At 72.1% G+C, this 57,148-nt stretch carries 50 protein-coding genes and 1 tRNA gene (2 of these 51 cut by a window edge); 26 read left to right on the plus strand and 25 right to left on the minus strand.

The window, feature by feature from the left end:
• On the minus strand, positions 1 to 1,076 hold the 5' portion of the coding sequence (locus FH715_RS04130) for a ferric reductase-like transmembrane domain-containing protein (protein WP_139640746.1). 124 nt of this gene lie to the left of the window's left edge; only the first 1,076 of its 1,200 coding nucleotides appear in the window; the start codon lies at positions 1,074 to 1,076; its stop codon lies beyond the left edge, outside the window.
• Positions 1,077 to 1,541: 465 nt separating this feature from the next.
• Here FH715_RS04130 and FH715_RS04135 point away from each other — a divergent pair, with 465 nt between their 5' ends.
• Positions 1,542 to 2,057: a hypothetical protein gene (locus FH715_RS04135; RefSeq protein WP_139640748.1), complete on the plus strand. Its 516-nt coding sequence runs from the start codon at positions 1,542 to 1,544 to the stop codon at positions 2,055 to 2,057.
• 51 nt (positions 2,058 to 2,108) lie between these two features.
• Here the strand turns inward: FH715_RS04135 and FH715_RS04140 are convergent, their stop codons facing one another.
• The 8 genes from FH715_RS04140 to selD all read right to left on the minus strand — a co-directional run bounded on the left by FH715_RS04140 (position 2,109) and on the right by selD (position 7,497).
• A complete protein-coding gene (locus FH715_RS04140) occupies positions 2,109 to 2,588 on the minus strand; it encodes a GNAT family N-acetyltransferase (RefSeq protein WP_139640750.1) in 480 nt (159 codons plus the stop codon).
• A gap of 97 nt (positions 2,589 to 2,685) precedes the next feature.
• Positions 2,686 to 3,153: a hypothetical protein gene (locus tag FH715_RS04145; RefSeq protein ID WP_246108538.1), complete on the minus strand. Its 468-nt coding sequence runs from the start codon at positions 3,151 to 3,153 to the stop codon at positions 2,686 to 2,688.
• Between the two features lie 117 nt (positions 3,154 to 3,270).
• Complete coding sequence (locus FH715_RS28045; protein WP_170184619.1) at positions 3,271 to 3,447, minus strand: hypothetical protein; 177 nt, start codon at positions 3,445 to 3,447, stop codon at positions 3,271 to 3,273.
• Positions 3,448 to 3,449: 2 nt separating this feature from the next.
• The gene (locus tag FH715_RS04150; protein ID WP_139640755.1) at positions 3,450 to 4,370 is read right to left on the minus strand and encodes a peptidoglycan-binding domain-containing protein; all 921 of its coding nucleotides are present in this window, start codon (positions 4,368 to 4,370) and stop codon (positions 3,450 to 3,452) included.
• Positions 4,370 to 4,906 carry a hypothetical protein gene (locus FH715_RS04155; RefSeq protein WP_139640757.1) on the minus strand — a complete coding sequence of 179 codons (537 nt, stop codon included), beginning with the start codon at positions 4,904 to 4,906 and terminating at the stop codon, positions 4,370 to 4,372. The genes FH715_RS04150 and FH715_RS04155 overlap by 1 nt, the downstream gene beginning before the upstream one ends.
• Before the next feature lie 2 nt (positions 4,907 to 4,908).
• On the minus strand, positions 4,909 to 5,562 hold the full coding sequence (locus FH715_RS04160; protein ID WP_139640759.1) for a MauE/DoxX family redox-associated membrane protein: 654 nt from the start codon (positions 5,560 to 5,562) through the stop codon (positions 4,909 to 4,911).
• A 7-nt stretch (positions 5,563 to 5,569) separates the two neighbouring features.
• Complete coding sequence (locus FH715_RS04165; RefSeq protein WP_139640761.1) at positions 5,570 to 6,274, minus strand: hypothetical protein; 705 nt, start codon at positions 6,272 to 6,274, stop codon at positions 5,570 to 5,572.
• Between the two features lie 218 nt (positions 6,275 to 6,492).
• Positions 6,493 to 7,497 (minus strand): selenide, water dikinase SelD, encoded by a 1,005-nt coding sequence (gene selD / locus FH715_RS04170; protein WP_139640762.1) that lies wholly within the window; start codon positions 7,495 to 7,497, stop codon positions 6,493 to 6,495.
• Between the two features lie 160 nt (positions 7,498 to 7,657).
• Between selD and FH715_RS28050 the strand changes: the two genes are divergently transcribed.
• Both FH715_RS28050 and FH715_RS04175 read left to right on the plus strand, forming a co-directional pair.
• Positions 7,658 to 7,753: transfer RNA gene (locus tag FH715_RS28050), tRNA-Sec, on the plus strand.
• Between the two features lie 166 nt (positions 7,754 to 7,919).
• A complete protein-coding gene (locus FH715_RS04175) occupies positions 7,920 to 8,795 on the plus strand; it encodes an alpha/beta fold hydrolase (RefSeq protein ID WP_139640764.1) in 876 nt (291 codons plus the stop codon).
• 25 nt (positions 8,796 to 8,820) lie between these two features.
• Here FH715_RS04175 and FH715_RS04180 read toward each other — a convergent pair whose 3' ends face one another.
• Positions 8,821 to 10,509 (minus strand): serine/threonine-protein kinase, encoded by a 1,689-nt coding sequence (locus tag FH715_RS04180; protein WP_139640766.1) that lies wholly within the window; start codon positions 10,507 to 10,509, stop codon positions 8,821 to 8,823.
• A 172-nt stretch (positions 10,510 to 10,681) separates the two neighbouring features.
• Between FH715_RS04180 and selA the strand changes: the two genes are divergently transcribed.
• Positions 10,682 to 12,007, plus strand: a complete 1,326-nt coding sequence (gene selA / locus FH715_RS04185) for an L-seryl-tRNA(Sec) selenium transferase (protein WP_139640768.1) — start codon at positions 10,682 to 10,684, stop codon at positions 12,005 to 12,007.
• Complete coding sequence (selB, locus tag FH715_RS04190) at positions 12,004 to 13,815, plus strand: selenocysteine-specific translation elongation factor (RefSeq protein WP_139640771.1); 1,812 nt, start codon at positions 12,004 to 12,006, stop codon at positions 13,813 to 13,815. Before selA ends, selB begins: the two co-directional genes overlap by 4 nt.
• On the opposite strand, the gene FH715_RS04195 is transcribed toward selB, so the two are convergent.
• On the minus strand, positions 13,808 to 14,341 hold the full coding sequence (locus FH715_RS04195; RefSeq protein ID WP_139640773.1) for a hypothetical protein: 534 nt from the start codon (positions 14,339 to 14,341) through the stop codon (positions 13,808 to 13,810). The two genes, selB and FH715_RS04195, sit on opposite strands and share 8 nt — an antisense overlap.
• Positions 14,342 to 14,604: 263 nt before the next feature.
• Here FH715_RS04195 and FH715_RS04200 point away from each other — a divergent pair, with 263 nt between their 5' ends.
• Together FH715_RS04200 and FH715_RS04205 are read left to right on the plus strand one after the other, a co-directional pair.
• Positions 14,605 to 15,168: a TetR/AcrR family transcriptional regulator gene (locus FH715_RS04200; protein ID WP_139640774.1), complete on the plus strand. Its 564-nt coding sequence runs from the start codon at positions 14,605 to 14,607 to the stop codon at positions 15,166 to 15,168.
• 81 nt (positions 15,169 to 15,249) lie between these two features.
• Positions 15,250 to 17,493: an MMPL family transporter gene (locus FH715_RS04205; RefSeq protein ID WP_139640776.1), complete on the plus strand. Its 2,244-nt coding sequence runs from the start codon at positions 15,250 to 15,252 to the stop codon at positions 17,491 to 17,493.
• Between the two features lie 302 nt (positions 17,494 to 17,795).
• On the opposite strand, the gene FH715_RS04210 is transcribed toward FH715_RS04205, so the two are convergent.
• Complete coding sequence (locus tag FH715_RS04210; protein ID WP_139640778.1) at positions 17,796 to 18,395, minus strand: TetR/AcrR family transcriptional regulator; 600 nt, start codon at positions 18,393 to 18,395, stop codon at positions 17,796 to 17,798.
• A gap of 101 nt (positions 18,396 to 18,496) precedes the next feature.
• Here FH715_RS04210 and FH715_RS04215 point away from each other — a divergent pair, with 101 nt between their 5' ends.
• The 4 genes from FH715_RS04215 (at position 18,497) to FH715_RS04230 (ending at position 22,332) form a co-directional block, all read left to right on the plus strand.
• Entirely contained in the window at positions 18,497 to 19,618 is a 1,122-nt protein-coding gene (locus FH715_RS04215) for a zinc-binding dehydrogenase (protein ID WP_139640780.1), read from the plus strand.
• A complete protein-coding gene (locus tag FH715_RS04220) occupies positions 19,615 to 20,217 on the plus strand; it encodes an NADPH-dependent F420 reductase (protein WP_139640782.1) in 603 nt (200 codons plus the stop codon). The genes FH715_RS04215 and FH715_RS04220 overlap by 4 nt, the downstream gene beginning before the upstream one ends.
• 104 nt (positions 20,218 to 20,321) lie before the next feature.
• On the plus strand, positions 20,322 to 21,449 hold the full coding sequence (locus FH715_RS04225; RefSeq protein WP_139640784.1) for an alkene reductase: 1,128 nt from the start codon (positions 20,322 to 20,324) through the stop codon (positions 21,447 to 21,449).
• Between the two features lie 65 nt (positions 21,450 to 21,514).
• Positions 21,515 to 22,332 (plus strand): IS5 family transposase gene (locus tag FH715_RS04230; RefSeq protein ID WP_170184620.1). Its coding sequence is split into 2 segments (ribosomal slippage): positions 21,515 to 21,857 and positions 21,857 to 22,332, totalling 819 coding nucleotides; the frame shifts between segments, so codons are not numbered across the junction.
• 154 nt (positions 22,333 to 22,486) lie between these two features.
• Here FH715_RS04230 and FH715_RS04235 read toward each other — a convergent pair.
• On the minus strand, positions 22,487 to 23,452 hold the full coding sequence (locus tag FH715_RS04235; RefSeq protein ID WP_139640786.1) for an aminoglycoside phosphotransferase family protein: 966 nt from the start codon (positions 23,450 to 23,452) through the stop codon (positions 22,487 to 22,489).
• A 266-nt stretch (positions 23,453 to 23,718) separates the two neighbouring features.
• On the opposite strand from FH715_RS04235, the gene FH715_RS04240 reads away from it, so the two are divergent.
• Positions 23,719 to 25,491: a cellulase family glycosylhydrolase gene (locus tag FH715_RS04240; protein ID WP_246108539.1), complete on the plus strand. Its 1,773-nt coding sequence runs from the start codon at positions 23,719 to 23,721 to the stop codon at positions 25,489 to 25,491.
• A 107-nt stretch (positions 25,492 to 25,598) separates the two neighbouring features.
• Here the strand turns inward: FH715_RS04240 and FH715_RS04245 are convergent, their stop codons facing one another.
• On the minus strand, positions 25,599 to 25,967 hold the full coding sequence (locus tag FH715_RS04245) for a VOC family protein (protein WP_139640789.1): 369 nt from the start codon (positions 25,965 to 25,967) through the stop codon (positions 25,599 to 25,601).
• 91 nt (positions 25,968 to 26,058) lie between these two features.
• On the opposite strand from FH715_RS04245, the gene FH715_RS04250 reads away from it, so the two are divergent.
• The 6 genes from FH715_RS04250 (at position 26,059) to FH715_RS04275 (ending at position 32,211) form a co-directional block, all read left to right on the plus strand.
• Positions 26,059 to 27,006, plus strand: a complete 948-nt coding sequence (locus FH715_RS04250) for a helix-turn-helix transcriptional regulator (protein WP_139640791.1) — start codon at positions 26,059 to 26,061, stop codon at positions 27,004 to 27,006.
• A gap of 412 nt (positions 27,007 to 27,418) precedes the next feature.
• On the plus strand, positions 27,419 to 28,636 hold the full coding sequence (locus tag FH715_RS04255; RefSeq protein WP_139640793.1) for an amino acid ABC transporter substrate-binding protein: 1,218 nt from the start codon (positions 27,419 to 27,421) through the stop codon (positions 28,634 to 28,636).
• Between the two features lie 7 nt (positions 28,637 to 28,643).
• Positions 28,644 to 29,528 carry a branched-chain amino acid ABC transporter permease gene (locus FH715_RS04260; protein WP_139640795.1) on the plus strand — a complete coding sequence of 295 codons (885 nt, stop codon included), beginning with the start codon at positions 28,644 to 28,646 and terminating at the stop codon, positions 29,526 to 29,528.
• Positions 29,512 to 30,675 (plus strand): branched-chain amino acid ABC transporter permease, encoded by a 1,164-nt coding sequence (locus FH715_RS04265; protein WP_211367421.1) that lies wholly within the window; start codon positions 29,512 to 29,514, stop codon positions 30,673 to 30,675. Before FH715_RS04260 ends, FH715_RS04265 begins: the two co-directional genes overlap by 17 nt.
• Complete coding sequence (locus tag FH715_RS04270) at positions 30,672 to 31,424, plus strand: ABC transporter ATP-binding protein (RefSeq protein WP_139640798.1); 753 nt, start codon at positions 30,672 to 30,674, stop codon at positions 31,422 to 31,424. Before FH715_RS04265 ends, FH715_RS04270 begins: the two co-directional genes overlap by 4 nt.
• Positions 31,414 to 32,211 (plus strand): ABC transporter ATP-binding protein, encoded by a 798-nt coding sequence (locus FH715_RS04275; RefSeq protein ID WP_211367423.1) that lies wholly within the window; start codon positions 31,414 to 31,416, stop codon positions 32,209 to 32,211. The genes FH715_RS04270 and FH715_RS04275 overlap by 11 nt, the downstream gene beginning before the upstream one ends.
• A 154-nt stretch (positions 32,212 to 32,365) precedes the next feature.
• On the opposite strand, the gene FH715_RS04280 is transcribed toward FH715_RS04275, so the two are convergent.
• Together FH715_RS04280 and FH715_RS04285 are read right to left on the minus strand one after the other, a co-directional pair.
• Positions 32,366 to 34,231 carry a 2OG-Fe(II) oxygenase gene (locus FH715_RS04280; protein WP_139640800.1) on the minus strand — a complete coding sequence of 622 codons (1,866 nt, stop codon included), beginning with the start codon at positions 34,229 to 34,231 and terminating at the stop codon, positions 32,366 to 32,368.
• Positions 34,228 to 35,166 (minus strand): leucine-rich repeat domain-containing protein, encoded by a 939-nt coding sequence (locus FH715_RS04285; RefSeq protein WP_139640802.1) that lies wholly within the window; start codon positions 35,164 to 35,166, stop codon positions 34,228 to 34,230. Before FH715_RS04285 ends, FH715_RS04280 begins: the two co-directional genes overlap by 4 nt.
• A 163-nt stretch (positions 35,167 to 35,329) precedes the next feature.
• On the opposite strand from FH715_RS04285, the gene FH715_RS04290 reads away from it, so the two are divergent.
• Complete coding sequence (locus FH715_RS04290) at positions 35,330 to 35,788, plus strand: ASCH domain-containing protein (protein WP_139640804.1); 459 nt, start codon at positions 35,330 to 35,332, stop codon at positions 35,786 to 35,788.
• A gap of 80 nt (positions 35,789 to 35,868) precedes the next feature.
• On the opposite strand, the gene FH715_RS04295 is transcribed toward FH715_RS04290, so the two are convergent.
• From FH715_RS04295 to FH715_RS04310, 4 genes are all read right to left on the minus strand, one after another.
• Positions 35,869 to 37,320 (minus strand): twin-arginine translocation signal domain-containing protein, encoded by a 1,452-nt coding sequence (locus FH715_RS04295; RefSeq protein ID WP_139640807.1) that lies wholly within the window; start codon positions 37,318 to 37,320, stop codon positions 35,869 to 35,871.
• Between the two features lie 48 nt (positions 37,321 to 37,368).
• Complete coding sequence (locus FH715_RS04300; RefSeq protein WP_425472663.1) at positions 37,369 to 38,250, minus strand: carbohydrate ABC transporter permease; 882 nt, start codon at positions 38,248 to 38,250, stop codon at positions 37,369 to 37,371.
• A complete protein-coding gene (locus FH715_RS04305) occupies positions 38,247 to 39,233 on the minus strand; it encodes a carbohydrate ABC transporter permease (RefSeq protein ID WP_139640809.1) in 987 nt (328 codons plus the stop codon). The genes FH715_RS04300 and FH715_RS04305 overlap by 4 nt, the downstream gene beginning before the upstream one ends.
• Positions 39,234 to 39,485: 252 nt before the next feature.
• The gene (locus FH715_RS04310; RefSeq protein ID WP_246108540.1) at positions 39,486 to 40,739 is read right to left on the minus strand and encodes an extracellular solute-binding protein; all 1,254 of its coding nucleotides are present in this window, start codon (positions 40,737 to 40,739) and stop codon (positions 39,486 to 39,488) included.
• Between the two features lie 360 nt (positions 40,740 to 41,099).
• On the opposite strand from FH715_RS04310, the gene FH715_RS04315 reads away from it, so the two are divergent.
• The 3 genes from FH715_RS04315 to FH715_RS04325 all read left to right on the plus strand — a co-directional run bounded on the left by FH715_RS04315 (position 41,100) and on the right by FH715_RS04325 (position 44,701).
• The gene (locus FH715_RS04315; protein ID WP_246108541.1) at positions 41,100 to 42,656 is read left to right on the plus strand and encodes a beta-N-acetylhexosaminidase; all 1,557 of its coding nucleotides are present in this window, start codon (positions 41,100 to 41,102) and stop codon (positions 42,654 to 42,656) included.
• A gap of 66 nt (positions 42,657 to 42,722) precedes the next feature.
• Positions 42,723 to 43,688 carry a glycoside hydrolase family 16 protein gene (locus FH715_RS04320; protein WP_139640814.1) on the plus strand — a complete coding sequence of 322 codons (966 nt, stop codon included), beginning with the start codon at positions 42,723 to 42,725 and terminating at the stop codon, positions 43,686 to 43,688.
• Between the two features lie 161 nt (positions 43,689 to 43,849).
• Positions 43,850 to 44,701: a GntR family transcriptional regulator gene (locus FH715_RS04325; RefSeq protein ID WP_139640816.1), complete on the plus strand. Its 852-nt coding sequence runs from the start codon at positions 43,850 to 43,852 to the stop codon at positions 44,699 to 44,701.
• A 9-nt stretch (positions 44,702 to 44,710) separates the two neighbouring features.
• Here the strand turns inward: FH715_RS04325 and FH715_RS04330 are convergent, their stop codons facing one another.
• Positions 44,711 to 45,304 (minus strand): 3'-5' exonuclease, encoded by a 594-nt coding sequence (locus FH715_RS04330; RefSeq protein WP_139640818.1) that lies wholly within the window; start codon positions 45,302 to 45,304, stop codon positions 44,711 to 44,713.
• 218 nt (positions 45,305 to 45,522) lie between these two features.
• Positions 45,523 to 46,566: a LacI family DNA-binding transcriptional regulator gene (locus tag FH715_RS04335; RefSeq protein WP_139640820.1), complete on the minus strand. Its 1,044-nt coding sequence runs from the start codon at positions 46,564 to 46,566 to the stop codon at positions 45,523 to 45,525.
• 296 nt (positions 46,567 to 46,862) lie between these two features.
• Here FH715_RS04335 and FH715_RS04340 point away from each other — a divergent pair, with 296 nt between their 5' ends.
• The 4 genes from FH715_RS04340 to FH715_RS04355 all read left to right on the plus strand — a co-directional run bounded on the left by FH715_RS04340 (position 46,863) and on the right by FH715_RS04355 (position 51,270).
• Positions 46,863 to 48,869, plus strand: a complete 2,007-nt coding sequence (locus FH715_RS04340; protein WP_139640822.1) for a glycoside hydrolase family 127 protein — start codon at positions 46,863 to 46,865, stop codon at positions 48,867 to 48,869.
• Between the two features lie 110 nt (positions 48,870 to 48,979).
• Positions 48,980 to 49,486, plus strand: a complete 507-nt coding sequence (locus tag FH715_RS04345; protein WP_139640824.1) for a hypothetical protein — start codon at positions 48,980 to 48,982, stop codon at positions 49,484 to 49,486.
• A 118-nt stretch (positions 49,487 to 49,604) separates the two neighbouring features.
• Positions 49,605 to 50,714, plus strand: coding sequence for a helix-turn-helix domain-containing protein (locus FH715_RS04350; protein WP_139640826.1), 1,110 nt, complete (start codon positions 49,605 to 49,607; stop codon positions 50,712 to 50,714).
• 139 nt (positions 50,715 to 50,853) lie between these two features.
• Positions 50,854 to 51,270 (plus strand): PIN domain-containing protein, encoded by a 417-nt coding sequence (locus FH715_RS04355; protein WP_139640828.1) that lies wholly within the window; start codon positions 50,854 to 50,856, stop codon positions 51,268 to 51,270.
• 191 nt (positions 51,271 to 51,461) lie between these two features.
• Here the strand turns inward: FH715_RS04355 and FH715_RS04360 are convergent, their stop codons facing one another.
• From FH715_RS04360 to FH715_RS04370, 3 genes are all read right to left on the minus strand, one after another.
• The gene (locus FH715_RS04360) at positions 51,462 to 52,637 is read right to left on the minus strand and encodes an SGNH/GDSL hydrolase family protein (protein ID WP_139640830.1); all 1,176 of its coding nucleotides are present in this window, start codon (positions 52,635 to 52,637) and stop codon (positions 51,462 to 51,464) included.
• A 110-nt stretch (positions 52,638 to 52,747) separates the two neighbouring features.
• Positions 52,748 to 53,323: a TetR/AcrR family transcriptional regulator gene (locus tag FH715_RS04365; protein ID WP_139640832.1), complete on the minus strand. Its 576-nt coding sequence runs from the start codon at positions 53,321 to 53,323 to the stop codon at positions 52,748 to 52,750.
• Positions 53,324 to 53,485: 162 nt separating this feature from the next.
• Positions 53,486 to 57,148, minus strand: partial view of a hypothetical protein gene (locus FH715_RS04370; protein ID WP_139640834.1) — the 3' portion only. The gene runs 21 nt beyond the window's last position; 3,663 of the gene's 3,684 nt are visible here — the last part of the coding sequence; its start codon lies beyond the right edge, outside the window — the gene reads right to left on this strand; the stop codon is at positions 53,486 to 53,488.

Genomic DNA, 57,148 nt, shown 5'->3' on the forward strand with positions numbered 1-57,148 from the left:
TCGGTGACCGGCGCGGTCGACCGTTCGCCCGAGGGGCGCCTGGCGCGGCCACGCAGCCGCAGCACGGTGACCACGACGGCCACCGTGAAGACCAGTAGCCCTGACCAGAGCACCCACTGGTCAGGCCACGGTGCTGCCGCCGCCCCGTCCGGTGAACGGCCACCGTCCACTCCGGTGACGATGACCAGGACCAGCCCCACCAGCGTCGCCCCCACCACGATCCGCCCCGCCAGCCGCGCGCCGAACGGCACGGCGTGGTCCCTGCGGGAACGCAGCCGCTCACCCGGCCGGGCAGGCGACATCAGCCGCCACAACAGCAGCCCGGCGAGCGGGAGTTGAAGAGCCCACACCATGGTGCGGAACGGCCCGTCGAACCACGCCTGGCTGGAGTAGAGCAGGGTGTGCCAGATGGACAGGATGTAGACCACGATGACGAACCGGTGCAGCGCCAGCCAGATCCGGGAGCCCGTGCGGTTACGCAGATAGAACGCCAGGCCCAGCGGCAGCGCCAGATAGAGCGCGAGCAGCCCGACGAGTATCGCGACCTGCCCCGTCCCGGTCGCGTAGCCGCCCGGCACGAACGAGTCGACGAACGCGGTCCACACGCTGCGCCCGAACGACCAGCGGGTCTGGTTGTCCCTGATCTGGTCGGTGAAGAAGAAGAACGCGTGCATGAACATCAGCCCGATGGTGGTCAGGCTGGTGGTCCTGTGCCACTTCTCCAGTCGCGTCGCGGACAACCAGCGCCAGCGCGGTCGCGGCCCGGAGCGCATCAGCCCGAAGACAACGGTGATATACGCCCACAACATCGCCGACCAGCCGAACGCCTGGCACATCCAGTACATCCAGTACTTGTCGGCGTCCGCCAACATCGGCATGATCTTGACCGTCGCCGAGGCGCCGCTCTCCACACGGGCGTAGAGCAGCCAGTAGATCAACAGCGTGAGCACCAGGGCCAACGACGCGTCCGGCACCGCCCCCCGCAGATCCGCGCGCAGCCCCGCCCAGTCGAACCCGGTACGGCGCCCTCTCGCCCCCGGGGCGGAGGACGGTGCCGATTCGGAGACCTCAGCCATCACACAACTCCAGTTTCCAGTGGCACACCGCCGCGTCCCTCGGTGAAGGGCGACCGGCGGCGACAAGTGGCCCCACGCTCCCGGTCCTGAAGAATAACGACGATGTGCGCGACGGGGAAGACGAAGTGGAGGGTTCCGCAATTTCCTGGGCGCCTTACGTCGACGCGGCCCCACACCCGCCTTCGTCTGCGATGATCCCCGAGAGCGGCGACCCGCAGGGCGGCGGAGAAGAAAGAATGAGAAAGTCGGAGAAGGTCGGGAACTTTTCGGGTCCCGCATACGACGGGGGGAAATCGATAACCGCCTGAAAACGGCTCGAATGCGGCCCGGGAAGCGTTCGGTAACGGCATCCCTTTTCGTTCTCCCGTTCCCTGTGGGCCGCCGCGGCGCGCGAGATCCCGGACGGTCGGGTTGGGCCCGCCGCGGCGGGGTACCCGGCCCGCCACGGCGGAGGGAGTGAACGACGTGGCCGATTCCCACCCGGACCCCGGCCGGGCGCTGACCGTCTACCTCAACGACCACCTCGCCGGCGCCACGGCGGGCGTGGCGCTCGCCCGGCGACTGGCCCGCCACCGCCCCGCCTCCGGGACGGCCGGCGAACTGGCCGCCCTGGCGGCCGAGGTGCGCGACGACCGGGCCCGACTGCGCGCGCTGATGCGGGAGTTGGGCGTCCCGTCACGCCGTTCCCTGGCGCTCGGCGCCGCCCTCGCCGAACGGCTCGGCCGACTGAAGCCCAACGGGCGGCTGCTGCGCACGGCGGAGGCCCGCGACGTGGTCGAACTGGAGGCCATGCTGCTGGGCGTGCAGGGCAAGGCCGCGCTGTGGCGTGCCCTGGCCGTACTGCCGCGGATCGCGGCCACCGGCCGTGCGGCCGAGGTGCGGATGCTCCTCACGAGGGCCGAACGGCAGACCCACCTCCTGGAACGCCTCCGCACGGAAGCCACCCGGCGGACGCTGTCCACCCCCGAGCCCACGCGCTGACCCGGCGGCAACGCGCCTCCGCGGGTGCGCCCCCTCAGTCCCGGCGCCCGGTCACCCCTCCCCGTCCAGCACCAGCAGCACGTGCGCCTCCTCCCCCTCGCCCTCCCGACCCGCCTCACGGAAGCCGAGCCGCTCCAGCAGGCGCACCGAGCCGACGTTCCCCACATGCGGGTCGGCGTGGAGCGGCCGGTGTCGCTCCCGCTCCAGGAAGAGCGCCACCGCTCGGGTGCCGACGCCGCGCCCCCAGAACTCGCGCCCCAGCCAGTACCCGAGGAATCGGCGCTCGCCGTCCCACCAGGCCACCACGTTCCCCGCCAGCCGCCCGTCGACCGTCACCGCGCGCACGAACACCCCGGGGGCGCCCAGGACGTTGGTGCGCCAGTGCCGGAGGAACCGGTCCCGCTCCCGGGGCGGGAAGCGGGACCGCCGCGCGGCCTCCGGATCGTGCTCCTGGGCGAGGAAGACCTCCAGGTCGGCGTCCTCGACCTCCCGCAATCGCACCTCGGGTGCGTACACCGTCTGTTCGACCATGCGCCGGAGTCTGCCACGCGGCACTGACAGTCCCGCCGGGAAGCGGCCCCGACCCGGGCGCGGGCGTGCACGCCCCCGCCGTTCCCGCCCGGCCCGGCTACCAGGCGCGCAGCGCCAGCACCGTCCACGCCGCCGTGGCCGCCGTCGCCGCGCCCGTGGTGAGGAGGGGGAGGCGGCCGATCAGCCGGTCGTCCCACTCCTCGCCCGTGCCGGACGCGAACCGCAGCGTCGGGGTGGCCGCCCGTCCCAGCGCGAAGCCGAGGCCGGCCAGCAGCGCCACCCCCGCGTCGTTGGCCAGCAGCACCGCGAGGGCGAGGGCGTACGGCAGGCTCGCCGACACGTAGGTGCGGACGCCGGTGCCCATCTCGAAGCCGAACTGGAGCGCGCCGCGCGCCAGATCACGTTGAAGGACGTCCTGCGGCACCTGCCGGGCGTTCTGCGGCAGCCTCAGACGGGGAAGCAGCCCGGCGTCGCGCGCCACGGCGAGCAGCGCGAAGCCGACCGTCCCCGCCGCACGCCACCCGGTGGGGACCGGCGCGACCAGCCCGGAGGCAAGCCACAGCACGAGCGCGGAGAGCAGGGCGCCGAGCAGCAGCCCGGTGGAGAAGACCCCCAGAACGGTGGTCTGTCGGTGTACGGCCCGCCAACCTGGCGAGGCAAGCGCGTGCGCGCTGTTCCGCGTTCAAACGGAGCCGGAGAGCGAGTAGCCGGCCAACCCGCCGAGCACCGTCCAGGTCAGCACCGGCGCATACCAACTGGTTGCTACCGCGCCGAGAACCAGCACGAGGACCGGAACCGCGGGGTCGGTCGACCTGCGGCGCCACGCGGGCGTCGCCGGGCCGGCCGCGACGTCGTCCAAGGTCAGGCCCCGCCGACGAGGGTGCGCCAGGTCTGCTGGCCGACGATGCCGTCCACGGTCAGTCCGGCGCCGCGCTGGAACTCCCGCGCGGCCTCGGTGGTCAGTGCCCCGAACGCGCCGTCCACGGTCAACGGATAGCCGTGCTTGACCAGTTGACGCTGGGCCGCGCTGACGGCCTCGCCGTTGTCACCCTGGCGCACGGTGACGACCAGATGGGTCCAGGTGGTCGGGTCCACGGTGCCGTTGGTGGTCAGGCCGGAGGCCTCCTGGAAGGCCTCGACGGCGGAGGCGGTGTTCGGGCCGAAGATCCCGTCCGGCTCGGTGGTAAAGCCGTGGTGACTGACCAGATGTTGCGCGGCGTGGACGTCCGGCCCCCGCGAGCCGTCGCGGAGCGTCGGCCAGGTGACGGTGCCCTCGCAGCCGCAGTCGGTCGTCCAGCGGCAGATGGACCGCACCCAGCCGGACCCGGAGTTGAAGTAGCCGTCGTGGCAACGCCGTTCGATGCCGCAACCGCAGGCACCGCAGGCACCGCTGAACGCCCACAGCCAGCCGTCGTAGGAGCCGGAGTAGCACTGGTTGGGGCGCAGCGTCCAGGTGACTCCGTCGTTGCGGTGGAAGCCCTCGTACTGACCACTGGTCTCGCAGGCGGCGGCGTGCACGGTGCTGGGGCCGCAGCCGGGAGAGCAGTCGTGCTCGGACGCGTAGGAGGGGCAGTCGCCGGTCCAGATGTCGTAGCCGTCGGCGTACGCCTCCCTCGCCGGGCCGAAGACGCCGAGCGTGGCGAAGCCGACGACGGTGGCCGACTGGAGGACGGTGCGCCGCCGCGGGGCGAAGCTCGGCAGCGAGGAGACGCGGGGGCGGCGCGTCGGGCGGTCGGCGCCGCCGGCGCGGCGCAGCTGGGGAACCTGGTCGAGGCTGGTCATCACGCGCTCCTCGGCTGGCTGGGTCGTTGGGGTGCGGCGGAGGCGAGCAGTTCGCGCAACGCCGCGGCGGAACCGAGCGGTTCGCTCCGCATGACATGGCCGGCGGGGCCGACGAGGACGGCGAACGGGGTGGCGATCGCGTCGTAGGCGGTGAAGAGGTCGGGGCGCCGCTCGGTGACGGGCACCCCGGCGGCGTCCGCCGCGTCCGTCGAGGCGGGGGCGTCGCCCGCGTAGACGGCGCGCACGGCGGGTGCCGTGCCCGGTCGGCCGGCCTCGGCCAGCACCTCGGCGCAGGTGCGGCACTCGGCGCTGAGGAAGAGCAACAGGGTCTCGCGGCCCTCGGCGAGCACGTCGGGGGCGAGGAGCTCGTCGGCGTGCGGCGCGCTGCTGCCGGGGGCGACGCCCAACCGTCCGGGCGCGCGGACCGGTACGCCCCTGGAGAGCTGGTAAACCTGCCTGACCAGTCCGGAGACCACCAGGGAGAGCAGGGCGATGGCGACCCAGGAGAGGATCAGGGCGCTGGTGGTGAAGTCCACGGTCAGTGGCCTCCTTCGGCGGCGGTCAGGCGGCGGGCGGCGGACGGGGGAGGAGCCTGGCCGCTGTGACCGCTGTGACCGCTGTGACCGCCGTGGCCGCCGTGGCCGGCGCGGTTGTCGTGCCGGGCGGCGTCCGGGGCGACCATGGCGGCGGGCAGCGTCCACAGCAGGGTGGTCAGCGTGGTGGCCGCCAGCGCCACGACCGTCCACCGCGCGGCGCTCTCCGGCGGTGCGGCCCGCCCCGCGGTGAGCGCGGCGCCGAGCAGCGCCGACCCGGCGAACGCCCAGGCCCGCCCGACGACCCAGCCGCTGAGCGGCACCTCGGTGCGCGAGCAGCCGCAGGGGCCACCCCGACCACTGGTCAGGGCGCGGCGGGTGTAGAGGGCGTAGCTGGTAAACAGCGCCGTGGCGGCGGTCAACACCGCGGTCAGCGCGCCCCGTTCACCGGTCAGCAGGGCGGCGGCGCCGCCCAGCACGAGCAGCGTCTCGGCCGTGGTGACGGCCCTGGCGGCCGGCGGTACCGCGCGGCGCGGCAGCAGACCGTGGGCGGTGAGCGCGTCGGGGAGCGTGCGGGGCCGGCTCAGGTGCGCGGCGCAGCCGGCGAGCAGCGCCAGCAGCGTCACTCCGGCGGCGACGGAGGCGAGCAGGGTGGTCACCCGGCGCTCACCCGGCGGTCCGCAGGTCGAGCCCGTCGACCAACGTGGGGACGCGTTCCACCGTCGTGTCGGCGAGCGGCACGATGGTCGCCCACACCTCGGACGAGGAGAGTACGAAGAAGGGGCGGCCGTCGGAGAGCGTGTCACGGAACAGCTCGCCGGAGGGGACCGACGCCCCTTGCCAGGGCGGGAGTTGCACCGTGTGTTCGCGGGTGGGACGGCCGATCTCGACCAGGCCGAGCGTGGGCACCTCCTTGACCACCGTCGCCGGCCGGGCCAGTCGGGCGCCGGTGGAGGCGTCGGGGGTGAGGGTGATGCCGTCCTGGTGCTCCGCGATGCCGAGGGCGCGCAGCAGCAACAGCACGTCGGTGAGCCGGGCGCGGTAGAGCCGGGTGATCAGGCTGAACCGTCGGCCTTGCCAGCTGACCAGTGTCGGGTTTTCCACCTGTTGCGACTGGGCGTCGTACTCGCTGGTGGTGGCGGTACGCAAGGTGCCGCCCTGGAAGGAGAGTTCGCTGTCGAAGGTGGTCACGCCGAGGGAGGCGGCCACCGATTCGGCGAACTCGGCCGGTCCGGCGGTGAGTTCGTGGAGTCGGCCGTCGACGACGACCTCCACGACAGAGGTCGCGGGACGCGTCAGGTCGAGGTCGGCGGCGAGTCGGTAGGCGACGCCGTCCAACGCGCGGTGCTCGACGGCTGCGGATGGCGCCACGTTGATCCTCCCGGAGGCGGTGCGTCGTTGCCCCAAGTCCGTTATCCCGGACGGGCGTTGACTCTACCCGTGTTGAATGACGGTGTACAGACAATGACGGTCGTGGGTGCGGAGCGCCCCTGCCGGCTCCTCACCGGGGCCCATCTGCCGGCTCCCCACCCGGTCCCCTCCCACCCTCCGCACGACGGTCGGCCCCTCCACCCGCTGGCTCAACGCCCTCAACCCCGCACGACGACGGGCGCCTCCCCGCGAGGCAGCACCTCACCGACCACTGGATAGCCGGGCACCTCACCAGCGAGCAGCAGCCCGCCCGAGGTCTGGGCATCGGCAAGCAGCAGCCGCTCCACCTCGGCCAGTGCGCCGAACTCCGCGTGGGGAGCGACCCAGGCGAGGTTTCTGCGCGAACCGCCGCTGACAAAGCCGTCCACCGCCGCCGCGCGCGCGTCAGCGAGGAACGGCACCGCCGCCGCGTCGAGGGCCAGCGTCACCCCGGAGGCGCGGGCCATCCGGTAGGCGTGCCCGAGCAGCCCGAACCCCGTCACATCGGTGCCCGCCCGCACTCCCGCCCCTACGGCCGCGAGTGAGGCATCCCGGTTCAACTCGGTCATCACGGCCACCGCCTCGTCGAAGACCGTGCCGGTCGCCTTGTGCCGCGCGTTCAACACACCGGTGCCCAACGGCTTGGTGAGCGTCAGCGCGCGGCCCGGCTCCGCCGCGTCCAGCCGCAGCATCCGCGCGGGGTCGACCATCCCGACCACCGACATCCCGTACTTGGGCTCCGGGTCCGTCACGCTGTGCCCGCCCGAGACCTGGCACCCCGCCGCGTGGGCCACCTCGCGCCCGCCGCGCAACACCTCGGCCGCCAGCTCCATCGGCAGCGTCTCCCGCGGCCAGGCCAGCAGGTTGATCGCCGCCCAGGGGGTGCCGCCCATCGCGTACACGTCGGAAAGCGCGTTGGCCGCCGCGATCCGCCCCCAGTCGAAGGCGTCGTCCACCACCGGGGTGAAGAAGTCGGCCGTGGTGACGATCGCCCGTTCACCGTCCAGCCGTACCACCGCCGCGTCGTCCCCGCCGCCGTCGAGTCCTACCAGCAACTCGGCCGCCGGCTCCTTCGGTCGGCTCGCGCCACCACCCAACGTGGCGACGAGCGTGTCGAGTTCACCCGGCGGAATCTTGCAGGCGCAGCCTCCGCCGCCCGCGTACTGCGTCAGTCGAACGGTCATCCGCCGGACGCTACCGCCGAACGGTGGAGCGAACCAGAGGAACGTGACGGTGCGGCCGAAAGCCGAGGCCGACCTGTCAGGTGACCGGTGAGATGACCGGTGAAGTGACCAGTAGGGCTGGGTGATCGGCGAGGCCGGCCAGCGAAGTACACTGCGCGGCGGAGGCGGGCGGGTGCCTGGTGGCCCCCACGGTCTTCAACACCGATGCGGCCGGGAACCCCGGTCGGGTGGGTTCGATTCCCATACGCCTCCGCCAGGACGCCGCGCGAACCCGGGGGCGTGACATCCGCGTCGCCCTCCCGCCCCGCGCCCCCGGCACCTGGCCGGCCGGTCCCGACGAGCGTTGACGAAGCCGAGCGCGTCCCCGCCCTGGTTCCCGACCAGCCCCGCACTGGTCACCCCCCATGGGCGATCATGGGTAGATGACCAGCTATACCACTGCCCCCACACGGCTCGGCGAGACGCGGCTGCCCGACGGACGGACGCTGGGCTGGGCCGAGTGGGGCCCCGAGGACGGCGTTCCCGTCCTGCTCTGTCCCGGTGCGGCCACCAGCCGCCGACTCGGCTTCGGCCCCCAGGCCGTGGAAGCCCTCGGGGTGCGCCTGGTCTCCGCCGACCGGCCGGGCCTCGGAGCCTCGTCCCCCGCGCCGGGCCGCACGTTCGCCGACTTCGCCGAGGACATGCGACGGCTGTCCGAGGAACGCGGGCTGGGCCGCCCCGCGGTGGTGGGCAACTCCCAGGGCGCCCCGTTCGCCCTCGCCTGCGCCGTCGAGGGGGTCGCCCGCGCGCTGGCCGTCGTCTCCGGCGCGGACGAGGTCGCCGCCCCCGAGTTCGCCGACGCCCTCACCCCCGAACTGCGCGACCTCGTCACCCGAACGGAGCGGGCACCGGCCGACGCCGAGGCGTTCTTCGCCGGACTCGGCCCGGACGCGATGTGGGGGATGGTCATGGGCGGCAGTCCGGACTCGGACCTGGCCGTCTACCAGCGGCCCGAGTTCGCCGCCGCCTACCGCGCCGCGCTGGACGAGGCGTTCGCCCAGGGCGGCGCCGGCTATGCCCGCGACACCGTGCTGGCGATGGGACGTTGGCCGTTCGCGCTCGACCGGATCGGCGTGCCGGTCGACGTCTGGTACGGCGCGGAGGACACAGGACACTCACCCGACAACGGCGCCCGGCTCGCCGCCCGGATGCCCGGGGCCCGCCGTCACGTCGTGCCCGGGATCGGCGGCGCCGTGCTGTGGACCCACGCCGAGGAGGTCCTCGCCACGCTTGTCGGTAGGAACGAGGACAACGCGTAGGGCGCCGGCCACTGGTCAGCAGTGGTCAGCTGATCTCCCACAGCACCCAGCCGTTGGCCATCGGATCCCAGTCGGGCTTCCAGTAGACCAGTGTCGGGTCCTCGTCCGCGGGGACCGCGGCGATCACCCAGAAGTCCGCGGTCTCCCCGACCGGCAGCACCTGATCCTCGTGCCGCCCCTGGAACTCGCCCCGACCACCGTCGACGCCGAACGCGTACCTGCTGCTGGCCGTCGGAACGGAGCCCTCGTCAAAGGTGGTAAACGTGCCAAGGTGGCCAACCCACCCGTTGGATTCCACCGTGAGCGCCTGACCACCGAGGTTTTCCAGTGAGACGTGCAGATAGACGGGCTTGAGGCCCTCCGACTGGACTGGGCCCATGATGTCGGCCGACAGCTCACCGGGCTCGCCCGACTCGACCTGGTCCACCGTGACCGACAGCGCACTGGGCCCGGGACCTGTCCAGTCATACGGAACAGCCTCGCTGGAATCACCCAGTTCATACCGGTAGACCCCGGCCTCCTGGACCCGCACTCCGCCGATCTCCTCGGCCGGCTCCTCTTCCTCGGGGGAGGACTCCTCGGCGTCCTCCGGGGGAGACTCGCTCACCCCGGGCTGGTCACCGCCCTTCGCCGAATCCTCGTCGTCGGAAGAGGAACTCAGCGCGTACACCGTGACGGTGACGATCAGCGCGGCCACGGCGACCCCCGCCGCCACCGCCGGCCAGTGGCGGCGGCCGGGCGGAGGACCGGGTGCGGGCCCGGGAGGGGGAGGCGGCGGACCCGAGGTCATGGTCGGCGGATGCGGGGGAGCGGGGAACGCCCGCGGGGGCGGCGGCGGGACGTGCGAGGTCACCGTCGACGGCGGCGCGCCGCCGGCCAGGGCCGCGCCCAACAGCGCGTCCGCCCCCTCGCCCGACGGACGCGCCGCCGGGTCGGCGACCAGCAGCGCCGTGAGCACCGGCTCAAGCGCCCCGGCCCGCGTCGCGCGCGGCGGCCCGTCGAGGACGGCGGCCAACGTCGCCATTGCCGTCGACCGGCGCAGCGGGTGCACGCCCTCGACGGAGACATACAGCAGCACCCCGAGCGCCCACAGGTCGGCCGCGGGCCCGCCGTCGCCGCCCCTGATCAGCTCGGGCGCCAGATACTCGGGCGAGGGAAAGGAGTCGGAGCCGCCGGACACCTCGGCCCGCCGGGCGCCCTCGGAGAGAAAGCCGGTGAGGACCGCGCCGCCCTCCGCCCTCAGGACCACGTGCTCGGGCCTGACATCGCCGTGGCGCAGCCCCGCCGCGTGCGCGGCCCGCAACGCGGAGAGCACCTGGCGCCCGAGCGCGGCGGCCTCCGCCGGCGCCAACGGCCCGTCCGCCAGACGGTCGGCGAGGGTCCGCCCGACGACCCGTTCCATCACCATCCACAGCGCCGAGTCCTCGCGGTCGACGGTGAGATGGAGAACGGTCGCCACGTGCGGATGCCCCAGCCCCGCCAGCGCTCTGGCCTCCCGCAGCGCACGTTCCTCCGGCGGCGACGCCTCGGTTCCCGCCCCGGCTTCCGCTCCGGCTTCCGCGCCGCCGAAGGGCACCCGCTTGGCCACGACCTCCCGCTGGAGATCAAGGTCGCGCGCCCGCCACACCGCGCCCGACGCTTCTTCTGAGCTGACCAGTCGCTCAACCAGTTGGAAGCGGCCGTCTATGACCCGCTTGGCGTCATCCCCGTCCATGGCGAAAGCCTAACCACTGCGGCCCACGCCGTTGAGGGAACGTGCCGCGGCTGAGGGCACTGGTAAGCACCGGGAGCTTCGCATAGGTTGGGGCCGCCGCTGCCGCAGCCGCACGGCGTGGATCAGTGCCGGAGCCCGGGCGACGGGCCCGTTTCCCCGGGGGGAGGCCACGTTGACCGACGCGCGACGCCGCGTGCCGCGCACCGACATGCTGCTGCGCGATCCCCGACTCGCCGCTGCCGAACGGACGTTGGGCCCGACGCTGATCCGCAGGGCGGTCACCGAGGCCCAGGAGCGGGTGCGTGCCGGCGAGTTGCCACCCGAACGCGCCGCCGAAGCCGCCGTCGCCGCCCTGCCACGTTCCGCCACCACCCTGCGGCCGGTGGTCAATGCCACCGGCGTCCTCGTCCATACCAATCTCGGCCGCGCGCCGCTCTCCCCGGCCGCGGTCGAGGCGCTGCTGGTCGCCTCCGGAACGACCGACATCGAGTTCGACCTGACCAGCACCGCCGCCCGCCGCGCCCGCCGGGGACGGGGCGCGCTCGCCGCTCTCGCCGAGGCGGTACCGCGCGCCGAGGCCGTCCACGTGGTCAACAACAACGCCGCCGCTCTCGCGCTCGTCGCCACGGCGCTGGCCGGCGGCAGGGAGATCGTCGTCAGCAGGGGAGAACTCGTCGAGATCGGGGACGGATTCCGGCTGCCGGAGCTCCTGGAGTCCACCGGGGCACGGCTCGTCGAGGTCGGTACCACCAACCGCACCCACCTCGCCGACTACGCCCGCGCCATCGGCCCCGCCACCGGATGTGTCCTGAAGATCCATCCGTCGAACTTCACCACCACCGGCTTTGTCTCCTCCGTACCGATCGCCCAACTGGCCGGCCTCGACGTTCCGTTGATCCATGACATCGGCTCGGGACTGCTGTCCCCGCACCCCGCGCTGCCAGCCGAGCCCGACGCCTCGACCTCGCTGGCCGACGGCGCCGACCTGGTGACCGCGAGCGGCGACAAGCTGCTCGGCGGGCCGCAGGCCGGGCTGCTGCTCGGCCGCCGCGACCTCGTCGAACGGCTCCGCACCCACCCGCTCGCCCGCGCGCTGCGTGTCGACAAACTGACGCTAGCCGCCCTGGAAGCCACCCTGCTCGGCCCGCAACCCCCCACGCGACAGGCCCTGTTGACCCCGACCGCCGCACTGGCGACCCGCGCGGCCACCCTCGTCGACCGGCTCACGGCCGGGGGCGTCGACGCCGACGCCCACGCGAGCGAGGCGCGCATCGGCGGCGGGGGAGCACCCGAAGTGGTCCTGACCAGTGCCGCCGTCGCGCTGCCCGCCGCGCTCGCCGCCCCCCTGCGCGCCGGCCGTCCGGCCGTCGTCGGCCGCCTGCACGGTGACCGACTGCTGCTCGACCTGCGGACCGTTCCGGAGGGGGAGGACACCACCCTCCTCGCCGCGATACTCGCGGCGGCGACCCCTCCCGCCGCGACGGAGCCCACGCCGTGACCCCAACCCCCCACGCTGGACTGGTCGTCGCGACGGCCGGCCACGTCGACCACGGCAAGTCCACCCTGCTGCGCGCACTCACCGGCACCGACCCCGACCGGCTCGCGGAGGAACGCCGCCGCGGCCTCACGGTCGACCTCGGCTTCGTCTGGACAACCGCGCCGGACGGCCGCCCGCTCGCCTTCGTCGACGTGCCGGGGCACCACCGCTATCTGGCCACCACCTTCGCCGGCGTCGCCACCGCGCCCGCGGTGCTGCTGGTGGTCTCCGCCGACGAGGGCTGGCGCCGACAGACCGACGAACACCTCGCCGCCATCGACGCGTTCGGTATCCGCTCCGGCATTCTCGTCATCACCCGCACCGACCTCGCCGACCCCGAGCCGGCCCGCGCCCAGTCGGCGGAACGCCTCGCCCGCAGCGGCCTCGGCGAACTCCCCGCCGTCGCGGTCAGCGCCCGCACCGGCACCGGCCTCGCTCAACTACGCGCGGAACTGGGGGCGTTGGCCGCCAGCCTGCCCGCCCCCGACGTCGCGGCACCGGTAAGGCTCTGGCTGGACCGCGCGTTCACCATCGACGGCTCCGGCACGGTCGTCACCGGCACCCTGACCGCCGGCACCCTCTCCGTCGACGACACCCTCCGGCTGGCACCCACCGACGCGCCCGTCCAGGTCCGCGGGCTGCAGAGCCTCGGCCGCGATGTCCCCCGGATCACCGGTCCGGCCCGGGTCGCCGTCAACCTCCGCCGTATCCAGGCAGACCAACTCGGCAGAGGAAACGCCCTGTTGACACCGGAGCGCTGGTGGAACGCCACCACCGTCGACATTCGTCACGACCCGGTCGCCCCCGGGCCCGCCGGCGCCTCGGCCACGCCCCGGTGGCTGCCCGCCGAACCACTGGTCCACTGCGGAACGGCAGCGACCAGTGCCCGGCTGCGACCACTTGGCGAGGACACGGCCCGACTCACCCTGCACACCCCTCTGCCCCTGCACGTCGGCGACCGGCTCCTGCTGCGTGACCCCGGCTCCCGGCTGCTTCTCGGCGCCACGGTCCTCGACCTCGACCCGCCCCTGCTCACCGGTCGGGGCGCGGCGGCCCATCGCGCACGCCGCCTCGCGGCCATCACGGAACCGACCGACCCCGCCGTTCGCCTGGCGGCCACCGGGCTGGCCCGGCGCCACCAACTCGCCGCCATGGGCTATGCGTTGCCACCCCCGGGTGACCACTGGCTGGTCGACCCCGCGCACGCCGAACGCCTCACCAGCGTGCTCGCCGAGGCCGTCCGCGACCACGCCGCCGTCCATCCCGACGACCCGGGGCTGCCGCTGGCCGCGGCGCGGCGGCGGCTGCAACTCCCCGACGGGGTACCGCTGTCGACGTTCACCGGCCCGGGCCTCGTGGAGCGCGGGGAACGCCTCTACCGCGCGATCGACGCCGAACGGTTGCCGCCGGCCGTGGCCGCCGCCCTCGAACGGCTGCTGGGGCACCTGGCCGATGCCCCGTTCGCGGCCCCCACTCGTCAACGTCTGAACGAACTCGGCCTGAGCGGCGCGGCGTTGGCGCTCCTGGTGCGGCGCGGTCGGCTGGAGCGCGTCGGCGCGCTGTATCTCGCCCCCGGGGCGACCACCCGGGCCGGGGCCCGGCTGCGGGCGCTGCCACAGCCGTTCACGGTGGGGGAGGCCGCCCGGGCGCTGGGGACCAGCCGGCGGGTGGCGATCCCGCTTCTGGAGGCGTTGGACGCCGCCACCCTCACTCGACGCCACCCCGACGGTCGCCGCACCGCGCGGGACCCCGTTCCCTACCTCAGTTGAGGTCCGTCCACCCGTACGTCAAGAACTCCTTGTCGCCGACCGCGATCGGCATCCCGGGGAGCGGGTCGGGGTCCGCAGGGTCCACGAGGAGCAGCGGTTCCTCGTGTTCGTCCGGGGTCGCCAGTGGTTCGGTGAGTGGCGGCAGGTGCGCGACGGCGGTTGCCCAGTCGATGGTGTAGCTCCTGCCGTGGTGGAGCGCGGGCAGCGGCTCTCCGTCCCCATCGCCCACGCACAGGTCGGCCAGGGTGCGTGTTTCGCCGTCGACACACCGGGCGTGGAGGTGCGGGCCGAGGTCGATGCCGTGCGTCAGCGTGCCTCGTTGGACCACCCAGAGACATACCAGTTCGCCGATGCCCGTCAGGGGGCTTCCCTCGGAATACCGCTCCGCCAGCACCCGGCGGAGCTCGTCGGGGTCGGTGGACAGATAGCCCTGGTCGAAGGAGTGCGGCGCGGGTATGTACAGGAACTCCAGCAGGTAGTAACTGCGCAGCACCCCGTCGAGGTCCTCCTCTGACAGATGTGTCAACACGTCCTCCGGAAGAACGAGCGCCCGACGGTCGGGAGCGCAGTCTACCGGCGCGCTCCGGTCGGCTCGGACGCCCCCGTGCGACCCGGCGCCTGCCCCCGTGCGACCCGATGCCCCCGGTCTGCCGCGGCCCGGGAGCGGGGATGGGAACGGGAGGTGGGGGCGTCGCGAGAGGGCTGGGGGAGGGTTGAGCGGAAGCGGAGTGAACCTTGTCACTGACCGATCGGTCAGTGCTGACCGATCGGTCAGGTTACGGTGGGGGCATGGCCCGCCCCTCAGCCGCGCTCCGCGGCCGCATCCTGGACTCCTCCCGGCGCCTCTTCTCCGAGCGCGGCTACGAGGCCACCTCGTTGCAGGAGATCGCCTCCGACGTGGGCTGCTCCAAGGCCGCGCTGCTTTACCACTTCAAGAACAAGGACGCGCTGCTCGCCGAACTGCTGACCCCCGTCGGGCAACGGCTGGCCGAGCTGCTGGAGAAGGTGGCCCCGCTCGACGGCGAGGAACTGGTCAGGACCACGGTGAACGACCTGGTCAACAGCGCGCTGGAGTACCGGCTGGAGATCCGGCTGCTCTTCGAGGACCTGCCCCGGCTGCCGGCCAGGCCCGAGCTGAACCTGCTGCCCGACAGCACCGAGCGGCTGCTCGACTGCCTGACCGGAAGATCCCGCGACCCCCGCGCCAGGGTGGCCGCCTCCATGGTGCTGGCCGGGGTCGCCCTGACCGTGAGCGCCCGCGACGAGGCGCCCGTCGGCGGCGACGGCTCCGACGCCGACCTGCGGCACGGCCTGGTCGAGGCCGCCCTGCGGGCCCTCGGCCAGGACCTCTGATCCCCGGCGCCCGCCTCGCCCCCGGCGCGGCCGTCGGGCCCGCATGACACCGCACGACCCTCCCCTCCGAAGGAAGACCTCATGGCTACCCTCCTCTACCGGCTCGGCCGCGCGGCGTTCCGCCGCCGCGGACGCGTGGTCGCGGTCTGGCTGCTTCTGCTGGGCCTGCTCGGCGGCGCTGCCGCCGCGTTCAGCGGAACGATGACGGACGACTTCACCATGCCGGGCACCGAATCCCAGCGGGCGATGGACGCGCTGGAACGCGACTTCCCGCAGGCGTCCGGCGCCGCCGGCACCGTCGTGGTCGCGGCCCCCGAGGGCGAGACGCTGGAACAAGCCGACCTCGCGCCCCTGGTCAGGGAGGCGGCGGACATACCGGGCGTCGTGGCCGCGATGGACCCCTTCGCCACCGGCGCCGTCTCCGAAGACGGGCGCTTCGCGTTGATCCAGACCCAGTTCGACAGCGTCGTCGCCGACATCACCCAGGAACAGACCGACGCGTTCCAGCGGGTCGGCGCCGACGCCGACGGCCTGCGGGTGGAACACGGTGGTGAGGTGGTCACCGCCCAGGCGGGTGTCCACGCGGGTGCGACCGAGGTCATCGGCGTGGTGGTCGCAGCGGTCGTGCTGGTACTTACCTTTGGTTCCCTGGTAGCTGCCGGGATGACCCTGTTGAACGCGCTGATCGGCGTCGGCGTCGGCATGGCCGGGTTGTTCGCGCTCAGCGGCTCCGTCGAACTCAGCTCCACCGCCCCGATCCTCGCGCTGATGCTCGGCCTGGCCGTCGGCATCGACTACTCGCTCTTCCTCGCCTCCCGCTACCGCCAACTCCTCACCGAGGGGGTCGCCCCCGAGGAGGCCGCCGGCCGTGCCACCGGCACCGCGGGATCGGCCGTCGTCTTCGCCGGCGCCACGGTCGTCATCGCCCTGTCCGGCCTGTCCGTCGTCGGCATCCCCTTCCTGACCGTGATGGGCCTGGCCGCCGCCGCGACCGTCGCCGTGGCCGTCGTGGTCGCCCTCACCCTGCTGCCCGCGATACTCGGCTACGCCGGTGACCGCGTGCTGCCCCGCGCCCGGCGCGGCGGAACGGCGAACGGTCGCGCCGACTCGACAGACGCCGACGCGGCGCGCCACGCCGACGCCTCCGACCGCGCCGACGCCTCCGACCGCGCCGACGTCTCCGAGTCGACGGGGCAGCGGTCCGACCGCGGCGCCGGCTTCGCCTGGGGCCGACTGGTCACCCGTCTCCGTCTTCCGCTGCTCCTCGTCGGGGTGGCCGGCCTCGGGCTGCTCGCGCTGCCGATGCAGGACATGCGGCTGGCGCTCCCGGACGCCTCGACGGCGGCGGAGGACAGCCCCGAGAGGCAGGCTTACGACCTGACCACCGAGGGCTTCGGCCCGGGTTTCAACGCCCGCCTCGTCGCCGTCGTCACCGGAGACGACCCCGCGGCGACCGCCCGGGCCGCCGAGGAGGCCGCCGGCGTCATCAACGCCACCGAGGGGGTCGTCGCGGTCACCCCGCCGCAGCGCAACGAGACCGGTACCACCGCGCTGTTGAACGTCACGCCGGCGACCGGTCCGACCGACGCCGCGACGGAGGACACCGTCCACGCGCTCCGTGACCAGGTCGCCGACATCGAGGGCGCCGACATCGCCCTGACCGGCACCACCGCCGTGGGCATCGACGTCTCCGAGAAGCTCGCCGACGCCCTGCCCGTCTATCTGCTCCTGGTCGTCGGGCTGTCCTTCTTCCTGCTGATGCTGGTCTTCCGCTCGGTCCTGGTCCCGCTGAAGGCCGCCGTCGGGTTCCTGCTGACCGTGGGCGCCACGTTCGGCCTCACCGTCGCCGTCTTCCAGGAGGGGCACCTCGCCGAACTCATCGGCCTGGATACCACTGGTCCACTGGTCAGCTTCCTGCCGATCCTGCTCATCGGCATCCTCTTCGGACTGGCCATGGACTACGAGGTCTTCCTCGTCTCCCGGATGAGGGAGGACTACGTCCACGGCCACGCCCCGCGCCAGGCCACCATCAACGGCCTGGGACACAACGGCCGCGTCGTCACGGCCGCCGCCGTCATCATGATCTCCGTCTTCGCCGGCTTCGCGCTCGCGGACGACCCGATCATCAAGTCGATCGGCTTCGCCCTCGCCGTCGGCGTGCTCATCGACGCCTTCGTCGTGCGCATGACCCTGGTGCCCGCCGCGATGGCCCTGCTGGGGCGCGCCGCGTGGTGGCTGCCGCGCTCGTTGGACCGCGCGCTGCCCGACCTCGACGTCGAGGGCGAACGGCTCCAACGCCAACTGGCCGGCGACCGCGCCGAGTAGCACCCCCGCCGGGGGGCGTCCCCACGCCCCCCGGACCTCGGCTGTCCTCCCCCCGAACGTCGGCCCCGAACGGGGGGTAGCGACCACCTGCCACCGGTAGCGACCACCTGTCACCGGCGCCAGTCACTGGTCACTGGTCACTGGTAGCGACCACTGGTCACTGGCCACCAACCACCGGTACCGACCACCGACCACCGGTACCGACCACCTGCCACTTACCACTTCCCACCTACCACCGGCGGCAGCCACCTGCGGTGAAGCTGACCAGTTGGTGGGGACAGGACAGCCACTCACCCCATCAGTCAGTCGAGAGCGTGGGCGCGGCACGTCCGCAGGATCTCGCCGGACAGCTCGGGCTGGACATCACGCACGGCTCGGGCCAGGGCCATTGCCCCCACGAGCCGGCTGAGCAGCAGCATGGCGCGGTCCCGTGCCTCCTCCGGGGAGATCTCCCCCTCCCGCTCACGGGCGAACTCCCCGGCGAAGCCCGCGAGATACCCCTCCACGCCGGCCGCGTAGGCGTTCTGGACCGTGTCGCTGTGCCGTCCGGCGTCCGTGACCAGGGAGGCCGAGGGGCAGCCGCCGTCCGGGGCGTCGCGGTGGGTGACCGAGAGATAGTCGTCCACCACCCGCCTCAGCGGAGGGCCGGCCGGGGCGACGCCTTCCCCAAGGGTCTGGTCCAGGACGCCCAGAGAGGCTTCGAACGAGGCGCCGCACGCCTCGGCGGCCAACTCGTCCTTGGAGGCGAAGTGGTTGTAGAAGCCACCGTGGGTCAGCCCCGCCTCCTTCATCAGTTCGGCGATGCCCACGGCGTCGAACCCCTGCGAGCGGAACATGCGCCCTGCCGCCTCGACGATGTTCTGCCGGTTTCTGGCCTTGTCTTCCCTGGTGATGCGCGGCATGGCGGCCCTCCCGCGTCGGTGGCGTTTGACGTTTTCGATGTTACCCCTCATCATTTTTTGATGTTGCCCATCATCAAAATAGGTGGAGAGGTGGAGGTGCCATGCGCGCCGTGGAGTACACCCGACATGGGGAAGCCGCGCAGGTGCTGGCGCTGAGGGAACGGCCCCACCGGCCGGTTCCCGGCGTCGGGGAGATCCTGGTCCGCGTCCTGGTCCGACCCGTTCACCGGGGGGATCTACTCGCGGTGGAGAGCCCCCCGGACCCCCCGGGCTCCCCGCGCCCCCCGGCACAGCCGGAGCAACCCGTGCAACCGGAACAGCCAGGACAGCCGGAGCAACCACAACAGCCGGAACAACCGGAACAGCGGGCGGAGGCCCGGATCCCCGGAGTGGAGGGGATGGGCGTCGTCGAGAGCGTCGGAGCGGGCGTGCACGCGCCGCGCCCGGGGCAGCGGGTGGCGTTCTTCCCCGTGCGGGGAACGTGGAGTGACTTCGTCGTGGTCCCCGCCGCCCTCGCGGTGCCGGTGCCGGACGGGGTCAGCGACGAGACCGCCTCCCTGATGCTCGTCAACCCGCTGACGCTGCGGATGCTTCACCGCGCCCTGGAGGACGCCCTGCGCGGGCAGCGCGGGACCGTCGTCCAGACCGCCGCCGGCTCTTCCGTCGGCAGGTTGATCAGCGCCGCCGCGGTCCGCCACGACCTTCGGCTGGTCAACCTCGTGCGCGGCGACTCGGGTGCCCACAGGACGCGGACGCTGTACCCCTCCCAGCCCGTGGTCGTGACCCGCGACGACGACTGGCGGGAGCAGGTCCGCCGGCACGCCGGCGAGCGGGGCGTCCGGGTGGTCCTCGACAGCGTCGGCGGTGCCATGACCCAGGATCTCTCCGCGCTGCTCGCGGAAGGCGGAACCCTCATCTCCTACGGGCAGTTGGGGTCCGGCACCACGCCGTTGGAGGCGCTGCCCCTCATCGCACGGGCGCTGACGGTGCGGGGCGTGTCGGTGCTGCGCTGGCCGGGCCTGGCGCCGGAGGAACGGGCCAGGGACGTGGACTTCGCCCTGGACCTGGCGCGAAGGACGCCGGAGCTGCTCGAAGTCGCCGCCAGCTATGACCTCGCCGACTTCAGGGCCGCCGTCGAGCACGCCCGCCGCCCGGCCAAGAGCGGAACGGTACTGCTCACCACGGCGCGGACGGCCGCATCGGAACAGGGGGGCGCCCGATGAGGATCGGAACGCTCGGAGCCGGAACGGTCGCCCAGGCCATCGCCCGGCACGCGATCCGACACGGCCACGAGGTCGTGCTCAGCAACAGCCGGGGTCCCGCGTCCCTGGCCGGGCTGGTCGAGGAGCTCGGCACGCGCGCGACAGCCGCGACCCCGGCGGAGGCCGCCGCCGCGGACCTCGTCGTGCTGGCGGTCCGCTGGCCGCAGATCCCCCACGCCGTCGCCGAACTGCCCCGCCTGGACGGGACCGTCGTCGTCGACGCCACCAACCAGTTCGCGTCCCTCCCCCCGCACCCGAGGATCGCCGACCTCGGCGACCTCACCGGCAGCGAACACGTGGCGTCCCTGCTTCCCGGCGCGCGCGTGGTCAAGGCGTTCAACGCCCTCCACGCGCGGTACCTCGCACCCGATCCACGGCACGACGCGGGCCGGCAGGTGCTGTTCCTCGCCGGCGACGACGCCGACGCCAAGGACACCGTCAAGGGCCTCGCCGCCGAGTTCGGCTTCGCCCCCGTCGACCTCGGAGCGCTCCGTGAGGGAGGACGCCTCATCCAGCTCGGCGGCCCCCTGTCCGCCCTCCACGCCCTCCAACAGGACTGATCCACCCACCAGTTCCCCCTCGCGGCGCGCCCACCCACTTCGCCGACCCACTTCGCCCTCCTCTCATTCAGGAGGAGCGCCCTCCGTCACGAAAAGAGACCTCCATGCCCGACCCGACCCCGGTACCCGAAGTCCAGCCCCTCCTGCGGCCCGTTCGACTGGGCGCGCTCCGGCTGCCCAACCGCGTCGTCATGGCGCCCATGACGCGCGCCAGGGCCGACAACGAGGAGCTGGCCCCCACCGCCCTGCACGCCGCCTACTACGCGCAACGCGCCGGCGCCGGCCTGATCGTCAGCGAGGGGACCTGGGTGAGCGCCGACGCGATCGGCTTCGTCCGCGTCCCCGGCATCTACACGGAAGCCCAGATCGCCGGCTGGGCCCGGACCACCGAAGCCGTGCACTCTGCGGGAGGCAGGATCGTCTCGCAGATTGGCCACGTCGGCGCCGCCTCGCACCCGGACCACCACGGCGGGAGGCTCCCCGCCGGCCCCTCGGCGATCAACCCCCAGGAGACGTCCTTCACCCCCGACGGCCCGAAGGACTCCCTCACCCCGCGGGCCATGACCGCCGCGGAGATCGCCACCACGATCGACACCTACCGGCAGGCCGCCGCCAACGCCCTGCGCGTAGGGTTCGACGGCCTGGAGATCCACGCGCAGATCTCCCATCTGGTGGCCCAGTTCCTCAACCCCCGCCTCAACCGGCGCACCGACGCCTACGGCGGCAGCGCCGAGAAGCGGGCCCGGTTCCTCCTCGACGTCGTGGACGCCGTCAGCGGGGTGTGGGGCGCCGACCGCGTCGGCGTCAAGCTCTCGCCCTACTGGAACGGCGGGCCCGCCTTCGACGCGGACGCCGAGCGACTCGCCGACTACGACCGGCTCCTGGAGAGGCTCGACGACAGCGGCCTGGCCTATCTCCACCTGGTCGGCCCGGAACCCGGCACGGGAACCGACGACACCCTCACCGCCTTCACCCGCTACCGCGCCCACTACCGCGGCGCCATCATCGCCAACCTGGGCTTCACCCGGGCGAGCGGCAACGAACTGCTCGAACGGCGACTGGCCGACGCGGTCTCCTTCGGCGCCCCCTTCATCGCCAACCCGGACCTCGTCGACCGTTTCGCCCAGGGGCACCCACTCGCGGTCGCCGACCGGGACACGTACTACGCGGGCGGCCCGGCGGGGTACATCGACTACCCCGCGATGACCGCCGACCGTCCCTCGGCCCCGTGAGGCGGGCCACCGGAGTCCGACCACTTAGACCGTGTCCTACGTGGTGAGGCGGCCGTTGGGCAGGCATGGGAAGTGGTCGGTGGGGATGGATCGTCCCCGAGGGGTTATGGGAGCTGGCGCGGCCGTTGCTGCCGCCGTCGCGGGTGCGTCCGCAGGGCGGTGGCACGCAGAACAGCCCTGATGAGGACGTGTTCGCGGCGATCGTCTACGTGTTGACGAGCGGGTGCGCCTGGCGGCATCTGCCGCCGTGCTTCGGGATATCGAAGTCCACCGCCCACCGCCGCTTCCTGATCTGGTCCCGGGCGGGGGTGTGGGGCCGGCTGCACCGGGCTGTGCTCGACGAACTCGCCGCTCACGACCTGATCGACCTCTCCCGCGTGGTTCTCGACTCGGCCCACGTGCGGGCGAAAAAGGGGGCGAACATACAGGTCCGAGTCCCGTGGACCGGGGTAAGCCGGGTTCCAAGATGCACATTCTGTCCGACCGGTCGGGGCTGCCTCTCGTGGTCGGTATCTCAGGTGGCAACGTCCATGACAGCGAGGGCCTGAAGGCGATGCTGGCCGGGCTCCAATCGAGACACGATCCGGATCGCGGTCGGCACTACAAGCCGAAGAAGGTGCATGCCGACAAGGCGTATGACCGGCCTGACCTGCGGCGATGGCTGCGCGGTAAGCGCATCGGCGTCCGTATCGCCCGCAAGGGCATCGACTCCAGCGAACGGTTAGGGCGTCACACGTGGGTGATCGAGCGGACGATGTCGTGGCTGGCCGGCTACCGCCGCCTTTCACCTCGCTACGAACGCAATCCCCGCAACTACCTGGGCTTTCTCGGCCTCGCCGCCGCGCTCTGCTGCTACAAACGCCTCCGCCGCCTCACCACGTAGGACACGGTCTTAACCACCAGACCACGGTTGACCAGTTGCCCGCCGGCCGCGACTGACCAACGGTTGACCAGTGCCGGCCCGAGCAGCCGGGCCGGCCGCCATCGCGCCCGGGGCGCCATCACGCCCGGCCGGCCGCCAACGCGTCCGGCCGGGCTCAACTGCCCCGCGCGGCACGGGAGGCGGCACCCCACGGCCGAGCCAGCAGCCCGGCCAGCTCATCCGCGAACCGCACCAGCCCGGCGGCCTGTTCGCTCTGCCGGGCGATGTGGAACCCGTGGCGCCGGCCCCACAACGCCGCCTCCACGGCGTGGAACTGCGCCCAGCGGCGGGCCCGTTCGCGATCGACCTCGGCCGCGTCCGCGAACACCTCGACCGCCCGGCGGACGGCCCGGCCGAGGTCGTCCGCGTGGATGAGGGCGAGCGCGCGGGCCTTCAACAGGGTTCCCCCGTCGTAGGCGGGGTCGCCGACATAGCCCTTGGGGTCGATGGCCAGCCACGGTGCGCGTTCGGCGCGCAGGATGTTGCCGGCGTGGAGGTCGCCGTGCACCATGACCTCCGGCTGGTCATGGCCGAGTTCCCGCACGGTCGCGATGGCGGCCGTCACCGTGTGGCCGTCCATGCCGTGGGGCAACTCGTCGGCGTCGACGCGCAGTCGGGCCTCCCACTCGTCGGCCCGTGCGCTCAGCCTCGGCAGTTCGGGTGGCGCGGGGACGGCCAGCAGCCGGCTGATCCGACCGCCGACGGTGATCACCTCGTCGGTGTCCTCGACCTCCGCCAGGGAGGCGGAGTGCGCACGTTCCAGCAGCATCGCGTACCGCTCGTCGTCGCGCTCGTGGAGCAGCACGGCGCCCCGACCTGACCAGTGGGTGAACGCGTGCGGTTCATAGTCGTTGCCCGGGTGCGGGAACGACACCTTCAACACGGCCGGCTCCCCGGACGGTTGTCGCCGCACGGGAACGACGACCCCGACCGCGCCGTGGACGGTGGCGCCGTCGGGGGAGCAGCTCCAGCGTTCCAGCAGCTCGCCGACCAGGCCGGGCAGCCCGGCCAGCCAGGCGCTTCCCGCCTCGCCCTCCCGGGCGACGGTGTCCTGTGCGAACGCTTCCGGTACCTCGAACATCTCGGCACCCTATGTTCCCTGCGGCCCGCCGCGCCAAGTGCCCGAGGCCGCGCCGACGCCGGTCCCGCCGCGCCCGCCGGTTCCGCCGCGCCCGCCCCTCCCGTCCGCCGGTCCCGCCGCGCCCGTCCGCGGGGTCCCGCGAACGACGTTCGACAGCTAGCATCGCGCCGAAGAGGGCGCGGGAGCGCTCCCACGCGCTCCGTGTCCGACGCCGCTCACCTCCCCGCGACCCACCCACCCCCACCACCCCGACGGAAGGGGCGCACGTGAAGAGCCGCGCACGACCCTCGTTGACCCCGCCCACCGCGATCCTCACCGCGGTCCTCACCGCGGTCGGACTGGCCGTGCTGCCCACGGCCGCACACGCCGAGCCCACCGCCCCCGCGGGCGGCCCTCCCGCGGTCGCCGACGCCGACGCCGGCACCGGTACCGACGCCGCCCCCGCCTCCGCCGAGGAGACCGTCGCGGCGATGCAGCCGGGCTGGAACCTGGGCAACACCCTCGACGCCACCGGCGACGACGAGACCTCCTGGGGCAACCCGCGCGTGACCCAGGAACTTCTCGCCGCCGTCAAGGCCGAGGGGTTCAACAGCGTGCGGGTACCGGTGACCTGGACCCAGTACCAGGGCGAGGCGCCCGACCACACCATCGACGCCGACCACCTGGCCAGGGTGCGGGAGGTGGTCGACATGGCACTGGCAGAAGACCTCCACGTACTGGTCAACGTCCACCACGACTCCTGGCAGTGGGTGATGGACCTGCCCACCCGGCACGACGAGGTGCTCAACCGGTACACCGCGACCTGGACCCAGATCGCCGAGGCGTTCGCGGACGCCCCGGAGGAGGTGCTGTTCGAGAGCATCAACGAGCCGTTCTTCGAGGGGAGTTCGGGAGACGCACAGAACGCCGAGCTGCTCCACGAGCTGAACGCGACCTTCCATGAGATCGTGCGCTCCTCCGGTGGCCAGAACGCCGAGCGGGTGCTCGTCCTGCCCACCCTCCAGACCTCGGCCGACCAGGCGCGTCTCGATGAACTCAACGCGACGTTCGACGAGTTGGCCGACCCCAACCTGGCGGCCACCGTCCACTACTACGGCTTCTGGCCGTTCAGCGTGAACGTCGCCGGCTACACCCGCTTCGACGAGGAGACCAGGGCCGACCTGACCAGTATGTTCGAGCGGGTGGACCAGAGCTTCGTGTCACGTGGCATCCCCGTGATCCTCGGTGAGTACGGGCTGCTGGGCTTCGACCGGCACACCGGGACAGTGCAGCAGGGGGAGAAGCTGAAGTTCTTCGAGGCGTTCGGCGCCGAGGCCCGCGACCACGGCGTCACCACCATGCTCTGGGACAACGGCCAGCACCTGGACCGGGTGGGCGGCTTCGGCTGGCAGGACCCGGCGCTCTTCGCGCACATCTCCGCGAGCTGGGAGGGCCGTTCGGGCACCGCCTCCAGCGACCAGGTGTACGTCGAACGCGGCGCCGACCCGCAGGACGCGACCCTCGTCCTCGAACCCAACGGCAACACCCTCACCGCCGTCACCCACGAGGGGCAACCCCTGACCGAGGGCGCCGACTACACCGTCTCGGATGACGAACTCACCCTGCACGCGGCACTGTTGGGTGAACTGACGAGCAGTCAGGAACACGGTGTCAACGCCACGCTGGATTTGGAGTACTCCTCCGGCGTGCCGTGGCAGGTCCAGGTGCTGGTCCATGAGACCCCGACGCTGGAGTCGGCCTCCGGCACCACCGACGAACTCCTCGTCCCCGCCGCCTTCCTCGGTGACCAACTGGCCACCATGGAGGCGTACTACGACGACGGCGGCATCGCCGGGCCGCAGGACTGGACGCCGTTCAAGGAGTTCGGCTACACGTTCGACCCGGACTACGAGGCCGGCACCATCGCGCTCACCGCCGAGTTCTTCGCCGAGGTGCGCGACGGGGCGACGGTCGAGCTGACGTTCCACTTCTGGAGCGGCGCGACGGTGGACTACACGCTTACCACCTCCGGCTCCACGGTCACCGGCTCGCCCGCCTGACCGCCGGTACGCTCCGGCGCGGGCGCCCCACTCCCCCCGGGCGCCCGCGCCGGTCCCGTGCACGGGGAACTGGTCAGACGGTCACCGGCCCCCTGCGCGGGAACTGGTCAGACGGTGGCGGCGACCACCCGCAGCAGGTTGCCGTCGGGGTCGGCGGCGACGAACGTGCGGCCGAAGACCGTGTCGGCCGGTTCGCTGACCACGCGGACGCCCTTCGCCACCCACAGAGCGAACCGGCGGTCGAGCTCCGCCGGGTCGTCGGGCAGTTCGAGGCAGACCTCGCTGGTGCGCGGCACCGCCGAGGTCACCTCGGTGAGCTGCCCGCTCCAGAGCGCGAGGCTCGCGCCCCCACCGAGGGCGAACGCGACGTAGCCGGGGGTCTCGAAGGTGGGCGCGATCCCCAGCAGGTCCGCGTAGAAGCGGGTGGCTTCCGGTGCGTCGTTGACATAGACGATGAACACGATCGAGGAGGACATGGCTGTTCCTAGCGTCGTTGTTTCCGGACGAGAGGACCCTGCCGGTCATTCCTGACGGAACCTGTCGTGTTTCTCTGGAACTCTTGGCCCCGTGACTCCGGACCGCTTCTTCTCGCTGCTGTTGGTGCTCCAGTCCCGGGAGACCACGACGACCGCCGAACTGGCCACCCAGGTCGGCGTGTCGGTGCGCACCGTCCTCAGGGACGTGCGGTGGCTCCAGGAAGCGGGCTTCCCCGTGCTGGTCAGGCGCGGTCACGGGGGCGGGGTGACGCTTCTGCCGGGTGGTCTCCTCGACACCGCGCGGCTCACCCCCGGTGAACGGGACCACCTCGCGCTCTACGGACTCGACGACACGCAGCGCGAGCAGTTGGGCGCCTCGACCGACACCCGGCGCGCGCACCGGAAGGTGCGCCCGGCGCCGCCCCCGTCGGGCGGCGCCGCGCTGCCCCTGAGCACCGTCGTCACCACCGACAACAGCCCGTGGTACTCCCGCGACATCGAGGGGCTGCCCCCGGCGGCGCTGGTGTCCGACCTGCGGCGTGGCGTGCGGCTGCGCGTCAACTACCGGCGGGCGGAGGAGAACGAGGCCACCTGGCGCGTCGTCGACCCCTACGGCCTGCTGGCCAAGGCCGGCCGGTGGTATCTGGTCGCGGACTCCGTGGGACGGCCCCGGCTCTACGCGCTGGAGCGGCTCGTCGACTGGGAGCCGATGCGGGCGGCCAGGCGGCACCGCCAGGGCGCGACCCTTGCGGGCGTCGCGGCGGAGCTGACGGCGCGGTGGGAGAACCCGGAGGAGTTCACGATCCACGCCGTGCTCGAAGCGCGCCAGCTCGGCAGGGCCAGAAGGCTCCTCGGCAGCCGACTCGCCGGTGTGGGCGAGGCGAGCGGGCCGTGGGTCGACATCACCGTCAACGCCCGCCATGTGGAGGACGTCAGGATGCTGCTGCCGTTCGGCGCCAGCGTCACCGTCACCGCCCCGGCGGAGGCCCGCGCACGCGTCCGGGAACTCGCGGTGGAGATCTCGCGGAACCACTCGTGAGTTGTTGAGTCGTTGTCCGGTAGGTGCGGGGGAGTGACTTGTGAGTGCTGCCCGGCAGGTCCCGTGGCACCGACCCGACCCGACCCGCCCGTGACCCGAGCCGACGACACCCGCCCGACAGCGCCGCGTCACGGCCCGGCCACGGCCCGGCCGTACCGCTGAGCACGCGCCGAAGATTACGAATCGGCACGATCTGTCGAGCGTATTGCCCGTTCCTTTACCTGGCCAGTACGGTACCCACTCAGCGGATGGAAAGCGCTTACCCAGCCCGTTGCGCGCATGTCTGATCAACCGCCGTCACGGCCAGGCCATAGCTCTTCCCCTTTCCCGCTCATCTCTTGTTCCGACTGTTCCGACTCGGTCCCCCCGCGACCTTTCCCGTTCCCTGAACAACGCAAGGAGCACCCCCTACATGGCCAAGCGGCGAAGGAGAGCCGTCTCCTGGGCTGCGGCGCTTTCCGCGTCCGTGCTTCTGGTGACGGCTTGCTCCGGAGACCCCCGGGGCGGTGACGAGGATGTCGTGCTGATCGGCGTCTCGTTGCCGCTGACCGGCGACTTCTCCGAACCCGGCAAGGGTGTCCAACGCGGCTACGAGGCGTGGGTCGAGTCCGTCAACCGCGACGGCGGGCTCCTCGGCAGACGCGTCGAGCTGAAGATCCTGGACGACCAGTCGGCGGCCGACCGGGTCGTCCAGGACTACGAGGCGCTGATCGCGCTGCACGAGGTGGACCTGGTCTTCGGGCCGTTCTCCACCCGGCTCGTGATCCCCAGTGCGCGGGTCGCCGAGGAGTACGGAATGCTCTTCGTGGAACCGGCCGGCGCGGCCAACGAGGTCTTCGAGCAGGGCTTCGAAAACCTCTTCTACGCCGCCCCCGCGATCGCCAACGATCACTACGACCATCTCGCCGACCACATTCTGTCGCTTCCCGAGGACGAAAGGCCGCAGACGGTCGCGGTCGCGTCGATGGACGACCCGTTCGCGCAGTCCACCGCCTACGGTCTGCGCGACCGGCTCCGCGAGGGCGGTCTGGAGATCGTGGTGGACGAGGAGTACCCGCCCAACACCACGGACTTCTCCAGCATCGCCGCCAAGATCAACGCCTCGGGCGCGGACATGGTGGTCGGCGGCACCCAGTACCAGGACGCGGTCAACATCATCGTCCAGCTGCGACAGCTGGACTACCAGCCGAAGCTGGCCGCGTTCTCCACGGCCCCCACCAACCCCGAGTTCTCCGCGGCCATCGGCTCCCGCACCGAGGGCATCGTCTCTCCCACCGGCTACACGCCCGACGCGCCCTACCCCTCCAACGTGGAGTTCGTCGAGCTGTACCGGGAGATGTTCGGCACCCCGCCGGCCGAGGACGAGGCCAACGCCTACACCACCGGTCAGGTGGTCGCCGCCGCCGTGGAGGCGGTCGGCTGCGCCGAGCAGGGCGAGTGCCAGGAGCGGCTCGTCGACTGGCTGCACGAGAACGAGGTGGAGACCATCGTCGGCCCACTGAGCTGGGACGGTCAGGGGCGCCCCGAGGGCGCGCACCTGATCCAGCAGTACGTGGACGGCGAGATCCGCATCGTGCTCCCCGGGGAGACCGGGGAAGCCGAGTTCCTCTACCCGAAGCCGGAGTGGTGAGCAGGGCATGGACGGAACACTCATCTTCCAGAGCCTGGTGCTCGGCGTGCTGCTGGGAGGGCTCTACGCCATCCTCGCCGCCGGGCTGACGCTCTACTTCGGCGTGATGCGGGTGGTGATGATCGCCCACGCCGCCTTCGTGATCCTGGCCGCCTACCTGGCCTGGTGGTTCCACGACAAGACGGGCATCGACCCGCTCTTCTCGATGGTCTTCACCGTGCCGCTGTTCTTCGGGATCGGCATCCTGATCCAACGGGTGCTGATCACGCGACTGCGGCCCGCGACGCTCACGATGATGTCGGTGCTGCTGACGTTCGCGATCGCGCTGCTGATCGAGGGACTGCTGGGCCTCTTCTGGTCCGGCACGCAGCGTCGCGTCCAACTGTCGTACTCGGGCAGCAACTTCGAGTTCTTCGGCGCCAGGATCGCGGTGGTCAAGCTGATCGCGTTCGGGCTCGCCGTGGTCTCCCTGGCGCTGCTGTTCCTGCTGCTGAAGAAGACCAGGTTCGGGCTGGCGCTGCGCGCCACCATCCAGCACCGGGAGGCCGCCCAGCTGGTCGGCATCAGGACCGACCGGGTGGCGGGCGTCGGCTTCGGGCTCGGCCTGGCCACGGCGGCCGTCGGCGGCACCGCGCTGTCGTTGGACGCCACCATCTACCCCTCGCTGCACTGGAGTTGGATCGGCCCGCTGATGGCGATCATCGTGGTCGGCGGGCTGGGGTCGATCCCCGGCACGGCGATCGCCGCGCTGGTCCTCGGCGTCGGGCAGAGCCTGCTCCAGGTCGAACTGGGCACCACCTGGGCGCAGACCGTGTTCTATGTGGCCCTCTTCGTCACGCTGATGCTCCGCCCCCAGGGATTCTTCGGAGGTCGCCTTGCGCAACGCTTCTGACACCGAGGAGAGAGTCGGCGGTGGCGTGGACGCCCCCCGCGCGGGAGGCGGCTTCACGCTCCCCGGCTGGTCGCGCCCGGCGGGGCTCGCCGTGGCGGTCGCGCTGGTGCTGCTCTTTCCCGAGCTGGTGCCGAACGCCTATGTGCTCTCCGCCGGCGTGATCGTGGCCTCCTACGCCTGCACGGCGACCGCCTGGAGCTTCATGGGCGGCTTCACGGGCTATGTCTCGCTCGGCCACGCCGCGTTCTTCGGCCTCGGGGCCTACGGGACCGGCATCCTGATCCGCGACCTTTCGCTCCAGCCGTTTCTCGCCTGGTTGCTGTCCGGGTTGATCGTGTTGGTGATCACCATCCCGATCGGAATCGCGGCGCTACGGGTGCGGGGCGCTTCGTTCGTGATCGTCTCGATCTCGTTCGTGCTGATCCTGCTGCTGGTCTTCCAGGCGTGGGAGGACTTCACCGGCGGCGCCAACGGGCTGAACGTCCCGCGTCCGTTCGCCGACCTGTACCGGCCGGACCACCACCGGATCTTCTTCTACCTGTTCGTGGCGCTGCTCGCGGTCATGCTGCTGACCTGGTGGGTCGTCGACCGTTCGCGTTTCGGCGCGGGGCTGAAGGCGATCCGGGAGGACGAGGACAAGGCCGAGGCGCTGGGGGTGCCGACCCGCGACTACAAGCTGGCGGCCTACCTGATCTCGGCGACCTTCACCGCGTGGGCCGGCGGGATGTACGCGCTGTGGTTCGGCGACCTGGACCCGATCTTCCAGTTCTCCATCCTGCTGGGCGCGTACATGGTGCTGATGGCGCTGCTCGGCGGCGTGCGGCACCTCCTCGGGCCGCTGGTCGGGGCCGTGGTGGTGGGCACCGCGCTGGAGTACTTCAAGCTGGAGTACGGCGACACCCAGCTCCATCTGGTCTTCACCGCCGTGCTGTTGGGCGTCGTGGTGCTCTTCATGCCGGACGGGGTCATCCCGGCGGCGGGCGCGCTGCTGCGCCGACTCGGCCCGCAGCAGTCCTCGATCCGGGAGATCACGGCCGAGGAGCTGCTCGAACGGAACAGGGCCGCGGCAGCGGTCGGCGGCGATGCCGACGGTCGTGGTGGCTCCGGCGTTGACGGGTCACGCGACGGTGAGGAGGACGGGCGATGAGTGAGCAGACGAAGCCGGCCACCGGCCTGGAGACCGTGCGCCTGACCAAGTCCTTCGGCGGGGTGCGGGCGGTCGACGAGGCCACCATCGCCTTCCGGGACGGTCAGATCAACGCGTTGATCGGGCCCAACGGTTCCGGCAAGACCACCTTCTTCAACTGCGTGACCGGAATGATCAAACCGGAGTCCGGTTCCGTCCTCTTCCGAGGGAAGGAGATCACCGGCCATCCACCGCACCGGATCGCGCGCGGCGGCATCGGCCGCAGCTTCCAGCTCTGCCGGATCTTCCCCCGGATGACCCTGCTGGAGAATCTGCTGGTCGCCGTCCGCCCCACCGGGCTGCGGCAGCTGCTGGCCCCCTCCCGCGAGGCCGGGGCGATCGAACGGGCCCGCGGCCTGCTGGTCCGCGTCGGCCTCGACCACCTGGAGAACGCCGAGGCAGGCGCCATCTCCTACGGGCAGCAGAAGCTGCTGGAACTGGCCGGGGTGCTGATGTCCGACCCCGACACGATCATGCTCGACGAGCCCGCCGGCGGCGTCAATCCGTCGCTGATCGGCCGGATCGGCTCGCTGGTCAGGGAGTTGAACGCCGAGGGCAAGACGTTCCTGATCGTCGAGCACAACATGGAGATGGTGATGAGCCTCTCCGACCATGTGGTCGTCTTCGACCGGGGCCGGCCCATCGCCGAGGGCGCGCCGTCGGTGGTGCAGGAGGACCCGCGAGTGCTGGAGGCCTACCTTGGCGTCTGAGGAGAAGTCGGGGGCGAAGCCCAGGGAGAAGGACGGGACCACGCGGCAGGCCGAACGCCCGCTGCTGGTGCTCGACGACGTGTACGCCGGCTACGGCCGGGCCGCCATGGTGCTGCGCGGGCTCTCCGTCGAGGTGCCGCCGCGCACCGTGGTCTGCCTGGTCGGACCCAACGGCGCCGGCAAGTCCACCGTGCTCAAGGTCGCCAGCGGACTGCTCCGCCCCCGCGAGGGGCGCGTGGTCGTCGACGGCGCGGACGTCACCGGCCAGGGGCCGCAGCAGATGCTGCGCTCCGGGCTGGCCCACGTGCTCCAAGGGCACAGCGTCTTCCGTGAGATGACGGTCGAGGAGAACGTGCTGCTCGGCGCGTACACGCTGCGCGACAAGGCGCGGATCGCGGAACGGGTGGCGTTCGTCCAGGAGTTGTTCCCCATCGTGGGGGAGCGGTGGAAGCAGCTCGCCGGGCTGCTCTCCGGCGGTCAGCAGAAGCAGGTGGAGTTCGCCCGTTCGCTGATGATCGACCCCAAGGTGGTGCTGCTCGACGAGCCGTCGATGGGCCTGGACCCCAAGACCACGGCGACGGTCTTCCAGCAGATCGTCCGGATGCGGGACGCGGGCACCGCCGTGCTGCTCGTGGAGCAGAACGCGCGCCGCGCGTTGGAGACCGCCGACCTCGGCTGCGTCCTCGACCTCGGCCGCGTCCACATCTCGGGCCCCGCCGCCGAACTCCTCGCCGACCAGCGCCTCTCCGAGCTGTATCTGGGAGGCCGGCCCAAGTCGACGGCGTAGCGCTCCCCCGCGCGGCGGGCCCGTCCGCCGCGGTGTCCTCGGCCAGTGCGGCCGGGGCACCGCGGCGACGCCGGACGCCGCGGGACGGGAGAACGCCGGCGAGCCACCGGTGGCCGGTGTCTCGCGGGCGTGGGACCCGCGTCGTTCAGAAGGTTCAGAAGGTGTCCCTGGAGGTCTCCGGGATCAGGTCCTCGGGAAGCTCCTCAAGCGCCTCGTACCACGGCGAGTCGTCCTCGCCCTCGTCACGGATTCCGAGATCGTCGATGTCGATCGCCGGCACGGGTATCTCGGTCTGCCGGTGACTGGGCTGACCCGCCTGCCAGTTGTTGCGGAAGAAGTCGAACTGGAGCCGGTAGCACCCTTCGTGTTCGCTGAAGAGAATGGGTGGCACGAGGAAGTCGGCGGTGCCGATCGTGGCAGTGACATCCAGGTAGTTCAACGGGCCGCCCCCGGCGTTCCAACACGCGGCGAAGTTCACCGGAGCCAGGGCTCGGCTGCCGAGGACGTGTATCTGGTTGCCCCGTATCACGAAGCGCTCCGGGTCGAGGGCGACCTCCTCTCCCATCATCAGGATCGGCGCGGGCATGAGGTGCGCCCGGGCGAAACTCTGACCTTCCTCGTAGAGATCGATGATCTCGTAGTGCCGGGCTGGGGCGAAGTGGCGGTACTCGTGGAAGGGGCAGCAGGCGCCGTTGCTCTCCTCGGGCGCGGGGAAGAAGTGCTCCTTGTCGACAGTGCTGAGAGCACTGGTGTCACCGTCCCGCTCCGCGAGGAGTTCAGGGATCCACGCGGTGTCCCGGGCGTGGATCGTCTCGGTGGCGGCGACCTCGCGGAAGGGCCGGCCGCCGAGGTGGCAGTTGAAGTAGTCGAGCAGGGTGAGCGCCGCGCACTCGGCTAGGCCGGGCGTGGGGCGTTTGCGGAACCAGAAGTCGTGGCCGTCGGTGACGAAGCGGACGCCTCGGAAGTTCTTGTGGGCGTAGGCGGTGGGTGTGTCGGTGGGGGCCAGCCCGCTCCAGTGGGCGGCGTTGACACGGTTGTAGCAGGCGTCGGCGTAGCGGGCGAGTTCGGGGGCGAAGACACTCTGACCGGTCCAGTAGGTCGCTTTGCTGAACAGGGCGCCGATCTCCGGGTCGTGGGTGGTGTCCGCAGGCGCGTCGTAGATGAGCTCGGTGCGGAGGAAGACCTTCCGGCCGTCGCGATAGGGACGCCCCTCGTGCTCGTGACGCTGGTCGAAGATCACGACGCTGAACGCCTCGATGTCGCGGAACTCGGCCACGTCCGTGATCTCGAGCGCCGGTTCCCCCGTGCCACCGGTGAGATAGAGCAACAGCGTGCTCCGGGAGACCTGCCCGCGCGCGCCGTCGTAGTAGGGGGTGTCCCGGTGGCGGTGGAAGCGGTCGTCCTCCGGCTCGAAACGATTGCAGCGGAAGACCGGGTTGACGTGCGAGAACCGATGCAGCTCGTCGTCCGGCAGGGCTTCCCGCACGGCTCCGGTCAGGGCTTCGGCCAGCTGAGCGGAGTGGAAGATGAAGCGATCCCCGCCCCGGGTGGCCGCGTTGAGTGGGGGGACGTACAGGCCCAGCGCGTCCACGCCCTCCAGCCGTTGCCGCGCTCCGTCCGGCAGGTCGAGCGCGAACTGGTGTGCTCCGGGGGCGACTCGGCGCGCGTCGCGGAGGCGCAGGTCCAGTGCCGTGTCGGCGAAGAGACGGTCGAGGGGGACGATGTTCTCGAAGGAACGGAAGGACAGCTCGGCCGGATCGACGAAGACGGCCGCGAGGTAGGGGGCGCCTTCGCTGGGGCGTGCGAACAGGTCCCGCACGTCCTCGTCGAGCCGGTCCGTGTCGACAAAGCGAAGGGCTTTGTGACGTGCCGTCGGGTGCCAGGAGACCGACAGCCCGTCCAACGTCGTCGCGGGCTCGGTCTCGATCGTGTCGACCCGCGCCCGGTAGCGTTCCACCTCCTCGGCGGACGCCTCTCCGGTGGACAGGGTGAAGAACTGGTCGCGGAGTGTGAGGCTCACACGGTCCTCCAGAGGATGCGCAGGGCGAGGGGAAGCTCCGTAGCGTGGGCGAGGCGTCGCGCGCCCGCCTGGGAGACGTCGGGGCGATGCAGCGACAACCTCCGCAGCGAGCCGGCGAACGGCGCGGCCAGCAGCGCTTCCGCGCCCTGCTCGCCGATCGCGTTGTACCGCAGGTCCAGCTCGGTGAGCCGGGTGAAGGACGCGAGGGCGGCGACTCCCGGCGCGGTCAGGGCGTTTCCCTGAAGGTGAAGCCGGGTGACGGAGCCGAAGCGGCCCGACTCCGCGAGCGCGATCAGCCCCTCGTCCCCGAGGGCGGTGTACCGCAGATCGAGGGCGGTGATCACGTCGGGGAAGGTGCATGTGGTCAGTGCCTTCGCGCCCGCGTCACCGATGCGCAGATATGCGCAGCTCAACGAGGTCACCGCGGTCAGGTCGAGCCGAGCGAGCGCGTCGGCCTCGCGCGCCTCGATCAACGGGAGGGGAATCGGCTCGCCGTTCTCGTCGAGGTCGTCGTACCAGTCGTCCTCGTCCTCGTCCCCGTCGTCCTCCATGCCGTCAGGACCATCGGCCGCGCCGCTCAACCGGACCGCTGTCACCAGTGGATGTGACGACAGCGCCTCGGCCAGCCGCTCGGGCGCGCGCTCGGACCAGTGCAGGGTCAGCCCGGTAGCGAAGCCGTGCTGCCGGCTCGACACCGTGACCCCCTCGGGAACAGCGCTGTCCCGCCCCGCAGCATGCTCCTCCTCCAAGGCCGCGATCTCCCGCTCGACCCTGGCGCGCGTCGCAGGCGGAGGCCCGGCGGCCAGCCGTTGCTGAAGGCGGATCAACGCGCCGCGCGCATCGCCCACTTCCGTCAACCGATGGCCGTAGCGCTGCCACGCCTCGGGGTCGTCGGGGCACTCCCTGAGCGCCCGCTCCTCAGCCGTGTCGTACATGCGTGCGATTCTAGTGGGGGCCACTGACAACCAGTCAACTTCTGGCGAGCCACGAAGGGAAGACCAGGAAGGAAGGAGGGGCCGGCCCTGTGGGCATGGCACCGCCCTCCGCGTATCGTCGCCGGCGCAGGGCCGCGCACGGGCGCGCCGTTACCGTGGACGTGTGACCTCCGACCCCACCCCGCCGCCCGCGGAGCTCGCCTCGCTGCCCCGGGCGGAGTTCGCGTTCCCCGGGCCGCTGCGCGACCGGCTTGTCGCGGCGATCCTCGACGGCTCCAAGACCACCACGACGGGGCTCCTCGCCGACTACGCGCACGAGGGGGAGCCCCTGGCGGAGGTCGGAGGCCGTTCGGTCGTTGTCGACTCGGACGACAGGGCGGTCGCCGTCATCGAGGTGACCGACGTGCGCGTCGTCCCGTTGGCGCGGGTGGACCTTCGCCATGTCCTGGACGAGGGCGAGGGGGACACCAGCGTGGCCGGGTGGCGGGCGGGACACGAGCGGTTCTGGCACGGCGAGGAGATGCGCGCGGCGCTGGGCGACCCCGCGTTCACCGTGGACGACGCGACCCCGGTGGTCCTGGAGCGCTTCCGCCTCGTCGCCGACCTGCGCGGCACGGGCTGACCGGTCCCGCCGGTCCCGGCTCCGCCGCCCACGTCCGACCCCGGCGCCCACGTCCGGGTTCGGCCCGCCCACGGCCGGGTTCAGACGAAACGCAGGCGGTTCTCCCGGTCGTTGCGGGCGACATACAGCGTGAGGAACGCCTGGCCGGCCATCGCGCCGATGCGGTGTTCGCGGCCGTAGTACGTGTTCTCCCCGGGCTCGCCGTAGGTGCGGCCGTCGGCGAAGCGGTCCATCAGCCGCAGCTGCTCCTCGTTGTGCAGCCGCTCCCACTCGGCGGCCGGCGGTTCGATGCCGGTGTCCTGGCCGGTGAGGGAGACCAGGAGGTCGAAGTTGCCGAAGTAGTGGGGGAAGTGGGTGCCCCAGTCGTTGCCCTCGGGGTAGTGGATCGCGCCGGAACCCGGCTGGTAGATCGTCGTGGTCGTGCCGTCCTCGGTGGGGAACGGCAGGTCGACGAGCGCGGAGTAGACCCGGGGGATGTTGTGCAGGGCGGCCAGGGGCGCGCCGCGGTCGGCGAGGCCGTAGACGAAGCCCTGGTAGAGGCTCTGGTCGAACGAGACCATGTAGAGCGGGTGCAGCCGGTCGTGGTTGTCGAGGGTGCCGTCGTCGGCGATGTTGGTGCCGCGCAGCCAACTGGACAGTTCGATGCCGTTGACCGTCTCGCCACTGGTCAGGTCGGCGGGGCAGGCCGCCGCGGAGGCCAGCAGCTCGATGTTGCGGCGCTGCCAGGCGGCGGCGTTCGGGTGGTTGGGGAGCATGACCTCGGCCAGCGAGAGCACGGCGGCGCTCCAGCTGTTCTCCTCGGCCTTGCTGTCGCCTGGCGTGACCACCGTGCCGTCGCGTCTCCGCTCGTACAGCTGGTGACCACTGGTCCCGACCAGATAGAGGTCATTACCAGTGGTCAACCTGTCGGCCTCCCAGACCGTCATCGCGACGACATGGGCGCGTTCGGTGGTGTCCAGTTCGTCCCAGAAGAGCCAGCCGGCCAGCGCGGTGTAGTACGCCCACAGCGCGGTCTGCCAGCCGTCGCCCCAACGCGTGCTCTGGTCCTCGTTGTTGGCCAGATGGCGGGCGGCGAGGGTGCGGATCAGGTTGCGGGTGCGGATCGTGGCGTTGGCGGCTGACAGGTCGCGAGGATCGTAGACCCCGGTGGTCAGCGCGGTGGTCGCGGCCACCGCTGCCATGGCGGGGAGGCGGATGGCGCGCTCGTCGGTGCCGCGCAGGTCGATGTAGCCGTCGGGGAGGTAGGTGCGGTAGGTCCCCGCGTACCAGGGGCCGACGAGGTAGCGCGCGCTGCCGGCGAGGACCGTCGCCGTGCGGCTGCCGGCGGGGTCGGTGGCGGCGTAGTCGCCGAGCCCGGCCCAGTCGATCGGCACCACCCCGGAGGAGGCGGCGCGCGGGGCGCCCGCGGCCCGCAGGGCGTGCGCCGGGGAGGGCAATCCCAGCGCGGCGGTGGCGCCGAGGGCCGCCGAGGCGCTGAGGAGACCGCGGCGGGAGAGGCGGGGCGGGCGGTGGGAGGGGAGGTCGGCGGTCATGGCGCTCCTTTGGTCCGGGGGACGGTGCGGCGCGGGGTGCCCGCGCGTTCACGCCTTGACGGCTCCCGAGGCGAAGCCCGAGGTCACCTGGCGTTGCAGCAGCAGGAAGATGAGGAGAGCCGGGATGGCGAAGAGGGTGGAAGCCGCCATCGTGGCGCCCCAGTCGGTGCCGAAGGTGTTCTGGAAGGAAGTGAGCCAGACGGGCAGGGTGCGACTGTCCTGATCCTTGATGATCAAAAAGTTGGCATAGGCGAACTCGTTCCATGCCGTGATGAAGCCGAAGAGCGAGGTCGCCATCAGCCCGGGGGCCAGCAGCGGGAAGACCACCCGCAGGAACGCCTGCGGGCGGGTGCAGCCGTCGACCTGGGCCGCCTCCTCCAACTCCTCGGGCACGGTGGCCAGGAAGTTGCGCAGCACCACGATGGTGAAGGGCAACGTGATCATGAAGTAGATCAGGGTCAGCCCCGGCAGCCGGTCCAGCAGGTCGGCGTCCCGGTACATGATGTAGATCGGGATGATCAGCGACTCCCACGGCGCCATCTGCGCGGCGAAGATCAGCAGCAGGAAGGCGCGCCTGCCGCGCCAGCGCATCCTCGCCACGGCGAAGGCCGCGGCGAGGGCCACGACGAGCGAGAGCAGCACGGCGCTGACGGTGAGCATCAGGCTGTTGCGCCAGAACAGCCAGAAACCGTCACTGCTGATCGCCGTCCGGAAGTGTTCCAACGTCCAGCTGGTCGGGACCAGTTGCGGCTCGTCGGTCTGGATGTCCGTCGCGGGCTTGAAGGCGGTCGAGAACATCCAGTAGACGGGGAAGACGCAGAAGACGAAGACCCCGACGGCCAGCGCCGAACGCAGCGGATGGCGGCGCTGCCGGCGCCGCAGCGGCGGCCGGGCGTCGGTGGGCGCGGACGACGACACGACGGGGGTCACAGCTCGGCCTCCTGCCGGTAGAGCTGGCGGAAGTAGACGACCAGCACGGTCGACATCAGCAGGACCGTGATCATCGAGGCGGCCGACCCGAGGTCGTAGCGCTGCTGGGAGAGCGCGGTCTGCACGGCGTAGACGGGGAGGATCGTGGTCGCGTCGCCTGGCCCGCCCTGCGTGATCACCCAGATCTGGACGAACGCCCGGAAGGTCCAGATCACCTCCAGGCAGAGCACCAGTAGAAAGATCGGCCGCAGCATCGGGTACGTGATCGTGCGGAACGCCTGCCAGGGACCGGCACCGTCCAGTCGCGCCGCCTCGTGCAACTCCCTGGGCACGGTGGTCAGTCCGGCGTAGAGGGTGATGGCGGCGAACGGGATCGACTGCCAGACCACCAGAAAGACCACGATGGCGAAGGCCGCGGGGCCGTTGGCAAACCAGGGATAGCGGTCGAACGAGTCGAAGCCCAGACTGGTTAGTGACCAGTTGACCACTCCGTACTCCGAGTGGAACATCCACTGGAAAACCGTGGTCGCCGCGATCACCGGCATTCCCCAGGCCAGCACCAGACCACTGAGCACCATCGTCCTGCCGAACCGCCCCAACCGTTCGACCAGCAGGGCGACCAGGGTGGAGAGCACCATGATCAGCACCACGTTGAGCGCCATGAAGAGGAAGGTGCGGCGGACCACCTCCCAGAAGAGGGAGTCGCCCAGCAGCTCCGTGTAGTTGTCCAGCCCGACGAACGGCGCGCCCCCGTTGATGAGTTCGCGCAGCTGGAAGTCCTGGAGCGAGATCAGCACCCCGCGCAGCAACGGCACCAGCAGCAGCGCCGCCGCGCCCAACACCGTGGGTGCGATCAGCAGATAGGGCCACCATCCCGAGCCGCGCGGCCGGCGGTCGGGGCGGGGCGTGCTCTCGCTCCGCGGGGTCTCGGGAACGGTCGCGGACGGCGTGGCGCGCCGCGGGCGCCGGCCGGTGGCCTGCATGGGACTCCCTTCGACTCCGCCGGGCCGCCGACCGGCGGGGTCGCCGACCGGTCCGGCGGTGGGCCGGGCGCGGGCCCGCCCTCGGAGGGCGGGCCCGCTCGGGGAACGGGACGTGAAGGAACCGGAGGGGACCGGACCGGAACCAGGGCGGACCGGAATCGGTGAGTACCGGAACGGGGGAGGCGAGAACGGGCTGGTGGTGGGGGCGTGCGTCGGTGCTTTCGGGCGCGCGGACCGGGGTGGGGGAGGGCGCTACGGGTTGAGCGCCCTGGTGATGACCTCGGAGGCGTCGCGCGCGGCGTCGGCCGGATCGGAGCCGGTGAGCACCGCCGTCAGATACTCCTTGATCGGGTTCTCGGCCTCGACCGCCGCCCAGGCCGGGGTGTTGGGCGTCGCCCGGCCGTTGGCCGCGCCGACCGCCATCGCCGCCACGCCGGGGTCGTCGCCGACCTGGTCGACCAGCGTCGTCTTGTTGGGCACATAGCTCATGGCGCGCGACAGTTCCTGCTGCCAGCGTTCCCCCGTCAGTTCCTCGACGAAGGTGAAAGCGGCCTCCGGGTCGTGCGAGGCGGCCGGGATGACGAGGTCGGAGCCGCCGGTGAAGACGGCGCCCGGGGTGTCGGCGGTCTTGCCGGGGATCGGGAAGAAGCCGATCTTCCCCTCCAGCTCCGGGTTGCGCTCCACGATCAGCTTGGCGCCCCCGGGCACGGCGATGATCTGGGCCACCTCGTTGCCGGCGAAGACCTCGACCTGCGGGGGTTCGGCCTCGTCCGAGTCGCGCGGGCCCTGCCCGAGCGCCTGGAGCCGCTCGTAGAACTCCATGCCGGCCAGGGCCTCCGGGGTGTGCAGCGCCCCCTCCCAGCCGTCGCCGGTCTCCACGGCGAGTTCGCCACCCTCGTCCCAGATGAACCCGGACAGTGCGTACCAGTTCTGCCCCGGCAGATAGATCCCCTGCTGACCCTCCGGCTCGTTCAACTGCTCGGTGGCGGCCAACCAGGCGTCACGCGTGGTCAGTTCGTCCGGGTCGACGCCGGCGGCCCCGAAGAGGTCGGTGCGGTAGATGACCACCCGGTTGGCCGCGTAGTAGGGGATCCCGTACTGGCGGTCGTCCACCGCGCCCGGCTCGGCGAGGCCCGGCAACCAGTCCTCGCCCCCCAACTCCTCGACCCGGTCGGTGAGGTCGGCGACCCCGCCGCTGGCCGCGTACTGGGCGACCTGGGTGTTGCCCACCTCGATGACATCGGGGGCGTCGTTGCTGGCCAGTGCTGCGGTGACGCGTTCGCCGATGCCGTTCCAGTCCTGGATCTGCACGTTGACGTCGATGTCCTGGTGCGCGTCCTCGAAGGCGGTGACGAACTCCTCCTGGAACTCCTGGCTGACGCTGTCACGCATCAGCCAGACGTCCAGCGTGACGGGGCCGTCGCCGTCGCCCGAAGAGCCCCCGCAGGCTGTCAGGGCCATGGCGCTGGTCAGGACGGTGGCACAGGCCAGAGGACGGAACTTCACGGGTCACCTCGGGTGGGGGAGGGCGAAGGAGACAGGCGTGATTGACCAGTTGGCTTGGCTGTGGGGCGTGGTAAGCGTTGAAAATGGCATAGACCTTTGGGGTCGTCAAGGCTGTGCGTGATTTCCGGTTCGACCGGGGAGTGCCGCGAACTACCCCTGCGGCATGGGGGTTTGTCACCCATGGCGACCGGCGGCGGCCTCCGGGAAGCGAGGAGTACCGTGCCCTCGCCGCTCTTGACAGCGCTCCACGGGGGCTGCCACTTTGCTTTACCAGCTCCGGCTTCCTGTTTACCAGTTGGAGAACCAGACGCACGTCTCCTCGTCCGTGGACCCCGGGCCGCCCGCCATCCGGAGGCAACCGTGCTCATTCCGCTGCCCCACCACCTCCTCGAACGCACCGGCCACTTCCACCTGACCACCGACACCGCGCTGCGCCTGACCCCCGGCACCGAACCCGTCGCCGAGCTGCTGCGCACCGCCCTCGGCCCGAGCGCGGGGCTGCCGCTGCCGGCAGCGGCCGACGGCGCGTTGTCGCTGGTCATCGATCCCGCGCTGAGCGGTCTCGGCCCCGAGGGCTACGGGCTCACCGTGGGATCCGAGGCCGTGTTGCTGCGCGCCGGCACCCTCGCGGGCCTGCGCAACGGCGCCACCACGCTGCTCCAGCTGCTGCCCCCGGCCGCGCTCGGCGCCACCCCGGTGCGCGACGTCGTCTGGCGGCTGCCCCGCGTGGAGATCACCGACCGGCCGCGCTTCCCCTGGCGCGGGGCCATGCTGGATGTCGCGCGCCACTTCCAGCCCCTCTCGTTCCTCAAACGGTTCGTCGACCTGCTGGCACTCCACAAGTTGAACGTCTTCCACCTGCATCTCACCGACGACCAGGGCTGGCGGATGCCAGTCGCCGCCCATCCGGCGCTCACCGAGATCGGCGGCTGGCGCGCGGAGTCGATGGTCGGCCGTGCCGGCAGCGGACGCTTCGACGGGATCCCGCACGGTGGTTACTACACCCGCGGGGAGCTGACCGAACTGGTAAAGCACGCGGCCTCGCGCGGAGTGACCGTCGTTCCCGAGATCGAACTCCCCGGTCACACACGCGCGTTGCTCGCCGCCTACCCGCATCTCGGCAACGACCCGACCCGCCGCCTCCCGGTGTGGACGGAGTGGGGCGTCTGCCCGAACGTGCTCGGGGTCTCCGACGCGGCGGTGGAGCTGTGCCGCGAGGTGTTGGCCGAGGTGATGGACGTCTTCCCCGCCGAGCACGTGCACATCGGCGGCGACGAGTGCCCCGTCGTCGAGTGGGAGAGCAGCGAGGCCGCGCTGGCCAGGGTCCGTGCCGAGGGGCTCTCGGGACCTGCCGCGCTGCGCGGCTGGTTCCTGCGGCGGATGGCGGCCTTCCTGCTGGAGAACGGCCGCACGCCGGTCAGTTGGGACGAGGGCGAGGAGGCGGCGCTGCCGCCCGAGACCCTGACGATGTCCTGGCGCACCGGGGAGCACACCGCGCTTGCCGCCCGGCGCGGTCACCGGGTGGTCGCCACCCCCTGGGACCGCACCTATCTGGACTACCCGCGCTCCGCCGACCCGGCCGAACCGCTGGGTCAGGACGGGGTGGTGACCTTGGACGCCGTCGCCGGCTTCGACCCGGCACCCGCCCGGCTCCCGCACGCCGAAGCGGTGCTCGGCACGCAGGCCCAGCTGTGGACCGAGTTCGCCCCCACCCCCGACGACGTGGAGTATCTGGCCTTCCCCCGGCTGGCCGCGCTCGCCGAGGCGGCCTGGAGCGCGCCGGGCGCGGCCCCCGCGCGCGGCGCTCGTTCCCTCAGCGAACGACTGGTAAAGCACGGCGAGCGACTGGACAAGCTCCGCGTGAACCACCGAACCCCGCGTCGCCCGCCGGCGCCCCAGGACAGCCCGCTGGGCTGACCACCGGCACCGAGGGTGAACGCGCCCACCGGAAAACCCCAGCCCACTCCCCGGAGGAGAACCCCCATGCGTCACCGCACCCGCACGCTCACCCCCCGGCGCTGCGCCGCCCTCGGTGCCGGCCTTGCGCTGCTCGCCGGCCTGGGTGTCGCCGGCACCTCCCAGGCGGGCGAACCGAAGGACGAGGCGGAGAACGCCACCGCGCCAGGCGCCGTCGAACCGCCGGCGCAGGAACTCTTCGACGACTTCAGCTACTCGGCCCACGACGACCCCGCGCTCTCGCAGCACGGCTGGGTGGTCCGCACCGGCGGCGGCGGGCCCGGCGTCCCCGGGGCCGGCTGGCTGGCCGAGAACGTCACCTTCGCCCAGGACGAGGGCGGGACCGTGCTCAACCTGGAGTCCGGAACGGACGGAACCCCCGAAGGCACGGAGCAGACCGAGGTGTTCACCTCGGCGGTCAAGTTCGAGCAGGGCACCTACGCGGCCCGGGTCCGCTTCTCCGACGAGCCGCGTTCGGGCCCCGACGGCGACCGGCTGGTGCAGACGTTCTTCTCCATCAACGACCTGCGGGCGCCCATGGACCCGGACTACTCGGAGTACGACTTCGAGTATCTGCCCAACGGCGGTTGGGGCGAGACCGACCACACGCTCTTTACCACTTCCTGGGACACCTACCGGCCCGATCCCTGGGAGGCGGTGAACACCCATACCAAGGAGCAGGACAGCTTCGCCGGCTGGCACGACCTGGTCTTTACCATCGACGAGACCAGTGTCCGCTACTACATAGACGGCCGGCTCTTCGCGGAGCACGGGGAGCCCTATCTGCCCGAGCGCCCCATGTCGATCAACTTCAACCAGTGGTTCATCGACCTGCTCGGCCAGACCGACACCACTCCGCGCGCCTACGACCAACAGGTCGACTACGTGTACTACGCGGCCGACACGGTGCTCAGCCCCGACGAGGTCAGCGAGCGGGTGACGGCCCACCGGGACGAGGGCACCGCGTTCACCGACACCGTGGCGGCGCCCTGAACGGTGCGTGGCGGTCGGTGAACACCCGCGCCCGTTAGTGACTCACAGTGACAGAATTGTCGGCGCTGGGCGAACGCCCAGCGCCGACGGTTACAACGGGTCATATTCTGGTCAACGTGAGCAGCCGAGACCGGCGCCAGCCGAGTGCGGGGGAGTAGGACATGACCAGACGTTCACCCGGAGCGGTACTCAAGCGGGACAGGGTCCGCGAGCATCTGCTCGAACTCATCGAGGAGCGCCGCCCAGGCGACCCCATCCCCTCCGAACGCCTGCTCTGCGCGCGGCTTGAGGTCTCCCGCCCCACCCTGCGCGTCGTCGTCGACGAACTGGTGGCCACCGGTCAACTGGTCAGGGAGCACGGCAGGGGAATGTTCATCGCCCCGGGGAAGATCACCCAGGAACTGGTTCCGGGAGTGGGCGACTCCCTTACCGCCCCGCTTGCCTCCGGCAGCTGGTCAAGCAGGGTTCTCCAGTTCGCCGTCCAGGCGGCGGGCCCCCGGGTCGGCCGCAAGCTCAGAAGGTCCCCGGCGGAGCGGGTCTTCGCCGTCGCGAGGCTCCGCCTGGTCGAGTCCGTGCCCATGGCGATCGAGTACCTGCATCTGCCGGTCGCCGTGGTACCCGGACTCAAGGAGAGCGACCTGGCCGTCGGCGACCTCTACGACCACCTGCGGGAACGCCACGGCGTCCAGGTCGGCGAGGCCACCCAGTCCATCGAACCGACCGTGGTCAGCGAGGCCGAGGCCGGACTGCTCGACGTGCCACCCTTCTCCCCGGCGCTGCTCTTCGGCCGGGTGACCAGCGACATCTTCGGCCGCGCCGTCGAGTACTGCCACTCGCTCTACCGGGGCGACCGCTACCGCATCGTCTCGCGCCTCTCCCTGCGCGACGGGTCCCCGTCCGGCACCGCCTCGCCGCCCGGCGGCGGCCACCACCCCGGCATCCCGCCGGGCGACACCGCCACGGTCCGCCCCGTGCTCTCCGCCACCAGCGGCGACATCCACCGCACGGACTGAGCGGGGCTCCTAGAGGCAACCCGCCGGCAGGGCATGGCCGTCCGCGCGGAGACGGCGCAGCGCCGCCGCCAACGAGTGGGCGTCGAAGAGCGCCGAGTGCTCGGCACCGTCCGTCGGGCGCGGCAGACCCAGGCTCTTCCACAGCCGGCCCGAGTTGACCGTCGCCGTCTCCGGCGCGAGGGTGTTGATCCACGGCCGGATGTTGAGGAACGGGGTGGTCAAAAACCCGCGGTCGAGCACCTCTCCCCGCGCCCGTGCCCAGCCGACGTTCTCGCCGATGACCGCCATGTCGTTGCCGTAGGAGAGCGCCGCCTCGCTCCGGCAGAAGGCGAAGAACGCGCCGAGCGCGTCGGCCGGCGCCCTCCCCTCCCGGTCCACGTCCTCCTGGCGGACCCCGGTCAGCTCCACGAAGTACGGTGACAGCCGTGGGTTGACCACTGGCTTGACCAGTGCCTCGAACTCGTCCCGAACGGTCAGTTCCTCGTCGAGTCGCACAGCGCCGATCTGGACGATCTCGCGCAGCTGTCCCGGCAGTGACCAGTCGCCGTCCGCCGCGCCCTCCCAGGTCGTGAACTCCAGGTCATAGACGACAAGGGACGCCATCGCGCTCGCTCCTCCACCGCCCGCGTCCCTCGCGGGCGCGGACCTCTCCGATCGTTCGAGGCGCCCGATGCTATCCCCACCGGACGTGTCCTGGGACGCGCGGTCGGAGGGCCGCACGGCGTTCCGGCCGGTCAGCCGGACGCCACGAAGCGGCCGGTGCGAGGGCTCTGCCCGGCCGGAGGCGCCGGGGGCGGAGAGAGAGCTGGTCAGCGAACTGGTCAACCCTGCTGGCCGGCGACGGTCGAGTCGCGGACCACCAGCTGGCCCGGCACCAGCTCCACCCCGTGGGAAGGGCGCCCTTCGATCGCCTCCATCAGGCGCAGCGCGGCGGTACGGCCCACCTCCGCCAGATTCATGTCCACGGTGGTCAGGGGCGGACGCGTGGCCGCCGCCATGACCTGCCAATTGTCATAGCCGGCCAGTGCGATGTCCTCCGGTACCCGGCGTCCGGCCTCCCGCAGTGCGTCCGCCGCCCCCCGGGCGATCTGGTCGCTGCCGCAGAAGACCGCGTCCACGTCCGGGGCGGCGCGCAGCGCGGCGTGTACACCCGCCCGGCCCCAGGCCTCCGACCACTCGCCGAACAGCGTCCGGCCGCCGGCGAGTCCGAGCCCGGCCTCGTTCAGGGCGCGCTCCGCGTGGGTGGCCCTGACGGTTGCCGCCGCGTGGTGCGCGGGCCCCGTCACATGCGCGATCCGCCGCCGCCCGGTGGCCACCAGGTGCTCCACCGCCAGCCGCGCGCCGCCCGCGTCGTCGGGCACCACCGAGGCGTCGCGCTCGTCCGCCGAGGGCCCGAACGCGTACACCAGCGGCACCGGGGAGGGCAGCGACAGCGGTGAACGGGCGTCCGTGCGGCGCCCCGTGACGATCAGCCCGTCGATGCGGCGGGCCAACAACGTGCGCACATAGTGCTGTTCACGGATGGAGTCGCCCCGGGTGTCGCAGAGGAAGACGGAGATCCGGCCCGCGCCCAGGGCATCCTCGGCGCCGAGCAGCACCGGCAGGCTGAACCGCCCGACGCTGTCCGTGGTGAGCAGCCCGACGGTGTACGTGCGTCCCGAAAGCAGGCTGCGGGCCGCCTCGTTGGGGTGGAAGCCCAGCCTGTCGGCCGCCTCGGCCACACGCTCCCTGGTCTCGGGGCGCAGGTTCCCCCGCCCGTTGAGCGCCTTCGACGCGGTGCCGGGGGAGACCCCGGCCAGCGCCGCCACATCGCTGAGTGTCGCGGCGCGCCGCTCTCCCGCTGCCGGACGCGGCGTTCCCGTCATGAAGCAACCCTTTTCCTTCGCCTCGACACCCCGGACGGTCGAGCGGGTGCCGGTCATCATGCCACGCGGTTAACCAGGGTGACCACTGGTCTGTTGACCTCCCTGGCGGTCGTGGGGAAGCGTTGACTCCGGGGCGGCCGTGCTCCTAGAGTCGCGGCGAAGGCAAACGGTTTCCCGCACGTTGCCGCACCGCACCCACACCGCACCACACCGCACCGCACCGCCCGGCTCCGGCCGCCGGCCGAACCCGCCGGGCCCGCCCGGGCCTTCCCGCCCCGAACCACTCGGAGCCGCAGATGCCCCCCTCCACGTCCGACCGTTACGCCACGCCCGCGCGACCGAGCGAGAACGCCACGGTCGCGTCGCGGCCGTCCGCCCGCGTCACCGTCACCGATGGCTTCTGGGCGGAGCGGCGCCGGATCAACGCGCGCGTCAGCATCGCCCAGGGCCCCGACCGGCTGACCGAGGCCGGCAACCTCCGCAATCTGCGTCGTGCCGCCGACGGCGAGACCAGTGGTTATGAGGGTGTCCCGTTCATGGACACCGATGTCCACAAGTGGCTGGAGGCCGCCGCCTGGCAGCTCGGCGACCCGACGACCGACCCCGCACAGGCCGCCGAACTGACGGACCGCATAGGGGAGTTCGCCCGACTGCTGGCCGACGCGCAGCAGCCGAGCGGCTATCTCAACTCGTATTACCAGGTGGCCAGGCCAGAGGTGCCGCACTTCCAGGAACTCCGCTGGGGCCACGAGCTGTACACCGCCGGGCATCTGATCCAGGCGGCGGTCGCCCACCACCGTTCCACCGGCGACCGCGCACTCCTCGACGTGGCCACGCGGTTGGCCGACCACCTGGGCGAGACCTTCGGACCCGAGGGCTCCGGACGGCCGATCGACAGCGTCGACGGCCACCCCGAGATCGAGACCGCGCTGGTCGAACTCGCCCGCGAGACGGGCGACTCGCGCCATGTCGAGCTGGCGGGCTACTTCCTCGGGCGCTATGGTGGCGCGTTCCCCACCCGGGGCACCAAGGGCCCCGCCCGCCCCGGCTACTGCCAGGACCACGTCCCGCTGCGCGAGGCACCCGCCGTCACCGGCCACGCCGTCCGCCAGCTCTATCTGCTGGCCGGCGCCGCCGACGTGGCGACGGAGACCGGAGAGGCCGAACTCCGGGCCACGGCCGAGCGGTTGTGGGAGGACATGGCCAGCAGGCAGAGCTATCTCACCGGGGGCGTCGGCGCCCACCACACCGACGAGGGCTTCGGCCACCCCTACGAACTGCCCAACGAACGCGCCTACGCCGAGACCTGCGCGGCGATCGCCGCCGTCCAGTTCGGCTGGCGGATGGCGCTGCTCACCGGCGAGGCGCGCTACTCCGACCTCGCCGAGCGCACCCTCTACAACGCGGTGCTCTGCGGCGTCTCGCTCGACGGGGACACCTACCTCTACGACAACCCGCTCCACGTCAGGGACGGCCACGCCGACCAGGAGGGGCTCCGGCCGCGTCGCACGCCCTGGTTCACCTGCGCCTGCTGCCCGCCGAACCTCATGCGGCTGCTCGCCTCGCTGCCCGGCTACCTCGCCTCCACCTCCGCCGACGGGAACACCCTCCAGATTCACCAGTACGCCACCGGCACCGTCACGGCCCCGGTCGCCGGGGCCGAGGCCGCCCTCCGGGTGACCACCGACTACCCGTGGGACGGGCGGATCGCGTTGGCCGTCGAGGCGACCGGTGCCGCACCGTGGACGCTCGCGTTGCGCGTGCCCCACTGGTCAGCTGACAACTGGGCGCTGCTGGTCAACGGGGCCGAGCCGGCGGCGACCGCGTGGCGTTACGACGACGGTTGGCTCCTCCTGCACCGGAGTTGGGCCTCCGGCGACACCGTGGAGCTGACGCTCGACCTCGCGCCGCGCTTCGTCCGCGCGGACCCCCGCGTGGACGCGGCACGCGGCTGTGTCGCCGTGGAGCGGGGGCCGTTGGTCTACTGCGTCGAGGGCGTCGACCTGCCGGCGCTGCCCGAGGGGCTCGGCCTGGACGACCTGGTGGTGGACACCGCCGCCGGCATCGGCATCTCCGAGCGGGACGACCTCCCGGGCGGCGTCACCGGCCTCACCCTCGCCGGGCGCGTCCGGGCGCGTCCGACACCGGACGCCCACGCGCCCTGGTGGCCCTACCGCTCGACCACGACGGCGCCCGCCGAACCCGAGGGCGAACCCCTGACCCTCACGGCCGTTCCCTACTACGCCTGGGCCAACCGCGAGGTCTCCCCGATGCGCGTCTGGCTCCCCAGCGCGGCGGGCTGAACGCGCCACCCGGCCGGTCCCCGGCACGACGGCCGCCCCCGCCCGGCGACACCGGACGGGGCCGGCCCGGGCGGACGACAGGACCTGGTGAACTGACCAGTATGAACGCCATGGACCAGTCGACTTCCTCCGAGTCCCCCACCCCCTCGCCGCCACCCGCGGCGCTCCGCGCGTTCGTCGACCGGGTGGCGCTGTGGCGCATCCGCTTCGCGTGGTCCGACGAGTTGGTGGCGGCGGCCTGTGACGCGCTGGTCGCGGGCCTCGACTCGCCGGCACTGTGCCGGCTGGCCGGCCTCTCGCGTCGCGAGGTCGACTACGAGATCCCCCTGCTCATACCCGAGGTTCTGGGCGAACTCGGCTTGTGCGCGCCGCAATCGGACCCCCGGACGGATGCTGCCGCCCTGCGCGCCCTGGCGGCGTTGACCGTCAGGGGCGAGCTGAGCCCGGGACGTTTCGTGGCCGAGACCCAGGGCCTGCTGATCGAGGACCCGAAGGCCGACGGCAGGCTCGCGGAACTCTGCGGCGCATACGGCTGGGCCGAGTGGAACGACGTCGCCGACCACGCCGCCCTCGACGCCGGCGCCCTCGCGGAGGCGCGGCGCCTCGCCGAGTTATAGCCCGAAACCCCTCCCTTGTTCGATCTCTCGTTCGGGGCCCGCTGTCGGCGCGCACTCGAATCGGGCGGTGGCGCGCACAGGGATGCCGACCCGCGCCAGGTGTGCAAAAATCACACACATGGATGCGGCGCAGGGCTGGGGTGAGGTGGGCGAGCGGATCGCCGAAGCGCGTTTGGCTGCCGGCCTGAGCCAGGGAGAGCTGGCCTCGCGGCTGGGGCTGGACCGCACCGCCGTCGTGCGCGTCGAGGCGGGAGAGCGCCGGGTCTCGGCGCTGGAGCTGTCGACCCTGGGGCAGGCGCTCGGGGTGCCGATAACGCACTTTCTCTCCAGACCACCCGCGTCCCTCGTCTCGCGCCGCGCGGCGTTGGAAGAGTCGGCGGACGGTATGTCCCGCGCGCGGTACCGGCTGGACACACGGTTGGAGGAGCACGCGCGTAACGCCCGTTGGTTGGTTGAGGAGGGTTTCCTCATGCCGCCGACGGCCGATGTCGTCCTCCGACGTGCCTCCGCGCGGGACAGCGTCGATCCCGCCGCTCTGGCCGACCGCGCCCGGGAACGCCTGGGTACGCCGACCGGTCCGCTGGGGGCGATGGTGGATGTCGTGGAGCGGTTCGGACTCTTTCTGACCGTTGTCGACGAGTCGGCTGAGGGAGCCTCGCTGCTTGCGGACGGCTATGGCGTCGCGGTCATCAGTGGTCAGGCGATGCCGGGAAGGCGTCGTTGGACAGCGGCCCACGAGCTGGGACACCACCTGCTTCAGGACGAGTACCACAGCGATGCCGGGGTGGCCGCCGGGCGGGACGAGCGTGAGCGGTTGATCGACCGGTTCGCGGAGCACTTTCTCCTTCCCGCGGCCGACGTGCTGGCCGCCTGGCAGCGGCACGGGGCGGGGCGAACGCCGCGGCCCGTCCTCTTGGGACTCGCCGCGACCTACCGCCTTTCCTGGAGCGCGGTGGTGAACCGGGCCCGGCGCCTGGACCTGCTCTCCGGGCAGGACGCTCGACGAGAGAAGGCGAACGTGCCCACGCGCGGTGACTTCCTGGCGACGTTGGGAGAGGCGCCGACACCGGACCTCGCCATGGGGGAGACGGGCAAGCTCTGGCGCAAGTCGGTGCTCAACGCCTGGGAGGTCGGGGCCATCACCGCGCCACGGACCGTTCAACTGCTCTACGGCGCGCTCGGTCCGGACGAGCTTCCCACGCGCGACTTGGAGGATCCTCTGCCGTGAGTAACGCGTCCGCCTCCGTGCAAGGCGCGGCGAACGTGCTGGTCTGGGATGCCTCCCCCCTGTTTCACGCGGCTGCCGCCGCGAAGCTCGACGTGCTGGGTGATGTCGCTCGTGCCGAGGGGGCAGGACACGGAGAAACGTGACGACTCAGACCGTGGTCGACGAGCTGCGCCACCACGGGATGTCGTTGGCGGCGGCCGACTGGCTGGAGGTTGTCCATGTCGATCATCTGGCCGAACTGGCAGCTCTGGTGCGCTGGATGGAGAGGGTCGCGGGCGCGAACTCCAACGAGGGGGAGGCGACCGTCCTGGCCTGGGCCGAGGTGCACGACGCGGTCGCCGTCGTCGACGACGGCGACGCGCGACGCATCGCACGGCGATACGGGGTGCCGGCTGTCTGGGGTTCCCTGCGCGTGATAGCCATGGCGGTCGGCGCGGGACAGACGACCGAGTACGTCGCCACCAGTCTTGTGGACGCGCTGGTGAACTCCGGGGCCCGCTACCCCTGCGCCCGGGGGGAGTTCATCGGCTGGGCGCAGGCCAACGGGCTGCTCTGACCGACACATCTGGCCGCCGCGGCAGCCAGGTGCGCGGGCTGTTGGCCGGCGCGTCAATGCCGACGACGGCCCTGAGCACTTCCAGGTCGGGCGGCACCGCACCGTATCGGCGGTCGGATACCGGAACGGCGCGTGGGCCGGTGATCGTTCCGGGCGCGCCGGCGCCGCGCGTGCGCGGGTGCGGTGGGCCGTCAGGCGCGTCGGAACGCGCCGCCCGTGCCGAAGGCCAGCTCGGCGAAGCGTTCTCCGACGCGGCGGTGGGCGGTCGCGTCCAGGTGCAGGTTGTCGGGGAGGGGGAGCTCGGCGTTGTCGGCCTCGCCGTAGAGGAGTCGGCCGTCGAGGAGGTGCAGACGGGGGTCCTCGGTGGCGCGTTGGGTGACGATGCGGGTCAGTTCGTCCCTGATCACCGCGAGCGTCAGCCGTCCCGCGGCCACCTCGGCGGGGTCACCGGTCGCGCGGAACGCGACGTGGCCTCTCGCCAGCGCCTCGGGGTCGAACGCCCCCGGCCCCGGGGTGTCCTCGTGGATCGGGCAGTGCAGCGGGGTGACGACGAGCAGCGGTGCCGTCGGATGACCTTCCCTGATCGTGTCGAGAAAGCCGTGGACCGCCGGGCCGAAGGCGCGTAGCCGCATGAGATCGGCGTTGACCACGTTCAGTCCGATCTTGATGCTGATGAGATCGGCTGGGATGTCGCGCAGCGCTTGGGCGAGGAACGGGTCGAGCAGCGCGCTGCCGCCGAGCCCCATGTTGACCAGCTCCACGTCGCCGTGTGCGGCGGCCACCGCCGGCCAGGTGCCGGTCGGATGTGTGGCGTTGGAGCCGTGGCTGAGGGAGCTGCCGTGGTGCAGCCAGACGGGGCGGTCGGTGTCGGTGGCCGGTTCCACGGGCGCGTCGGCGCGGAGCGCGACCAGCTCGGTGGTCTCGTTGTGCGGCAGCCAGATCTCGACGCGTTTTGACCGGTGCGGAAGGCCGGCGAAGCGGAGTGTGACCGGTTCGCCGGTGTGGTGTGTGGTGGTGCCTGACGTGAGGTCGACGGTGAGCGTGTCCCCGCCGCCGACCGCCGTCGCCTGGCCGGCGAGTGCGCCGTCGACCAGCAGCTCGTAGACGCCGTCCGGGCGCGGGGGCAGGCCCGGGTGGACGCGCTTGGTGGGCAGGGCGTCGAGCTCGACGACGGTGGCGGCGGTGCGGAGGGCCAGCCGCACCCCGGAGGGCTGGGACTCCGCCAGTGCCAGTTGCGGGTCCTGGCACTGGGCGCGCGCTCGCGCGGGCAGGCGGTGCGGAAGCAGGCCGCGGGGCGTGCGTTCCAGTTCGAGCGCTCCGCGGAACAGCTCGGGGGTGAGGGACGTGGTGATCAGTGAGGTGGTCATCAATGGGCTCTCATCGAACGAGACCGGCCCTGAGCAGGGCCGAGAGGGGGAAGGGGGCGAAAGTTCGGAAGCAGGGGGAGTCGGAACAGGTCGGGAACGACGAGGTTCCGTCAGGGGACCGGCTTGGGCCAGTTGCGGAGCAGCGCGTCGAGGGCGTCCAGCGTCCGCAGCCAGGTCGTGTCGGTATCCGGCGCGCTGTGGCTGAAGCCGCCGCCCAACTCCAGGCTGACGTAGCCGTGGAAGAAGCTGCCGAGCAACCGCACCGCGTGGGTCTGGTCCGGCTCCTCCAGCGCGTAGCCGCGCAGGATGGCGCGGGTCAGCCGCGCGTGCCGGACGCCGGCGCTGGCGGCGGCCGTCTCGGGGTCGAGCCGCAGCCGGGCCGCGGCGTAGCGGCCCGGGTGCTCGCGGGCGTAGTCCCGGTAGACGTTCGCCAACGCGGCCAACGCGTCCCGGCCCGAACGCCCCGCGACGGCCTCGCCGGCGAGGTCGGCCATCTCCTCCAGCGCGAGCAGTGCGATCCGTGTGCGCAGGTCGTGGGAGCCGCGCACATGGGAGTAGAGGCTCGCGACCTTGACATCGAACCGTCGTGCCAGCGCCGAGACCGTCACCTGGTCGAATCCGACCTCGTCCGCCAACTCCGCGCCGGCGGTGGTCAGTCGCTCGGCCGTCAGTCCCACGCGTGCCACGGGCTCCCCTCCTGTCGCACCTAAGCCCCTCAAGGGGTTACCTAAAGAGTATAGGCAGAGAGTGTAGGGCGCTAGGAAGTATGTGTCCGGCGCCTCGTCGAAGGTGCTCCGCCGGTCACCCCGGCCCCGGCGGAGCACCCTTCGACGGTCATGTCGGAACCGTCACCCGGGCGGGCGCCGTCGAAGGGCTTCCGCCAGCCGCTTCGCCATCATGGGCTGGTTCCACAGCTGCCCGGGGTCGTTGGGCATCGCCGCGTCATACGTCTCCAGGCGGGCCTCCGTCGGTATCCGCCAGAGTCGATCGCACGCGTCGGCCGCCTCGGTCACCTTCAGTCCCAGCGCGGTGCGGGTCTCGGGCGCCAGGTGCTGGCCGGTGCGGACACCGCTGGCGTCGACTCCGGGGAGACCCGTCAGCCACAGGGCCGCCTCGGCGTGCCCGATGCCGGCGGTCTTCGCCAGTTGGTCCGCCGTGTCGGCGGCGAACGGCACCGGTTCTCGTCGCTCCAACTCGCGTGCCAGCGACCGCAGTCGTTTCACGGTGGCCCAACCCCGGGGCACCGGCCGGGAGTCGATGTACCCCGGCGGCCGGGATGCCTCGCCGCGTTGGAGGAAGACCCTGGCCCCCCAGTTCTCGGCCGCCCGCGACCGGGCCCAGTCCCCGGCGTGGACGGCGATGTCCAGCGGCAGCAGCCTGCCCCGCTCGGTCGACTCGGCCACCGGGGCCCCCTCGCCCCGGTCCTCTCCCGGGTCGAACAGGCCGCGGCGCAGCGCCGGATCGTTGAACGGGGAGGAGGCCCAGAACCGCAGCAGCGCGATCACTGCCGCGCGGTGCTCGGGGGAGGTGACGGCGCTGGCCGCGCGGATGCCGAGGCCGCCGATGCGGCCGGCGAGCTCCGTCCAGTCGTACGGGCTCCGGTGGACCGACCAGTGCGCCATGGCGGACTCGCCGTCGATCGCGCCGGTGAGGAACGCGGAGGCAAGCTCCATCTGCCGTACCGCTCCGCCCGCTCCCTCGGGGGTGTGGCTCACCAGGCCGTGGAGGGCGCCGTCGAGGTGGTGCTCCTGGACCCCGAGGACCTGGGGAGTCTCCTGGCCGAGCACCTTCAGGAGCCTCTCGCGGTCCCGTATCCGGTGGTGGGTCTCCTGGAGGACGCCCATGAGGCCGTCGAGGAGCAGGGGATGGCTGACCTCGGGGAGCAGCGTGTCCAGCGCCTTGCGCAGCGCCGGGGTGGAGGTGGCCGTCGCGGCCAGCAGCGCCCGCACGGTGTCCTCGGGGATCTCCCGCAGCGCGCGCGACCCGGTCAGGTCGCGGGGGGTCAGGAAGTGCCAGAACGCCTTCGGCGGCATACGCCGCGTGCCGGCGGCCATCGGGGGCGTGTGGGGGACGATCCAGTCCTGGTCGCCCATGTAGACCCGCCAGTGCGCGGCGCCGGTCTCCGGGTCGCGCGCGGTGACGTGGTAGGCGCCGTCGAGCAGCAGTCGCCGGTCCGTGCCGGGAACGTCCAGCAGCCCCCAGGGAAGGGAGGGTTCGATCGACCAGCGCCCGTGCGGCAGGAACCCGGTCATCGGGGAGGCCGTGCCGTGGACGCCGTCGACGCGGTGGTAGCGGAGCCGTCCCGTGACGCGGTCGTAGGCGACCCGGAAACCCAGGTGGATGCCGTCGGTGCCCAGCGGGGAGGCGGCGGTGCCGGTGACGGCCGGGGCCAGCGACGAGGAGTCGATCAGCCAGGTCTCGTTCTCCCCGAGCAGGGAGGGGTCGAGGAACGCGGGCGGGTCGGGCTCGTCGAGCTGACCGGTGGCCAGGTCGACGGGGCGTGGCACCCGGGACTCCCGGTCGACGCCGGTGTACCACCAGTACGTGTGGCCGTCGTGGAACATGTGGCCCTCGGGGCCGACCCGCCGATCGCCCACGGCCAGGAGCACCGGTCCGGCGAACCGCCGGGAGCCGGGGCCGAGGAAGGTGTAGCCGGAGCGGGTCTTCTCGCCGTACCGCCACTTCCACGAGGCCGCGGTCTCGGTGTGGATCTGGTCGGGGGCGCCGGACCAGTACAGGCTGTCCTGGCGATTGACGGAGTGGAAGACCTGGAACTGCCCCTCGGAGAAGACCGCCCGGACGTCGTAGTTGAAGGCGGCGGCCCCCTTGGGGACGACCAGCCGGTGCTCCGCGACGCGGCCCTCGGGGCCGATCGCGAGGGCCCTGCGGCGGTCGTGCACGGTCAGGACGGGCCAGCTGGCGCGGCACCAGTTGTCCTCCTTCAGCTCCGTGGCGGCCTCGTCCAGGGCGTCCCAGCCCAGCTCGTCGAGGATGCCCGCGCGAAGGGTGCGGGTCAGCGGCGTCACCAGGTCGATGTCGGCGAGACGGTCGAGAAGATCCGGAAGCTCGGCCGCCGCCCGTCGGGGGAGTCGTTGGTAGAGCCAGTCGCACGAGTCCAGGGCGCTCTGGAGGGGGCCGGAAGTCGCGCAGCGCAGCCGGTCGTCGACGATGTCACGCAGGAGGGGGCGCAGCGGCTCGATCGCCCACTCGCGCTGCCAACGCCCATTGGACCAGTGGCTTTCGAGGAGGGAATGGAGCAACGGGTCCCTGAACCGGTCGTCGGCGACCAGCGCCTCCAGGGCGGAGCGGTCCTGCTCCCACCAGTGCCCCAGCAGCAGCTTCGGGTCCGGGTCCGACAGCGGGACGCCCGCCGAAAGGCAGCGGCCGATGACCGCGGCGTCGACGTGGTACGGCCTGGCGGTGCCGTAGCCGAGGTGCACGGGGTCCTCGTCGGGGGCGATCCGCGTGGCCAGGCGCGGCAGGACGTCCAGCAGCTCGTCGGGGGCCCTGGGGGGAGGCGGATCGGTCCCGCGGTAACGGCGGAGCATCGCCGTCAACCACCGGCCGGTGTCCTCGCCGAGCTGGTCCAGGGCGCCGGCCTCGTCGAGAAGGGCGACCCACCAGGCGTCCATCTCGGAGTACGGAAGCTCGGTCAACTGCCAGGCCATCTGCCGCTTCGCCGGGTCCGAGGCGGTGAGGGCGGCCAGCCAGGTCTTGCGCTGCGAGGTCCAAAAGCTGTCGGCGGCTCGCCAGAACGCGGGTGCCTCCACGAGGGCCTCCAGCAGCGACACGTGCTCGGAGGCCGGGGTCAGACCGGCGGCCTTGGCGAGCTTGGTGAGCTGCCTGAGCATCTCGGGCCAGGGCGGCAGCCCGCCGAGCGTCCGGCGCACGGCCAGCTCGCGCAGCTCCCGGTAGGCGCCAACGGGGTCGGGGCGCCTGCCCAGCTCCGCGACATGGGCCTTGACGTCCTTGACGGACAGGGCCCCGGCGAGGGCGAACTCCAGGAACACGGCCCGCTGTCGAGCCGGGTCGACGGACGGCAGATGCCGGTCGGCCGCGCGTGCCCGGCCGAACATCAGCGCGGCCTGCCGGTGGCGACCGGCGGCGACGCACGCCCGTGCGACCTGCTCCCAGTAGGCGGGGAGGTGGGCATCCGGCAGCTTCGTCGCGATCTCCGCGTACAGGTCGAGCGCGGCCCCCGCCTCGGGGCCGAGCAGCCGCTCGGCGCACGCCATCTCGGGTGCCGCCGCGAGGGCCGTCCGGGCGCCGGCGGGGTCGTGGAGCACGGCCCACGCGGGGTAGCCGGGCTCCCGGCGCCGTCCGGCGGCCACGGGCGGGCCGGCGTCGGGGGCGGAGAACCCGGCGGCGGCCAGCACCCGGTCCTCGCCGGGCGCTTCGGCCTGGCCGGTCAGCCGGACCACGGGGCGGGTGCCGAGCAGGGGGTGGGTGTAGCGGCGCGCGGTGACCGGCTCGCCGCCGGACGCGTCGGGAGGCGCGAGACCCGCTTCGAG

Source organism: Streptomyces sedi, assembly GCF_006335015.1.
Lineage (GTDB): Bacteria > Actinomycetota > Actinomycetes > Streptomycetales > Streptomycetaceae > Streptomyces > Streptomyces sedi.

Coding starts and splice junctions, on each gene's coding strand:
- FH715_RS04140 (WP_139640750.1), bottom strand. CDS start 2,588: ATGGTCGAACAGACGGTGTACGCACCCGAGGTGCGATTGCGGGAGGTC.
- FH715_RS04260 (WP_139640795.1), top strand. CDS start 28,644: ATGGACGGAACACTCATCTTCCAGAGCCTGGTGCTCGGCGTGCTGCTG.
- FH715_RS04345 (WP_139640824.1), top strand. CDS start 48,980: ATGGACCAGTCGACTTCCTCCGAGTCCCCCACCCCCTCGCCGCCACCC.
- FH715_RS04325 (WP_139640816.1), top strand. CDS start 43,850: ATGACCAGACGTTCACCCGGAGCGGTACTCAAGCGGGACAGGGTCCGC.
- FH715_RS04215 (WP_139640780.1), top strand. CDS start 18,497: ATGCGCGCCGTGGAGTACACCCGACATGGGGAAGCCGCGCAGGTGCTG.
- FH715_RS04210 (WP_139640778.1), bottom strand. CDS start 18,395: ATGCCGCGCATCACCAGGGAAGACAAGGCCAGAAACCGGCAGAACATC.
- FH715_RS04200 (WP_139640774.1), top strand. CDS start 14,605: ATGGCCCGCCCCTCAGCCGCGCTCCGCGGCCGCATCCTGGACTCCTCC.
- selD (WP_139640762.1), bottom strand. CDS start 7,497: ATGACCGTTCGACTGACGCAGTACGCGGGCGGCGGAGGCTGCGCCTGC.
- FH715_RS04285 (WP_139640802.1), bottom strand. CDS start 35,166: ATGTACGACACGGCTGAGGAGCGGGCGCTCAGGGAGTGCCCCGACGAC.
- FH715_RS04255 (WP_139640793.1), top strand. CDS start 27,419: ATGGCCAAGCGGCGAAGGAGAGCCGTCTCCTGGGCTGCGGCGCTTTCC.
- FH715_RS04330 (WP_139640818.1), bottom strand. CDS start 45,304: ATGGCGTCCCTTGTCGTCTATGACCTGGAGTTCACGACCTGGGAGGGC.
- FH715_RS04205 (WP_139640776.1), top strand. CDS start 15,250: ATGGCTACCCTCCTCTACCGGCTCGGCCGCGCGGCGTTCCGCCGCCGC.
- FH715_RS04245 (WP_139640789.1), bottom strand. CDS start 25,967: ATGTCCTCCTCGATCGTGTTCATCGTCTATGTCAACGACGCACCGGAA.
- FH715_RS04180 (WP_139640766.1), bottom strand. CDS start 10,509: ATGGACGGGGATGACGCCAAGCGGGTCATAGACGGCCGCTTCCAACTG.
- FH715_RS04320 (WP_139640814.1), top strand. CDS start 42,723: ATGCGTCACCGCACCCGCACGCTCACCCCCCGGCGCTGCGCCGCCCTC.
- FH715_RS04305 (WP_139640809.1), bottom strand. CDS start 39,233: ATGCAGGCCACCGGCCGGCGCCCGCGGCGCGCCACGCCGTCCGCGACC.
- FH715_RS04350 (WP_139640826.1), top strand. CDS start 49,605: ATGGATGCGGCGCAGGGCTGGGGTGAGGTGGGCGAGCGGATCGCCGAA.
- FH715_RS04220 (WP_139640782.1), top strand. CDS start 19,615: ATGAGGATCGGAACGCTCGGAGCCGGAACGGTCGCCCAGGCCATCGCC.
- FH715_RS04225 (WP_139640784.1), top strand. CDS start 20,322: ATGCCCGACCCGACCCCGGTACCCGAAGTCCAGCCCCTCCTGCGGCCC.
- FH715_RS04270 (WP_139640798.1), top strand. CDS start 30,672: ATGAGTGAGCAGACGAAGCCGGCCACCGGCCTGGAGACCGTGCGCCTG.
- FH715_RS04150 (WP_139640755.1), bottom strand. CDS start 4,370: ATGACCAGCCTCGACCAGGTTCCCCAGCTGCGCCGCGCCGGCGGCGCC.
- FH715_RS04295 (WP_139640807.1), bottom strand. CDS start 37,320: ATGACCGCCGACCTCCCCTCCCACCGCCCGCCCCGCCTCTCCCGCCGC.
- FH715_RS04335 (WP_139640820.1), bottom strand. CDS start 46,566: ATGACGGGAACGCCGCGTCCGGCAGCGGGAGAGCGGCGCGCCGCGACA.
- FH715_RS04235 (WP_139640786.1), bottom strand. CDS start 23,452: ATGTTCGAGGTACCGGAAGCGTTCGCACAGGACACCGTCGCCCGGGAG.
- FH715_RS04175 (WP_139640764.1), top strand. CDS start 7,920: ATGACCAGCTATACCACTGCCCCCACACGGCTCGGCGAGACGCGGCTG.
- FH715_RS04340 (WP_139640822.1), top strand. CDS start 46,863: ATGCCCCCCTCCACGTCCGACCGTTACGCCACGCCCGCGCGACCGAGC.
- FH715_RS04360 (WP_139640830.1), bottom strand. CDS start 52,637: ATGACCACCTCACTGATCACCACGTCCCTCACCCCCGAGCTGTTCCGC.